Source organism: Actinomadura sp. CNU-125 (assembly GCF_001942465.1).
Lineage (GTDB): Bacteria > Actinomycetota > Actinomycetes > Streptosporangiales > Streptosporangiaceae > Spirillospora.
Genome location: NZ_MKJY01000266.1, coordinates 1 through 57412 on the forward strand (window position 1 = coordinate 1; position 57412 = coordinate 57412).

At 69.9% G+C, this 57412-nt stretch carries 51 protein-coding genes, 3 tRNA genes and 7 pseudogenes; 46 read left to right on the forward strand and 15 right to left on the reverse strand.

What is annotated here, in order from left to right; translation table 11 throughout:
- Positions 1-209: hypothetical protein (locus tag BJF79_RS61895; RefSeq protein ID WP_316043451.1), on the reverse strand; the 209-nt coding region annotated here is incomplete at its 3' end.
- Between the two features lie 401 nt (positions 210-610).
- Between BJF79_RS61895 and BJF79_RS27635 the strand changes: the two genes are divergently transcribed.
- The gene (locus BJF79_RS27635; RefSeq protein WP_143220211.1) at positions 611-835 is read left to right on the forward strand and encodes a hypothetical protein; all 225 of its coding nucleotides are present in this window, start codon (positions 611-613) and stop codon (positions 833-835) included.
- Positions 836-854: 19 nt separating this feature from the next.
- On the opposite strand, the pseudogene BJF79_RS27640 reads toward BJF79_RS27635, so the two are convergent.
- Positions 855-1274, reverse strand: a pseudogene (locus tag BJF79_RS27640) (transposase); the annotation flags it as partial.
- A gap of 193 nt (positions 1275-1467) precedes the next feature.
- Here BJF79_RS27640 and BJF79_RS53850 point away from each other — a divergent pair.
- Positions 1468-1860: a hypothetical protein gene (locus BJF79_RS53850; RefSeq protein WP_143220212.1), complete on the forward strand. Its 393-nt coding sequence runs from the start codon at positions 1468-1470 to the stop codon at positions 1858-1860.
- Positions 1861-2138: 278 nt separating this feature from the next.
- Here BJF79_RS53850 and BJF79_RS67360 read toward each other — a convergent pair.
- Positions 2139-2476 (reverse strand): annotated as a pseudogene (locus BJF79_RS67360) (immunity 51 family protein).
- Between the two features lie 493 nt (positions 2477-2969).
- Between BJF79_RS67360 and BJF79_RS27650 the strand changes: the two are divergent.
- Entirely contained in the window at positions 2970-3470 is a 501-nt protein-coding gene (locus BJF79_RS27650) for a hypothetical protein (RefSeq protein ID WP_075901734.1), read from the forward strand.
- A 597-nt stretch (positions 3471-4067) separates the two neighbouring features.
- Here BJF79_RS27650 and BJF79_RS27655 read toward each other — a convergent pair.
- Genes BJF79_RS27655 through BJF79_RS27665 form a run of 3 tightly spaced genes read right to left on the reverse strand, consistent with a single transcriptional unit; the run spans position 4068 to position 5377 of the window.
- Entirely contained in the window at positions 4068-4538 is a 471-nt protein-coding gene (locus BJF79_RS27655; RefSeq protein ID WP_075901736.1) for an SRPBCC domain-containing protein, read from the reverse strand.
- Complete coding sequence (locus BJF79_RS27660; RefSeq protein ID WP_075901738.1) at positions 4535-4870, reverse strand: ArsR/SmtB family transcription factor; 336 nt, start codon at positions 4868-4870, stop codon at positions 4535-4537. The genes BJF79_RS27655 and BJF79_RS27660 overlap by 4 nt, the downstream gene beginning before the upstream one ends.
- Positions 4871-4909: 39 nt before the next feature.
- A complete protein-coding gene (locus BJF79_RS27665) occupies positions 4910-5377 on the reverse strand; it encodes a nuclear transport factor 2 family protein (protein WP_075901741.1) in 468 nt (155 codons plus the stop codon).
- 85 nt (positions 5378-5462) lie between these two features.
- Between BJF79_RS27665 and BJF79_RS27670 the strand changes: the two genes are divergently transcribed.
- From BJF79_RS27670 to BJF79_RS27695, 6 genes are all read left to right on the forward strand, one after another.
- On the forward strand, positions 5463-6032 hold the full coding sequence (locus tag BJF79_RS27670; RefSeq protein WP_075901805.1) for a TetR/AcrR family transcriptional regulator: 570 nt from the start codon (positions 5463-5465) through the stop codon (positions 6030-6032).
- Positions 6033-6229: 197 nt separating this feature from the next.
- On the forward strand, positions 6230-6616 hold the full coding sequence (locus BJF79_RS61900) for a 2'-5' RNA ligase family protein (RefSeq protein ID WP_410050148.1): 387 nt from the start codon (positions 6230-6232) through the stop codon (positions 6614-6616).
- Between the two features lie 93 nt (positions 6617-6709).
- Positions 6710-7261, forward strand: coding sequence for a hypothetical protein (locus BJF79_RS27680; RefSeq protein ID WP_075901745.1), 552 nt, complete (start codon positions 6710-6712; stop codon positions 7259-7261).
- Positions 7262-7294: 33 nt separating this feature from the next.
- On the forward strand, positions 7295-8011 hold the full coding sequence (locus tag BJF79_RS27685) for a MerR family transcriptional regulator (RefSeq protein ID WP_075901747.1): 717 nt from the start codon (positions 7295-7297) through the stop codon (positions 8009-8011).
- Positions 8005-8826, forward strand: coding sequence for a hypothetical protein (locus tag BJF79_RS27690; RefSeq protein ID WP_083734013.1), 822 nt, complete (start codon positions 8005-8007; stop codon positions 8824-8826). Before BJF79_RS27685 ends, BJF79_RS27690 begins: the two co-directional genes overlap by 7 nt.
- Before the next feature lie 102 nt (positions 8827-8928).
- Positions 8929-9522 carry a TetR/AcrR family transcriptional regulator gene (locus BJF79_RS27695; RefSeq protein ID WP_075901749.1) on the forward strand — a complete coding sequence of 198 codons (594 nt, stop codon included), beginning with the start codon at positions 8929-8931 and terminating at the stop codon, positions 9520-9522.
- Positions 9523-9547: 25 nt separating this feature from the next.
- On the opposite strand, the gene BJF79_RS27700 is transcribed toward BJF79_RS27695, so the two are convergent.
- Complete coding sequence (locus tag BJF79_RS27700) at positions 9548-10582, reverse strand: SMP-30/gluconolactonase/LRE family protein (protein WP_075901751.1); 1035 nt, start codon at positions 10580-10582, stop codon at positions 9548-9550.
- Positions 10583-10760: 178 nt separating this feature from the next.
- On the opposite strand from BJF79_RS27700, the gene BJF79_RS27705 reads away from it, so the two are divergent.
- From BJF79_RS27705 to BJF79_RS27750, 11 genes are all read left to right on the forward strand, one after another.
- Complete coding sequence (locus BJF79_RS27705) at positions 10761-12629, forward strand: NAD(P)/FAD-dependent oxidoreductase (RefSeq protein WP_316043452.1); 1869 nt, start codon at positions 10761-10763, stop codon at positions 12627-12629.
- Positions 12630-12631: 2 nt separating this feature from the next.
- Positions 12632-13186, forward strand: coding sequence for a hypothetical protein (locus BJF79_RS27710; RefSeq protein ID WP_316043453.1), 555 nt, complete (start codon positions 12632-12634; stop codon positions 13184-13186).
- Positions 13180-13377 carry a hypothetical protein gene (locus BJF79_RS65835; RefSeq protein WP_316043454.1) on the forward strand — a complete coding sequence of 66 codons (198 nt, stop codon included), beginning with the start codon at positions 13180-13182 and terminating at the stop codon, positions 13375-13377. Before BJF79_RS27710 ends, BJF79_RS65835 begins: the two co-directional genes overlap by 7 nt.
- 35 nt (positions 13378-13412) lie before the next feature.
- Positions 13413-14540, forward strand: coding sequence for an acyl-CoA dehydrogenase family protein (locus BJF79_RS27715; protein ID WP_075901809.1), 1128 nt, complete (start codon positions 13413-13415; stop codon positions 14538-14540).
- Positions 14541-14644: 104 nt separating this feature from the next.
- A tRNA-Thr gene (locus tag BJF79_RS27720) sits at positions 14645-14717 on the forward strand.
- Between the two features lie 311 nt (positions 14718-15028).
- Positions 15029-15102 (forward strand) — tRNA-Met (locus BJF79_RS27725).
- Between the two features lie 117 nt (positions 15103-15219).
- Positions 15220-15384, forward strand: coding sequence for a 50S ribosomal protein L33 (gene rpmG, locus BJF79_RS27730; RefSeq protein WP_026404241.1), 165 nt, complete (start codon positions 15220-15222; stop codon positions 15382-15384).
- Between the two features lie 341 nt (positions 15385-15725).
- Positions 15726-16163 (forward strand): MaoC family dehydratase N-terminal domain-containing protein, encoded by a 438-nt coding sequence (locus tag BJF79_RS27735; RefSeq protein WP_075901753.1) that lies wholly within the window; start codon positions 15726-15728, stop codon positions 16161-16163.
- A 2-nt stretch (positions 16164-16165) separates the two neighbouring features.
- A complete protein-coding gene (locus tag BJF79_RS27740; RefSeq protein WP_075901755.1) occupies positions 16166-16591 on the forward strand; it encodes a MaoC family dehydratase in 426 nt (141 codons plus the stop codon).
- A 69-nt stretch (positions 16592-16660) separates the two neighbouring features.
- On the forward strand, positions 16661-17737 hold the full coding sequence (locus BJF79_RS27745; protein WP_075901757.1) for a UDP-N-acetylmuramate dehydrogenase: 1077 nt from the start codon (positions 16661-16663) through the stop codon (positions 17735-17737).
- Positions 17738-17859: 122 nt separating this feature from the next.
- Positions 17860-18627, forward strand: coding sequence for a GntR family transcriptional regulator (locus BJF79_RS27750; RefSeq protein ID WP_143220215.1), 768 nt, complete (start codon positions 17860-17862; stop codon positions 18625-18627).
- A gap of 6 nt (positions 18628-18633) precedes the next feature.
- On the opposite strand, the gene BJF79_RS27755 is transcribed toward BJF79_RS27750, so the two are convergent.
- Together BJF79_RS27755 and BJF79_RS27760 are read right to left on the reverse strand one after the other, a co-directional pair.
- Positions 18634-19707: an adenosine deaminase gene (locus BJF79_RS27755; protein WP_083734015.1), complete on the reverse strand. Its 1074-nt coding sequence runs from the start codon at positions 19705-19707 to the stop codon at positions 18634-18636.
- A 159-nt stretch (positions 19708-19866) separates the two neighbouring features.
- The gene (locus BJF79_RS27760) at positions 19867-21078 is read right to left on the reverse strand and encodes a pyridoxal phosphate-dependent aminotransferase (RefSeq protein ID WP_075901759.1); all 1212 of its coding nucleotides are present in this window, start codon (positions 21076-21078) and stop codon (positions 19867-19869) included.
- Positions 21079-21335: 257 nt separating this feature from the next.
- Between BJF79_RS27760 and BJF79_RS27765 the strand changes: the two genes are divergently transcribed.
- From BJF79_RS27765 to BJF79_RS27880, 24 genes and pseudogenes are all read left to right on the forward strand, one after another.
- Positions 21336-21408 (forward strand) — tRNA-Trp (locus BJF79_RS27765).
- A gap of 120 nt (positions 21409-21528) precedes the next feature.
- Entirely contained in the window at positions 21529-21783 is a 255-nt protein-coding gene (secE, locus tag BJF79_RS27770) for a preprotein translocase subunit SecE (RefSeq protein ID WP_075901815.1), read from the forward strand.
- Between the two features lie 126 nt (positions 21784-21909).
- Positions 21910-22857 carry a transcription termination/antitermination protein NusG gene (gene nusG / locus BJF79_RS27775; RefSeq protein ID WP_410050147.1) on the forward strand — a complete coding sequence of 316 codons (948 nt, stop codon included), beginning with the start codon at positions 21910-21912 and terminating at the stop codon, positions 22855-22857.
- Positions 22858-22985: 128 nt separating this feature from the next.
- Positions 22986-23413, forward strand: a pseudogene (rplK, locus tag BJF79_RS27780) (50S ribosomal protein L11).
- Positions 23414-23475: 62 nt separating this feature from the next.
- Positions 23476-24192, forward strand: coding sequence for a 50S ribosomal protein L1 (rplA, locus tag BJF79_RS27785; RefSeq protein WP_075901761.1), 717 nt, complete (start codon positions 23476-23478; stop codon positions 24190-24192).
- A 504-nt stretch (positions 24193-24696) separates the two neighbouring features.
- Complete coding sequence (locus BJF79_RS27795; protein WP_075901765.1) at positions 24697-25290, forward strand: hypothetical protein; 594 nt, start codon at positions 24697-24699, stop codon at positions 25288-25290.
- 151 nt (positions 25291-25441) lie between these two features.
- Positions 25442-26293: an LppX_LprAFG lipoprotein gene (locus BJF79_RS27800; RefSeq protein WP_075901767.1), complete on the forward strand. Its 852-nt coding sequence runs from the start codon at positions 25442-25444 to the stop codon at positions 26291-26293.
- Between the two features lie 125 nt (positions 26294-26418).
- The gene (locus tag BJF79_RS27805; protein WP_075901769.1) at positions 26419-27291 is read left to right on the forward strand and encodes a DUF6612 family protein; all 873 of its coding nucleotides are present in this window, start codon (positions 26419-26421) and stop codon (positions 27289-27291) included.
- Between the two features lie 328 nt (positions 27292-27619).
- The gene (rplJ, locus tag BJF79_RS27810; protein ID WP_075901771.1) at positions 27620-28156 is read left to right on the forward strand and encodes a 50S ribosomal protein L10; all 537 of its coding nucleotides are present in this window, start codon (positions 27620-27622) and stop codon (positions 28154-28156) included.
- A 53-nt stretch (positions 28157-28209) separates the two neighbouring features.
- Positions 28210-28600: pseudogene (gene rplL / locus BJF79_RS27815) on the forward strand (50S ribosomal protein L7/L12).
- Positions 28601-29270: 670 nt separating this feature from the next.
- Positions 29271-30338, forward strand: coding sequence for an ABC transporter ATP-binding protein (locus BJF79_RS27820; RefSeq protein ID WP_075901773.1), 1068 nt, complete (start codon positions 29271-29273; stop codon positions 30336-30338).
- A 149-nt stretch (positions 30339-30487) separates the two neighbouring features.
- Positions 30488-31186: an ABC transporter permease gene (locus BJF79_RS27825; RefSeq protein ID WP_316043455.1), complete on the forward strand. Its 699-nt coding sequence runs from the start codon at positions 30488-30490 to the stop codon at positions 31184-31186.
- Positions 31187-32035 carry an MlaE family ABC transporter permease gene (locus tag BJF79_RS27830; RefSeq protein WP_075901777.1) on the forward strand — a complete coding sequence of 283 codons (849 nt, stop codon included), beginning with the start codon at positions 31187-31189 and terminating at the stop codon, positions 32033-32035.
- Positions 32036-32042: 7 nt separating this feature from the next.
- Positions 32043-33350, forward strand: coding sequence for an MCE family protein (locus BJF79_RS27835; protein WP_262402676.1), 1308 nt, complete (start codon positions 32043-32045; stop codon positions 33348-33350).
- Positions 33347-34378 carry an MCE family protein gene (locus tag BJF79_RS27840; protein ID WP_083734017.1) on the forward strand — a complete coding sequence of 344 codons (1032 nt, stop codon included), beginning with the start codon at positions 33347-33349 and terminating at the stop codon, positions 34376-34378. Before BJF79_RS27835 ends, BJF79_RS27840 begins: the two co-directional genes overlap by 4 nt.
- The gene (locus BJF79_RS61905) at positions 34379-34615 is read left to right on the forward strand and encodes a hypothetical protein (protein WP_262402680.1); all 237 of its coding nucleotides are present in this window, start codon (positions 34379-34381) and stop codon (positions 34613-34615) included.
- A complete protein-coding gene (locus tag BJF79_RS27845) occupies positions 34558-35454 on the forward strand; it encodes an MCE family protein (RefSeq protein ID WP_262402679.1) in 897 nt (298 codons plus the stop codon). The genes BJF79_RS61905 and BJF79_RS27845 overlap by 58 nt, the downstream gene beginning before the upstream one ends.
- Before the next feature lie 19 nt (positions 35455-35473).
- Positions 35474-36784, forward strand: a complete 1311-nt coding sequence (locus BJF79_RS27850; protein WP_262402677.1) for an MCE family protein — start codon at positions 35474-35476, stop codon at positions 36782-36784.
- Positions 36781-38178, forward strand: coding sequence for an MCE family protein (locus BJF79_RS27855; protein ID WP_083734019.1), 1398 nt, complete (start codon positions 36781-36783; stop codon positions 38176-38178). Before BJF79_RS27850 ends, BJF79_RS27855 begins: the two co-directional genes overlap by 4 nt.
- A complete protein-coding gene (locus BJF79_RS27860; protein WP_075901787.1) occupies positions 38175-39674 on the forward strand; it encodes an MCE family protein in 1500 nt (499 codons plus the stop codon). Before BJF79_RS27855 ends, BJF79_RS27860 begins: the two co-directional genes overlap by 4 nt.
- Positions 39675-39726: 52 nt before the next feature.
- A complete protein-coding gene (locus tag BJF79_RS27865; protein WP_143220217.1) occupies positions 39727-40182 on the forward strand; it encodes a hypothetical protein in 456 nt (151 codons plus the stop codon).
- Positions 40179-41261, forward strand: coding sequence for a hypothetical protein (locus BJF79_RS27870; protein WP_143220218.1), 1083 nt, complete (start codon positions 40179-40181; stop codon positions 41259-41261). The genes BJF79_RS27865 and BJF79_RS27870 overlap by 4 nt, the downstream gene beginning before the upstream one ends.
- A gap of 533 nt (positions 41262-41794) precedes the next feature.
- Positions 41795-45260, forward strand: a pseudogene (gene rpoB, locus BJF79_RS27875) (DNA-directed RNA polymerase subunit beta).
- Positions 45261-45281: 21 nt separating this feature from the next.
- Positions 45282-49156: pseudogene (locus BJF79_RS27880) on the forward strand (DNA-directed RNA polymerase subunit beta').
- Between the two features lie 167 nt (positions 49157-49323).
- Here the strand turns inward: BJF79_RS27880 and BJF79_RS27885 are convergent.
- The 6 genes from BJF79_RS27885 to BJF79_RS27910 form a co-directional block, all read right to left on the reverse strand.
- Positions 49324-53061, reverse strand: a complete 3738-nt coding sequence (locus BJF79_RS27885) for an Ig-like domain repeat protein (RefSeq protein WP_143220219.1) — start codon at positions 53059-53061, stop codon at positions 49324-49326.
- Positions 53062-53092: 31 nt separating this feature from the next.
- On the reverse strand, positions 53093-53662 hold the full coding sequence (locus BJF79_RS55940; protein ID WP_075901795.1) for a hypothetical protein: 570 nt from the start codon (positions 53660-53662) through the stop codon (positions 53093-53095).
- A complete protein-coding gene (locus BJF79_RS61910) occupies positions 53653-53856 on the reverse strand; it encodes a hypothetical protein (RefSeq protein WP_075901797.1) in 204 nt (67 codons plus the stop codon). The genes BJF79_RS55940 and BJF79_RS61910 overlap by 10 nt, the downstream gene beginning before the upstream one ends.
- Entirely contained in the window at positions 53853-54194 is a 342-nt protein-coding gene (locus tag BJF79_RS27900; protein ID WP_075901799.1) for a hypothetical protein, read from the reverse strand. The genes BJF79_RS61910 and BJF79_RS27900 overlap by 4 nt, the downstream gene beginning before the upstream one ends.
- A gap of 14 nt (positions 54195-54208) precedes the next feature.
- The gene (locus BJF79_RS27905) at positions 54209-54535 is read right to left on the reverse strand and encodes a hypothetical protein (protein WP_075901801.1); all 327 of its coding nucleotides are present in this window, start codon (positions 54533-54535) and stop codon (positions 54209-54211) included.
- 342 nt (positions 54536-54877) lie between these two features.
- On the reverse strand, positions 54878-55531 hold the full coding sequence (locus BJF79_RS27910; protein ID WP_075901821.1) for an SDR family NAD(P)-dependent oxidoreductase: 654 nt from the start codon (positions 55529-55531) through the stop codon (positions 54878-54880).
- Between the two features lie 86 nt (positions 55532-55617).
- Here BJF79_RS27910 and BJF79_RS27915 point away from each other — a divergent pair.
- A pseudogene (locus BJF79_RS27915) lies at positions 55618-56501 on the forward strand (LysR family transcriptional regulator).
- A 105-nt stretch (positions 56502-56606) separates the two neighbouring features.
- Positions 56607-56852, forward strand: a complete 246-nt coding sequence (locus tag BJF79_RS27920; RefSeq protein WP_075901803.1) for a hypothetical protein — start codon at positions 56607-56609, stop codon at positions 56850-56852.
- Positions 56853-57412 lie beyond the last annotated feature (560 nt).

Consider the following 57412-nt stretch of genomic DNA (forward strand, 5'->3'; position numbering starts at 1 on the left):
CCGAATTCGATGGATGATCTTCCTGCTCGATCATCTACCCCACCAAGATCATTTCCACGCCGGGAGTGATACCCCCCCACGAACAGCCGGCCACCCGCCGGGATGTTGAACTCCTTGAGGCGGTCGCGGAGCAGCGTGACGAACTCCGGATGGATCGGCGCCGGCCGGGGCTCGCCGGGTACCCGATGCTTGAGCGGTTGCCTGTCCACCGAGAGCCGCTCCGAGGCTCAGCGTGCGTCAGCCGCATCTCGCCCCACCCGTCATCCGGCAGGCTCACGAGGTGATCCCGCCGCCGGTCCACCGCTTCCTCAGGACGCAGTCGGCGCACATGGTCGGGGTTCGCGACGACCCGAAGGTCGAGCGTCTGCGCCACACGAGGCCGAGTCCGCTTCACGAGCGTCAGCGGATTCACGGCCAGGAGGCGCCGTTCGCAGGCGTACTCCATGGCGTTGTTGATCGACTGCATAACCATGGCGCCGCTCTGCGACGAGAAGTTGACTCTCACGGGGCCCAGCGAGCCGGATGAGACCTCCGATGTGTTCGCGGAGTCAAGCGAGAGCTGTGACTCGGACGGCTGATCTTTGTTCTCGAGCCGTCGGTGGGCGTTAGCGTGATCAGTGTGGATTGGCATGAGGGGGACCGGCTGTCCGCCGAGGAATTTCAGAGCATGTTGCGCCTGCTGCGACGCTTCGCTGACACCGAGATGGATCAGTTCGCACTCTGGCGGCTCGATAGTGGACGGGCCGAGCCGGTCTATGTCTCGGTCGGTTTGAAACCCGTCGGTGCCGCAGAGTCCTCATTCACCCGGTTCGAGCCCCCTGACGTGGGGCGCTAGTTTCGATGAGCTTGCTGCCTCATGCTGCTGCGGTGAGGAGTGGAGCGAAGGCTTTGAATGGGTCGTAGTGCTGCCTGGTCTGGAGGCAGTGGTAGGGCTGTCCGAGCATTCGGTTCAACAGATTGCGCAGTGCGGCGGCGTGCCGGTCTCCGTGGTCGCGTCGCTGGTGGTAGTGGCTGCGCGGGGGTCCGGCTCTGGCAGATGCGCAGAACGCCTGTCTGAAGCCGGTGGTGGCCAGGCGGTTGTTCTTGATCGAGCGCCCGGTGATGGACACGCTGCGTCCCGAGGCGCGGGTCACCGACGCCGACCCGGCGTAGGCCTTCAGTGCCCGGGCCTCGGAAGACCAGGCCCAGTCGTCGCCGATCTCGGCCAGCAGCCGGGCACCGAGCTCGTCGCCCAGACCGGGAAAGCTGGTGGTGATCCCGTAGTCGGGGTGCTGGGCGGCGGTTGATGGCGTCCTGGTGGGCGCGGGCCAGTTCGGTGTCGTCGGGCAGCGGGCGGTGGGCGTGCGCGTCGGTGCGGTCGGTTCTTCTTGCACCTCCTCTACCCGCCGGGAAACTGGTGTTATGGAGATACTTCGCCGTTTGGCTTGCGACTACGTGGCCGGTGAGTTGGGATATGAAGCACTTCCCATGGTCGCTGCCGAGGCGCTGGCACGAAATGTCGACTCTCCAGCACTCCGAGAGTTGGCTGGATGCAGCGCGTTAGATGACGCCCGAGACATCCGAGCTCTCCATCTTGATGCCATGGCCGAACTGGGTCTATCTATGCCAGAAGCGGACCGAGTCTTGTGGGAGAAGGCCCGGCAGTGGGCTCGGCGCATGGTCGACGAAACAGTCAGGCCACATGAAGGTGCTTTGCGGATCGACCGCTACAGTGTTGTGCTCGAATCACCTAATGGGCTGGCCGAGTTCACCTACCTGCTTGATCTTTGGGGGGAGTACCCTGCTCTTCGGAAAGAGCTAGAGATCAGCATGGTCGAGGAGGCTCGGCGCCTACTGCGCCTGTCAGACAACGCCGCTTGAGCATGCGCTTACCAAGGGGCTTCGCGGCCCCTGGACCCCTGCCGGCCGGGAGGGTACTCCCACGAACGCCCGGCTGTGGCTGATGCCGTTCCCGCGGGAGCACCTTCTGGGCCGGTGCGTCTGCTGACGCGGGTGCTAGCAACTCGTCTGAACGATCTTGGACGAGTGTGGGATCGGTAGCAGCCCGGGGCGGCGTGAGGAACAGGCTGGGGATGAGCCCGCACGAATGTGAATCTTGTTCGGCGGGCTCGTAATTTTGAACCGGCCGAGGTTTTTGATCAGTCGTCGAAGTCGAAGCCAGCGGCTGTAGCGGCCACGATGAGATCGCGCATTCGGCCACCATCGTTAGCTACGGCGCTCATCAGGGCAGCCAACTGTTGGAGCGCGGGCCGGTCATCGCTGTACGCACAGAACATCCCGCCCTCAGGATCATACGAAAGGTGTCCTTCGAGGTTGGCTGCTCCGTGCTTACGAGGTACCGCGCGACACCTTCCCAGAAGTAGCCGTTCGGCTCGTGGTCAAGTTGCTCGACCAGTTCATCTACCGGCGTCGTACCCGCGTCCAGTAGGAGCGAGAACGCTCCGGGCTCGGTTTCGATCAGCCTCAGCGGTGTCATCGGCGGATGATGGCACCCTGAGAGCGAAGCGGCAAACCGTTCCGACTGGTGAGGCCAGGCATGACGAAGAGGCGGCGGCACGAGCCAGAGCCCCACGAGGCGGGCCGGATCAGCTGCCCCAACGCATGACGTGCTGCCCGTCAGCTAGATGTCGGGCGGCGTGGGCGCCGGTCCTCGGACGGCGGACCGCAGAGCTGCGAAAGTCGAGGCGTCGGCCCGATCTACTCGACTCGGCGACTGCAGCGCCGAACCTTCCTCGTCCGGTCGAGGGTCCCGGTGTGCAGGGATCGAGGGTGGGCTTACCAGAGGGTCCTGCGACCTCCATGGACCCCGCGCGCCGAAGTATTCATTCACGCGCCGACGCCCTTGCCTGGTTGGGCCCGTTCGCGCGAATAAGCACTTCGGAACGTGGGTGCATCTATGAAGGTGAGAGAGTGGTTAGGAGCGCCGGAATTTAGGAAGTGTTCTGCAGTGCGGACAAAGAGGAGCGCTTGTGCCGTTCAGTGACTTTGAGGTGTGGCGGCGAGAACTGCTGTCCACGGCCGACCTGGTTCAGGACGGGGACCCCTCGGTTCCTACTGGTGAGGCCGAACGTCGATGGGATCGCTACGTCGCACTTGCCGACATGGTCGATGGAACCGAGGGGCCCGCAGCCGTCCATGCCTTGATCACGTCCTTGCATGCCGAGGAGGGGTACGGCGCTCACCAGGCTGTTTATGGAGCTTTGGAGCGCTTTCCAAGCCAGGACCTTGTGAGCGGTACCGCCATGGCCGCATCCGATCTTCTGAACCTGCCACGCGACCACAGCGGCCAGGTGCTCCAACTGGTGACCTTGATGGCCGACGCCGAGGATCTCCGAAACTTCGGTGCTGCCTTCGACCGACTCGAACCAGAGGTGCGAGCGGCCCTGGCATCGCTCATCTCCCATCATGAGGCGGAAGAGTGGCTGGCAGACGAACGTTCCCTCGGTCTGCTTCGTCCTGCACAGAGTTGAGCGCGGAATATGCGCGGATTCATTCTCCGTAGTACGGCACGCCGCGAACCCATCTATGCAGGTCAGCTACAAGAAGGGCGGTGATCCGTAGCGGGCCGTCAATCCGTCGGCTTGGCCTACCCAGGTTCGAACCCTGGACCCGCCACACCAGCCAAAACGGCCCCTGACCAGCTTCAACGCGGCCAGGGGTCGTCCGGGACGGGTGGGAGTGCTAACAGCAGACTTGGATGATCTGGGATGGGGGTGGACGTGCAGGACGTCGTGATGCCGGTCACGGGGCCTGTGGAGACTGTCCTGGAAGATTTTGGTCTTGCTTGTAATTAGATTTTTAGTTTGTCGCCCGCAGCGTTCCAGGCCCGTGTACGCCGTTCAGAAGTCGACTCTTGGATCATGATTCCATGCCTGTCGGTTCGAAGATCACCGTCAGGGGTTGCTTCTCCCAGGCCGACAGTCTGAGACGGAACGTGCCGCCGAACGATCGACCATGCATCGAGCCTTCCCTTCGCAGCTTGAAGGGAGTCTTTCAGGCTTGCCGAACGCCTCTTGTTCCGAGGTGTTCGCCGGGGGACGAGGGCCGTCGGCGTGGGCGTGCGGACGTCATGCGGTGGCTTCCGCGAGTTCGGCCAACTGGGCGGCGACCGTGCCCCAGCCTTCGGCGAAGCCGAGCTTCTCGTGGCGGGCGCGGGATTCCGGGTCGGCGTGCCGGACGACGATCCGGTAGTCCGTGCCGTCGGGGTGGTCGCCCAGCGTGATCTCGGCGGTCATCGCGACCGGGTCGGGGGTCGCGGGGGCCCACGTGCCGTCGACCGCGTTGGTGAACACGATCCGTTCGAGTTCGTCGACGGCGAGGAAGCACGCGTTCAGGTGCGGGACGAACTCGGCCCCGTCGTTGCTGAACCGTGTGACGAACGCTCCGCCGGGGCGTACGTCCAGGCGGTCCACGCGGCAGTGGGAGGGGGTGGGGATCCACCAGCGTTCGAGCCGGGACGGGTCGGTCCAGGCCTGCCACACGGTCGCGCGGGGCGCGCGGATGACGCGGTCCAGGGCGAGGTCGAGGTCGGGGTTCACGGGTTCTCCTTCGGGTCGGTGACGAACTGTTCGAGGCGGTCGGTGCGCTCCTCCCAGAGGCGGCGCTGCTCGGCGAGCCAGTCGTCCACCAGGGCGAGCCGCTCGTGGTTGAGCACGCACGTGCGCACCCTGCCGGACTTGATCGTGCGGATGAGCCCGTTCGATTCGAGCGTCCGCACGTGCTTCATGAACGAGGGGAGGGTCATGGGGAACTCGCCGGCGAGGTCGCCGACGCTCGTCGGCCCCCGGCCGAGGCGCCGGACGACCGCGCGCCGGGTCGGGTCCGCCAGGGCGGCGAACACCCCGTCGAGCTGTGCCGAATACTGTGCCACGTGGCTAAGTGTTGCATGGGGTGATTGTTAGCGCAAGGGCTAAGTGTTGGTGCGCTTCCAGTGCGTTCGCGCGGTCCTGGCGACGGTCGGGAGCAGGGCGCGGAGGCCCAGGGCCTGCGCCCCCGCCAGCGGGCTCCAGTAGTCGCGCCAGACGAGGATCTCGCCGGCCCTCGCCGTGAGCAGTTGGATGTAGGGCATCGCGTACGGCCTGCCGGTGCTGACGACGCGTCCGCGGCCGACGTACTCGGCGATGAGGGTTTCCGGGTCGTGGGTGTGGTGGACGGTCAGGTCGTCGAAGCCGGTCAGTTCGAGCGGGGTCGTGGTCATCGAGGTCAGGTACTGCCGGATGCGCTCGCGTCCTCGCAGGTGCTTCGGCACGCCGGGGGGTGCGAAGGGCAGTTCGTGGACGCCGTCCTCGGCGAACATGTCCGCGAAGCCGTCCAGGTCCTTGGCGAGGAAGAGCCGCTGGGCGTGTTCGAGCACTGCGTGCGGGTCGGTGTCGTTCATGATTCCCCCGTTCGGTCTACGTGTGTTGACTGAACTACGGTAGCGAGTGGTTCCGTTTTGGGTCAACGCTTGTAGGCTGATGCGCATGGGAGCCGATGAACCGCGGGTGTCCCGCGCCGAGCGGCGGCGGCGCACCGAGGCCCGCATCCTGGACGCCGCGCGCGAGTCGTTCGCGCGATCCGGGTACGACCGGACCACCATCCGCGCCGTCGCCGCGGCGGCGGGCACCGATCCCGGCCTGGTGATGCGCTACTTCGGGTCGAAGGAGCGGCTGTTCGCGCTCGTGGCGGAACTGTCGCCGGACGAGCCGCTGGCCGGGCCCGCGGAGGACGTCGCCGAGCTGCTGCTGCGGTCGCTGGCCGAGAAGCTGCGGGGAGAGCAGACGGGGACGCTGGCGATGCTCCGCTCGATGCTCACCCATCCCGAAGCGGGCCGGGAGGTGCGGGCCGCGATCAGCGAGCAGCAGCGGCAGGTCGCGGCCGCGATCCCCGCGCCGGACGCCGACCTGCGCGCGGCGCTCGTCGGCGCGGTCACCCTCGGCGCCGTCATCGGACGCGACCTGCTGCGACTGGACGGCCTGTCGGACGCGGCCGCCGAGGACGTCGTGGACGTGCTGCGTCCCGCCGTCCACGCCATCGTGGGCGAGATCGATTGAGGTGTTGCTTCCGGCGCGCGATCGCGACGTGATGGGGTGCCAGTGGCGACGTACGCGTTGAATCTGCCGCTGCCGGAGGGGTTGAGCGAACGCATCGAGGCTTTTCGCGAGCGCCATGCGGGTTGGGCGAGACGGCCGATGCGGTCCCGGCCGCACATTTCGATCAAGGGCGATGCGGGATTGTCGGCGGATCGCCGGTGTCTCGGGCCGATCGAGGCGATCGCGGGGGAGACGGCTCCGTTCGTCGTTCGGCTCGGTGGTCCGGCGGTGTTTCCGGGGGAGAGAGCGGTCTGCTGCACCTGCGGGTGGAGTCGCCGGGGTGGGGGCGGTTGCATCGCCGTCTGGTCGATACCGTCGCCGCGCGCACCGGTGCCCGGATGCACCCGCTGGAGCTGGAGGGATGGGTGCCGCACGTGACGCTGCTGCGTCTCACGGACGCGGCGCTAACGCGTAGCGACATTTTCGCGGAGGCCAGGAAAGTGCCGGACGAATCGTTCGTGGTTCGTTCGCTCCACATGGAACGGTTCGACGCCGCTGCCGACCGGTGGAAGTTCTTCCGCGAGTTTCGGCTCACCGGCGAATAGCGCGCTCTGCGCCGGTTCAATCTAGTTCCGGTTGGGCTGCTTTTGGACGCGCGTTGGGGCCCCGTGCGTAAAGTCGGAATGGTGAGACGTGGGGTGATCCTCTGCGGCCCGTCGGCGGTGGGGAAGGCGACCGTCGCCGGGGAGCTGCTCCGGCTGGACGGACGGTACGTGCGGCTGCCGATGACGGCGGCGGACGGGCTCGGGCCGGGGGAGTTCGACGAGCTGCGGGCGGACGGGCGGGTCGCGGTCGAGGTGCGGCGGGGCGGGGTGCTCTTCGTGGTCGACCGGCGGGACATGGACGCGGTGGCCGACGCGGGCCGGATGCCGGTCGCGCGGACGGCGGAGGTGACCGAGCTGCAGCGGTTGAAGTACGCGGTGCCGTTCTTCGGCTGGACGAGCGTCCTGCTGTGGGCGCCGCGGGAGGTGTGCGGGCTGCGGGCCCAGCGGCGGGGCGACGCCGATGCGATGGGCGTCCTGCGGGTGTGGGACGAGACGCGGCGGGGGCTGCTCGCGCTGGAGGAGCCGGTGTTCAACCTCGTGGTCCACACCGATCGGGTGGATCCGGGGGAGGCGGCGCGGCGGGTGGCGGAGGCGGTGGACGCGGGGGCGGCGCAGCCCGTGTCGGTCGTCGGCGACGTGGGTTGACCTTGACGCGACGTCAACGTTTTCAATGACGGTATGCGAATCGGTGAGCTCGCGGAGCTTGTGGGCGTGTCGACCCGGACGGTGCGGCACTACCACCATCAGGGTCTTCTGCCGGAGCCGGAGCGGCTCGCGAACGGCTATCGCGAGTACCGGATGCGGGACGCGGTGCTGCTCGCGCGGGTGCGGCGGCTGGTGGAGCTGGGCATGTCGCTGGACGAGGTCCGGGACGTGCTCGCGGACGATCGGAGCCGGGACCTGCGGGAGGTGCTGCGGGAACTCGACGACGACCTCGCGCGGCAGGAGGACGCGATCCGGGCCCGGCGGGCGCGGCTCGCGCTGCTGCTGGAGGACGGGGAGCTGAACCCCGATTCGGCGGTTTCGCCGGATATGGCGGGCGTGCTGCGGGACATCACGAGCGGGGGTTCCAAGTTCGCGGAGCTCGATCGCGGGATGCTGGCGCTGGTCGACACGGCGGCGGGGCCGGAGGGGCGCGAGTGGATGCTCGGCGTGCTGCGTCCGCTGGCGGAGCCGGCGATGGCCGCGCGGGGGCACGAGCTGTACGCGCGGATGGACGAGCTGGCCGACGCGGACGTGGACGATCCGCGGGTCGCGCGGGTCGCGGCGGAGCTCGCGGCGTATCTGCCGGACGAGCTGCTCGCGATCATGGCCGAGCAGGAGTTCGAGGGCCCGTGGCTCGACGGGATGACGCCCGCGCAGGTCGAGGTGTTCAGGCGGTTGCGGGGATGCTGAGGGTCGCGAGGGGCGTGCTGTACGCGATGGTCCCGTTCGAGGCCGTCCTGCTCGTGCTGCTGGTGTCGGGGGCGTCGCCGCCCCGCCCGGTGCTGGTCGCGGGCGAGGCGCTGGTGCTGGCGGCCCTGGTCCTGGAGGGGACGGTCGCGTTCCGGCTCTACCGGGCGGCGCGCCGCGACGCGGGACGCGCGGAGGCGGCGCGGACCGCCTACCGGACGATCGTGCCCGTGCAGGTCCGCAGGGTGATGGCGTTCGACAAGGACGGCCTCGTCAGCCTGTGCATGCTCGTGGCGCGGCGCCGGCACGGGGTGCCCGCGGGGGCGGTCGGCGTCGGGTACTCCAAGGGGCAGACGGGGATCCAGCTCGCGTTCCTGTCGGCGATGGTGATCGAGCTCGTCGGGGCGGAGCTGCTGCTGCGGGCGCTCGGCGCGCCGGACGCGGTGCGGCTGGCCGTCCTCGTCGTGGACGGCTACTCGGTCCTCATCGTGCTGGCGGTCGTCGCGGCGTGCGTCACGCGCCCGCACGTGGTGTCGGACGAGGAGGTGCGTGTCCGGTACGGGGCGTTCTTCGACCTGCGGATCCCGCGCGACAAGATCGCCGCGGTCCGGACGGTCCGCAACTACGACGAGAGCGGGCTGGTGCGGGTGGACGACGGGCGGCTGGCGGTCGCGGTGGCGTCGCAGACGAACGTGCTGATCGAGTTGACGGAGCCGATCACGGCGGTGCGTCCGCTCGGGAAGCGGGAGGAGGTCCGGAGCGTCCGGTTCTACGCGGACGATCCGGAACTCGTCGGGATGCGCGTGGTCGCGGTGTGAGGGGTCGGCCGGCGACGGCGGCCTTCGGCGCCGGTTCGTCCACTTCTCGGGCGTGGTCGCGGGGGAAACCGGTACGGCGGACCCGCCGGGTACCCTCACGGGGTGTCGCAGCAACCTGCCCCCGGCGGTCGGCGGCCCGCGAACGGCGGGCCGAGGGCCGCCGCCCGCAACCGGGCCGCGCTCGTCGCGGCGGCCCGGGAGATCTACGCCGAGTACGGACTGGACGCCCCGCTGTCGGCGATCGCGCGTCGTGCGGGGGTCGGGCAGGGCGTGCTGTACCGGCATTTCCCCGAGCGCGCGGACGTGGCGACGGCGGTCCTGGAGGAGAACGTCCGGCAGGTCGAGGAGGCGGCGGCCGCCGAGGGCGCGACCCTGGCGGGCGTCCTCGGGGTGCTGACCTGGAGCCTGACGGAGTCGGCCGCCTTCATCAGCCTCCTGCACACCGAAGGGGCGGCCGGTCGCCCCGGCGCCCACGCGTACGCGCGGGCCATGTCCGAACGGGTCGAGCGCGCGCTGCGGGGCCGCCTGCCGGACGACCATCCGCTGGCCGGGGGCGACGACGACCTCATGCTCGCGGTCGCGATGGTGTCGGGGGCCGTCACCGGCCCCGGCCGCGAGCAGCGGGAACGGCGCGCGGTGACGGCCTGGCGGCTGCTCGGCGTCGAGGTGGGCCCGGTGCGGCCCTTCGAGGGATGACGGGGGGCGGGAGGCGGGAGGCGGGTCAGCCGCCGTTGGACTGCCGGATGCCCTTCGCGAGCGCGTCGAACGTGTAGATGTAGCCCCCGGCGGGCCCGCTGACGGTCATGTACGCCTTCGTGCCGCCGGGCGTGATCGCGACGTTCGTCGCCGATTCGAGGCCGTCGGCGCGGGGCGGGACCTCGACGGTGGCGAGCCGGGCGCCGTTCCGGTCGTAGACCGCCATCGCGGGGCGGCCGTGCAGCGCCTGGTAGAGGTTGCCGTCGGCGTCCACGGCGATCGAGTCGGTCTGCGCGATGCCGCCGTCGACGCGGATCGCGGTGTGCCGGGAGGCGACCCCGCCCTCGCCGTCGAGGCGGAGGTAGGAGACGCGGTTCTCGGTCAGCTCGCTGACCCACAGCCCGCCGTATTCGTCGTCGAACGAGATCCCGTTCGGCGCCGACATTCCATCGGCCAGGACGGTCGCGTTCTTTCCCGTACGGTCGATGCGCACCACTCGTCCCACGGGCTTCCCCTCGGACATGCCGCGCGAGTCGCTGATGTAGAGGTCGCCGTCCTCGCCGAAGGCGATGTCGTCGGGATTCATCGGCGCTCCGTCGACCTCGCCGGAGAAGAAGGTCCGCGGATCGCCGCCGTCCTCGGACACGCTGACGATGTCGCCGCTGGCGAAGTCGGTCAGATAGAGCCGTCCGTCGTGCGGGCTGAATTGGGCCGAGGTGTAGGCGCCGCGGTCGTCGGTGTAGACGGCTTGGGACGTTCTCTTCCGTACGTCCACGCGCAGAACCTTCGGGTCTCCGGCGGGTGCGGTGACGTCGACGACGAAAAGGTCGCCGTCCGCGGCGAAGGTCGGGCCTTCCAGCAATGTCATTCCGGTTTGTTCGTGCACGTCCGTCAGTTTCATGACTTCGTGTGCGCGAATGGTCTTACCGGTGCCGTTTCCGGGGTCGGCGGCGGCATTGTCCGCGGCGGGTCCGCTCGTCTCGGTGCCGCACCCGGTGAGGGGCAGCAGGCCGATCGCGGCGAGCCCGGCGATGGACCGGAGCGGGAGTCGTCGTCGCATGGGGATCACTCTTCCTGGCCGAGGCGTGCCGGTGCCGCCGGGCGGACGGTCGATCCGGACAGTGCTGTCCGGTCGTTGCTACGGTAGTGGATCACCGCTCGTGTCCGTGCCCGCCAGAGAAGTCCACGGACGCGGCGGCTTCACGGCAGCGAAACGACCGGATCGAGGCAGCTCCCGAATGACTGATCCACACGCCCCGTCCCCCGAGGCCCTCGACGAGTTGAGGCTGCGCTACCGCCGCGAACGCGAACGTCGTGTGCGGCGCGACGGCGACCGGCAATACCTGCGGGCCGACGCCGAGTTCGGCTATTACGCCGCCGATCCTCACGCGGGAGAAACCGTCGGACGCGAGCCGCTGCGCGACACGGTGGACGTCGCCGTCATCGGCGGCGGATTCGGCGGCATTCTCGCGGGCGCGCGGCTGCGGCAGCAGGGCGTCGACCGCGTCCGGATCGTCGAAAAGGGCGGCGACTTCGGCGGAACCTGGTACTGGAACCGCTACCCGGGCATTCACTGCGACATCGAATCGCACGTGTACCTGCCGATGCTCGACGAGACCGGATACGTCCCGGAGTGGAAGTACGCCCCCGGTGAGGAGATCCGCCTGCACGCGGTACGGGTCGCGAAGAAGTTCGACCTTTACGCCGACGCCCTGTTCTCCACGGCGGTCACTTCGCTGTCGTGGGACGAGGAATCCGGTGCATGGATCGTCGCGACGGACCTGGGCGACGAATTCCGCGCCACGTACGTCATCACGGCCACCGGAACCCTCTCCGAACCAAAGCTTCCCGGCATCCCCGGCATCGAGGACTTCGCGGGACACACCTTCCACACGTCGCGCTGGGACTACGCCTACACCGACGGCGGACCGGACGGCGGCCTGACCGGTCTCGCCGGGAAACGCGTGGGCGTCGTCGGCACCGGCGTTACCGGCGTCCAGGTCGTCCCGAAGCTGGCCGAGGACGCCGGGCACCTCTACGTCTTCCAGCGCACCCCCTCCACCGTGGACGTGCGCGCGAACCGCCGCACCACCGCCCGGGACGTCGGCGCCGACCGCGACGGCTGGGCGCGCGAGCGCCGCGACAACTTCCTGCGGATCGTCTCCGGCGAGCCCGCCGACCGGGACCTGGTCGCCGACGGCTGGACCGCGTCGGCCGCCCTCCTGGAGAAGCTCCTGCCGAGCTTCCGCCGGCCCGCCGACCGGACGGACTTCGAAGCGGACCACGAGCTGGCGGACGCGGCGAAGATGAACGAGATCCGCGACCGCGTCGAGCGGCTCGTCGCCGACCCGGCCACGGCGGAGAAGCTCAAGCCCTGGTACCGGTACGCCTGCAAGCGCCCCACCTTCTCCGACGTGTACTACCAGGCGTTCAACCGCGACAACGTCACTCTGGTCGACACCGCCGACACCCACGGCATCGAGCGGACGACCGAACGCGGCGTCGTCGTGGGCGGCACCGAGTACGAACTCGACTGCCTGATCTTCGCCACCGGTTTCTCCGTCGGGATCTCCGGCGTCCACTCCGGCGACCTCCCCGTCCACGGACGGGACGGCGTCCCGTTGCGGCAGGCGTGGAAGCGGCGGGGACCGCGCACCCTGCACGGCTTCACCTGCAACGGCTTCCCGAACCTGATCCAACTGGGCGGCTCGCAGAACGCGGGCAGCGTCAACTTCACGCACGTCCTGGACGAGCACGCCGTGCACGCCGCGGCGCTCGTCGCGGCCGCCGAGGCGGCGGGGGCCGTCATCGAGCCGTCCCGCGCCGCCGAGACGCGTGGCTCGCCGTCATGGCCGAGGGCGCGCCCGACCACGAGTGGTTCCACGCCGAATGCACCCCCGGCTACTACAACGCCGAAGGGCGCGGCCGTCCGAACGGCCCGGCCGCCTACCCCCACGGGGCGCACGCCTTCCACGGGCTCCTGGAGCGGTGGCGCGCGGAATCCGTGCACGAGGTCCTCCGGCCGAGGACGGTCGCGGAGACGTCCGCCGAGTGACGGTTCGGTGACGGACGCCTCCGGACGGGCCTCGCCGCGGGTAGATCTGTAAGCGTGCAGGTGAGCTATGCGAGCGAGGCGACGCCGGGGCGGGAGAACGAGGACTTCGTGGCGGCCGGGCCCGGATGGGTGGTGCTGCTGGACGGGGCCACGGCGCCGCCGGGCGTGGACAGCGGGTGCCGCCACGACCCGGCGTGGCTGGTGCGGCGGCTCGGCGGACGGCTCGCGGCGGCGCTCGCGGCGGAGGGCGGCGAGCCGCTGCCCGACCTGCTGGCCGAGGCGATCAAGGAGACGGCGGAGGCGCACACCGCGACCTGCGACCTCGGCAACCCCGACAGCCCGTCGGCGACCGTCTCGGTGCTGCGCCCGCGCGGACGCCGTCGACTGGCTCGTCCTCGCCGACTCCCCGATCCTGCTGGAGGCGGACGGCGCGGTCCGCGTCTGCCGGGACGACCGGGTCGATCGGCTCCCGAGTTACACGCGGGAGGCCGTCCGGGCGGCGCGCAACAGTCCCGGCGGGTTCTGGGTGGCGAGCACGGAGCCGGAGGCCGCGTACGAGGCGCGCACCGGACGGGCGCGCTGCGCGGCTGCGCCGGGCCGCGGTGCTGAGCGACGGCGCGTCCCGTCTGGTGGAGCGGTTCGGGCGGCTGACCTGGGCCGGGCTCCTGCGGGCACTGGACGCGGACGGCCCCGCGGCGGTCGTGCGGCGCACCCGCGACGCGGAGGCCGCGCAGCCCCCGGACGCCCCCGGACGGGGCAAGCGGTTCGACGACGCGACGGCGGTGCTCGTCCGGTTCTAGACGCCATCCTGGAATCTGATTCTAAAATGGGCGGCATGGAGCCACAGGATTTCGACGACGTGCTGCAGGCCGTCCGCCGCTTCGTGCGCGACGAGGTGATCCCCCGCGAGGAGGAGATCGAGGAGACCGACGCGATCCCCGAGGCGGTGCGCCGCACGTCCCGCGACATGGGCCTGTTCGGGTACGCGCTGCCGGAGCAGTACGGCGGGCTCGGGCTGTCGGTGAGCGAGGAGGTCCGGCTCGTCTTCGAGATCGGCTACGCCAGCCCCGCGTTCCGGTCGATGTTCGGGACGAGCAACGGCATCGCCGGGCAGGTCCTCGTGCACGCCGGCACGGAGGCGCAGAAGGACCGGTGGCTGCCCCGCCTCGCGTCCGGCGAGACCGTCGGCGCGTTCGCGCTCACCGAGGCCGAAGCCGGATCCGACCCGAGCACCCTGACGACGTCCGCCCGCCGGGACGGCGACGACCACGTCATCGACGGCGCCAAGCGGTTCATCACCAACGCCCCCGAAGCCGACGTCTTCATGGTGTTCGCCCGGACGGGCGGCGAGGGCTCGCGCGGCATCTCCACCTTCCTCGTCGAGAAGGGCGCGGACGGCCTGGAGATCGGCCCGTCCGACGAGAAGATGGGCCAGCGCGGGGCGCACACCGCCGAGGTGTTCCTCAACGGCGTCCGCGTCCCCGCCGACGCGATGGTCGGCCCGGAGGGCACCGGGTTCCGCACCGCCATGGCGTCCCTCGCGCACGGCCGGCTCAGCATCTCCGCCGTCTGCGTGGGCCTCGCCCAGCGGATCCAGGACGAGGCCGTCGCGTACGCGAAGGACCGCGCCCAGGGCGGGCGGCGGATCGGCGACTACCAGCTCGTGCAGGGGCTCCTCGCCGACTCGCAGGCCGAGCTGTACGCCGGACGGTCGATGGTGCTGGAGGCCGCGCGGGCCTACGACGCGGGCGAGGACAGCAAGCTCGGGCCGTCCTGCGCCAAGTACTTCTGCTCGGAGATGGTCGGCCGCGTCGCCGACCGGGCGGTGCAGGTCCACGGCGGGATGGGATACATGCGGGGCGTCGCCGTCGAGCGGTTCTACCGGGACGTCCGGCTGTTCCGCATCTACGAGGGCACGAGCCAGATCCAGCAGCTCGTGATCGGCCGGCATCTACTGCGCTGACCTGCGGATCCGTCGCCGGGAGCGGGCCCGGCGGGCGAGGGGGGTTTTCCGGTTCGCAAGTGGTGCCCGGGCCGTGTATGGTTTTCACTGCGCGAACGACGCAAGCCCCTTTAGCTCAGTCGGCAGAGCGTCTCCATGGTAAGGAGAAGGTCTACGGTTCGATTCCGTAAAGGGGCTCAACGACACCACGGCCGCCGTCCGAACGATCGGAGGGCGGCCTTCGTCGTTTCCGGGGCCTCGCGGCGCCCGGCCGCCCGGTCGCCCGGCCGTCCGGTCGTTCCGTCCGGATTCGCCTCCCGGCAGGTGCTGTGGTAGCGTCCCACCGGTTCCATTGGGGCGATTCGCAGGTCACCGGCACAACGGGTAACCTGGGGGACGCTCCTCGGGGCCACTCGAACATGCTTCCCCGACCACGGTCCGGGAAATGCTGTTCCGAGGGTGCGGTGGGCATCCGGTATCCTTGCAAACCGGTCCACACCGACCATCACGGCGGGGTAGCTCAGTCAGGCAGAGCAAGCGGCTCATAATCGCTGTGTCGCCGGTTCAAGTCCGGCCCTCGCTACTACCCAGGTCTCTCACCTCCTCCGGGAGGTGAGCAGGCCGGGTCCGAACCGCCGGCCGTCCACACGGGCGGTCCCGGTCCGAAGTTCCTGTCCCTAGCTCAGAAAGGCACTCCAACGTGGCTGCCACCGACGTACGGCCGAAGATCACGCTGGCCTGCCAGGAGTGCAAGCACCGCAACTACATCACGCGGAAGAACCGGCGCAACGACCCGGACCGCCTCGAGATCAAGAAGTACTGCCCGAACTGCCGGACGCACCGTCCGCACCGGGAGACTCGCTAATCTCCTTCCGCCCGGAGCGGAACATCGGGGGATTCGACTCAGGCGACGACGGCGGCGATGCGGCGACCGTTTCCGGTACCCGTCACCGCCACGCGACGTCCGGCGCAAGCGGCCGACCGTGAACCTTCCCGGGAGCCGAGCGGAGCGAACTCTTCGCAGCTTGCCCACCTGCACGTACAGCACGATCAGCACGACGTTCAGCCCGTCCCTCTCGGTGAGACCCGTGAGCGGCGGGCTGAACGTCATTCTGTTACCGTCCGTCCAGATACAGAGGTACAGGTGCTCAAAAAGGCGCGGGCACCCGGGCGCGACGCCCTGTTCGACCTGGAAGGACGGACTGCATGGCACTGAACCGTGATTTCATCGGGCGGAGCTTCCCGCCCGGCGAGCCCTATGAAGTCAGCCGGGTCAAGATCCGCGAGTTCGCGGACGCGATCGGTGACCACAACCCCATCTACCGCGACGCGGACGCGGCGAAGGCGGCCGGCCACCCCGACGTCATCGCGCCGCCCACGTTCCCCATCGTGATGTCGCTCGGCAACCCGGGCCTCGCCGACCCCGACCTCGGCCTCAACTACGCGATGGTCGTGCACGGCGAGCAGCGGTTCGAGTACACCCGCCCCGTCCGGGCCGGAGACGTCGTGACCGGCACCGCCACGATCACCGAGATCAAGTCGGTCGGCAAGCACGAGCGGATGATCGTCGAGACCGAGATCAAGTCGGTCGAGGGCGAACTCATCTGCAAGACCTACAACGCGATCGTCGAGCGGGGGGCCTGAGCATGACCGCGAAGGTGAAGTACGACGACGTCGAGGTCGGCACCGAGATCCCGGCGCAGACGTACAAGGTCGACCGCGCGAACCTCGTCATGTACGCGGGCGCGTCCGGCGACTTCAACCCGATCCACTGGCGCGAGTCGTTCGCGAAGTCCGTCGGGCTCCCCGACGTCATCGCCCACGGCATGTTCACGATGGCGCAGGCCGGACGGTTCGTCACCGACTGGGCCGGCGACCCGGGTGCGGTCCTCGACTACGGGGTACGGTTCTCCTCGCCCGTGGTCGTCCCCGACGAGGGCGGCGCGACGCTGGAGATCAGCGGCACGGTGGAGGAGAAGCTCGACGACGGCAAGGTCGTCGTGGCGCTCACCGCCAAGTCGAGCGACCAGACGGTCCTCAGGCGCGCCAAGGCGGTCGTCCGCCTCGCCTGAACCGGTGCGCGCTCCCGCCCGCACCGGCCGGGGACGCCCCGGCCGGTGCGGACGCGAACGTACGGAGGGATGGACGACGTGGCGGTGATCGCCGAAGAGGTCAACCTGGCCGGATACACCACGCTGCGGCTGGGCGGTCCCGCCCGCCGCTTCGTCGAGGCGACCACCGAGGCGGAGGTCGTCGCGGCGGTCCGGGAGGCCGACGACGCGGGCGAGCCGGTGCTGGTGCTCGGCGGCGGCAGCAACGTGGTGGTGTCCGACGACGGGTTCGCCGGGACCGTCGTGCACATCGGGACGCGCGGGACCGAACGCGTCGCCGCCGAAGGCGACCGGGTGCACGTCCGCGTCCAGGCGGGCGAGGACTGGGACCCGTTCGTCGCCCGCTGCGCGTCCGACGGCCTCGCCGGCGTCGAGTGCCTGGCGGGCATCCCCGGACGGGTCGGCGCGACGCCCATCCAGAACGTCGGCGCGTACGGGCAGGACGTCGGCGAGACGATCGCGTGCGTCCGCGCCTACGACCGGCGCGACCGCGCGCGGGTGACGCTCGGCCCCGACGAGTGCCGCTTCACCTACCGCAACAGCGTGTTCAAGGGCGACGACCGGTACGTCGTCCTCGACGTGACGTACGCGCTCCGCGAGTCGGAGGAATCGCGGCCGATCGCGTACGCCGAACTCGCGCGCAAGCTCGGCGTGCGTCCGGGGGAGCGGGTCACGCTCAAGGAGGCGCGCGACGCCGTCCTGGAGCTGCGGCGCGGAAAGGGCATGGTCCTCGACCCCGCCGACCCCGACACCCGCAGCGCCGGATCGTTCTTCACCAACCCGATCCTCGAACCGGCGCAGCTCGCCGAACTGGAACGGCGCGTCGCCGAACGCCTCGGCCCCGACGCGACGTTCCCCCGCTACCCGGAGGCGGACGGGCGCACCAAGACGTCCGCCGCGTGGCTCATCGACCGCGCCGGGTTCGCGAAGGGGCACGGCACCGGCCCGGCCCGCATCTCCGGCAAGCACACCCTCGCGCTCACCAACCCGGGCGGCGCCCGCACCACCGACCTCCTCGCCCTCGCCCGCGAGGTGCGCGGCGGCGTACGCGACGCCTTCGGCGTGGACCTCGTGAACGAACCCGTCCTCGTCGGCGTGGCCCTCTGACGGATCGTCCGGAGGAGGTTGGGGGGCGCGGGCATCAGGGCGGGGCTTCGCGGGCATGAACAAGTCGGGCCCTTTGACGACCGCGGGGCCCGGCCGCGGCGGGGTCCGTTGGGGAGTGCACCGTGGCCGTCCCCCTGCCCCGGCACACGTCCGGCACGCCGCCGGGCCCGCGACCGGTCGAGCCGCGACCGGCCGAGCCGCGACCGCCGAGCCCCCGGGCCGGGGGCACGCGGCTGCAACTCGGTGACGAGGTCGCCGCGCGGATCCGCGAACTGATCGTCGACGGGCTCGTCCGGCCCGGCGAGCACCTGCGCCTCGAACACCTCGCGGCCGAGTTCCAGATCAGCGTCACGCCCGTCCGGGAGGCGCTGAAGTCGCTGCGGGCCGAGGGGTTCGTCGTGCTCGAACCGCGCCGCGGGTTCGTCGTCGCGCCCCTGTCGAAGCAGGACGTCGCCGACCTGTTCTGGGTGCAGGCGGGCATCGCCGCCGAGCTGACCGCCCGCGCCGCCCCCCGCCTGGACGACGCCGCGCTCGGCGACCTCGACGCGTTCCACAGCGGGCTCGAACACGCCCGCACCGTCCGCCGTCCGGACCTCATGGAGCGGCACAACCGGGACTTCCACCGGCGGATCAACCTGGCCGCCGCGTCCCCCAAGCTCGCGTGGGCGATGGGGACGGCGGCGCGGTACGTCCCGCGCGGGCTGTACGGGGGCGTCCCCGACTGGCCGCGCCTCGCCGTCCGCGACCACCGCCGCATCCTGGACGCGCTCGCCGCGGGCGACGGGCCGGGCGCGGGCGCCGAGATGCGCGCGCACGTCCTGCGGGCCGGCGACCTGCTGGTCGCGCACCTGGAGCGCCGGGGCCGCTGGCACCTGGACGAAGCCGGGTGAACGGCGTCAGTTCGCGAGCCAGCCGTCGATGCCCGCGAGGAGGCGCGCCCGGACGTCGTCGGGCGCGGCCGACCCCGCGATCGACTGCCGCGCCAGATCGGCTAGTTCGGCGTCGGTGAACCCGTGCTCGGTCCGGACGAGCTCGTACTGCCGGGCCAGCCGAGACCCGAACAGCAGCGGATCGTCGGCGCCCAGCGCGATCGGCACCCCCGCCTCCCGCAGCGCCCGCACCGGGACGTCCGCCGCGGTCGGCGCGACGCCGAGGCCCACGTTCGACGCGGGGCACACCTCCAGCGTCACGCCGCGGTTCGCGATCGCCTCCAGCAGCCGCGGGTCCTCGACGGCGCGCACCCCGTGCCCGATGCGGTCCGCGCCGAGCGTCTCCAGGCACTCGCGGACGCTCGCGGGCCCGAGCAGCTCGCCGCCGTGCGGGTCCGACAGCAGCCCGCCGCGCCGCGCGATCCGGAACGCGCCCTCGAAGTCGTAGGCGCGGCCCCGCCGCTCGTCGTTGGACAGCCCGAACCCGACGACGCCCCGCCCCGCGTACCGGACGGCGAGCCGCGCGAGCGTCTTCGCGTCCAGCGGATGCCGGGTCCGGTTCGCGGCGATCACCAGCCCGATGCCGACACCGGTCGCCGCCGACGCCTCGCGCGCCGCGTCCAGCACGAGCTCCACGGTCGGGGTGAGGCCGCCGAACCTCGACGCGTAGCCGCTCGGGTCGACCTGGATCTCCAGCCACCCCGACCCCTCGGCGGCCTCGTCCTCGGCCGTCTCCCGCAGGAGCCGCCGCAGGTCGTCCGGGGTCTGCAGGACCGACCGGGCGATGTCGTACAGCCGCTGGAACCGGAACCAGCCGCGCTCGTCGGTGGCGTGCAGCCGCGGCGGCCAGTCGTCCACGAGCGCGTCCGGCAGGTGCACCCCGTGCAGCCGGGCCAGCTCCACCAGCGTCGAATGCCGCATCGAGCCGGTGAAGTGCAGGTGCAGGTGCGCTTTCGGGAGCAGCGCCGTGTCCGGACGCGCGGCGCCGCGCGCGACGTGACCCTCGTGGGCCGGACGGGTGGGAACGGTACGGGCCTCCATGGACCAATGTTGCCGGACGCGGCGCCGTCTTGAATGCCCGCCCCACCAGGATCACCACACCGGACTACCTCCCATGACACGCGGCGGCCATCGCGCCCCATAGGCATCGGGAAAAGGGAAAGGCCCCGGGCGGCGAAGCCCGGGGCCTTCCGCGACGGCTCAGCCCGCCTCGGACAGCAGCTTCGCCACCCGCGACACGCCCTCGACGAGGTCGTCGTCGCCGAGCGCGTACGACAGCCGGAAGTAGCCGGGGGTGCCGAACGCCTCGCCCGGCACCAGCGCCACCTCGGCCTCCTCCAGGATCAGCGAGGCCAGCTCCACGGACGTCTCGGGACGCTTGCCGCGGATCTCCTTGCCCAGCAGCTCCTTGACCGACGGGTACGCGTAGAACGCGCCCTCCGGCTCGGGGCAGAGCACGCCGGGGATCTCGTTCAGCATCTTGACCATCGTCTGCCGGCGCCGGTCGAACGCCTTGCGCATCTCCGCGACGGCGCCGAGGTCGCCGGTGACGGCGGCGAGCGCGGCGGCCTGCGAGACGTTCGCCACATTGGACGTCGCGTGCGACTGCAGGTTCTGCGCGGCCTTCACGACGTCGGCCGGGCCGATCATCCAGCCGACCCGCCAGCCGGTCATCGCGTACGTCTTGGCGACCCCGTTCAGGACGAGCGTGCGGTCGGCCAGTTCGGGCACCACGACGGGCATCGAGGAGAACTCGGCGTCGCCGTACACGAGGTGCTCGTAGATCTCGTCCGTGATGACCCACAGGCCGTGCTCGTCGGCCCAGCGGCCGATCGCCTCGACCTGGTCGCGGGTGTAGACGGCGCCGGTCGGGTTGGACGGGGAGACGAACAGCAGCACCTTCGTCCGGTCGGTGCGGGCCGCTTCGAGCTGCTCGACGCTCACCCGGTAACCGGTCGTCTCGTCGGCGACGACGTCCACCGGCACGCCGCCCGCGAGCTTGATCGACTCGGGGTAGGTCGTCCAGTAGGGGGTCGGGACGATGACCTCGTCGCCCGGGTCGAGCAGCGCCGCGAACGCCTCGTACACCGCCTGCTTCCCGCCGTTGGTCACCAGGACCTGGGACGACTCGACCTTCAGGCCCGAGTCGCGCTCGGTCTTCTCGGCGATCGCCGTGCGCAGCTCCGGCAGGCCCCCCGCCGGGGTGTACTTGTGGAACCGCGGGACGCGGCAGGCGGTCACCGCGGCCTCGACGATGTAGTCGGGCGTGGGGAAGTCGGGCTCGCCCGCGCCGAACCCGATGACCGGTCGTCCGGCCGCCTTCAGCGCCTTGGCCTTGGCGTCGACGGCCAGCGTGGCGGACTCGGAGATCGCGGATATGCGCTTGGAGATGCGAGGACGGTCGATGCTCATACCCCTATCGTTACAGACCCCGGACGGTGACCCGAGCGATATGTTCGGGCCGGTCGGGCGGCGTTCCGCGACCCGGACGCGACGATCTCCGGGGGTTTCGGTTCGACGCGGGGGCCGCGGAGACGTAGACTCCTGCTCTTAGTGACGCGTCACCGGCTATGAGGCTGTCCGCACGAGCGACCCTCGGGAGGCCGTAAGCTGGTAACCGGCACGAGCTCGGCCACCCGGCCGGGCAGTTCTCCGTTTCCGGAGAATGAAGGGCAGTGGCTCAATTGGTAGAGCACCGGTCTCCAAAACCGGCGGTTGGGGGTTCGAGTCCCTCCTGCCCTGCGAGGTGCGGTGCGCGCACCCGTGCCGGCCGCTTCGCGGCGGCCGCCGTGACGCGCGAAGGCGCGAACGGCGCGGCCACCACGAAGTGGTCAGAACACGACCGATGAGGTGAACGGCGGCATGGCGACTGAGACGCGCGGCGAGCCCGAGGCCAAGGACGAAGGCAAGGGCAAGCGGAAGAAGGTCGGAAAGCGGACCTCCCCCGCGCTGTTCGTGCGCCAGATCGTCGCCGAGCTGCGCAAGGTCATCTGGCCCACCCGCCGGGAACTGATCACCTACACGACGGTTTCCCTGGTGTTCGTTCTCTTCATGGTCGCGCTCGTCTCCGGTGTCGACTGGGGTCTGCAGGAAGGCATCTACGCCGTCTTCGGCTGATCCCGCCCCGCCGGGGCCCGTCCGGCGCCCGGGCGTCCGGACGTTCGCGCAGCGCGCGGCCGTCGAACGGCCGCACCGCCGTACCGTCGTACAACCAGTCAGCGCAGACCGAGAGAAAGAGACACCGTGTCCGAGTCCTCACAGCCCTACGACGAGGCCGTGGAAGAGGCCCAGTCCGCTGCGGCTGCTGCGGCCGGCCAGGCGGCCGAGCCCGCCGACGAGGCGGCCGAGGCGGCCGTCACCGCCGGGGAAGGCGTGCCCGCGGACACGAAGCTCGAAGGCGAGGAGCCGCCCGGCCCGGAGGTGGCCGAGGGCGCGGACGACCTCGCCGCCGAGATCCGGTCCGAGGACGAAGCCGTCGAGGACGAGGCCGCGGAGGGCGAGACCGCCGAGGCCGCGGAGACCGCCGAGGGCGAGTCCGAGGGCGACGCGGAGACGGACGAGGACGAGACCGAGGAGGCCCCGGCCGGGCCGCCGGTCGACCCGTTCGCCGACTTCAAGATGCAGCTCCGGCTCCAGCCGGGCGACTGGTACGTCGTGCACACCTACGCGGGCTACGAGAACCGGGTCAAGACCAACATCGAGACCCGGACGCAGACCCTCAACATGGAGGACTACATCTTCCAGATCGAGGTCCCGCAGCACGAGGTCACCGAGATCAAGCAGGGCAAGCGGCAGAAGGTCAACGAGAAGGTCCTGCCGGGGTACATCCTCGTCCGCATGGACCTCACCGACGAGTCCTGGGCCGCCGTCCGCAACACGCCGGGCGTCACCGGGTTCGTGGGCCTGCTGAACAAGCCGTCCCCGCTGAGCCTGGACGAGGTCGCGAAGCTGCTGGCCCCCGAGCCCGAAGAGGGCACCGGAGCCGTCAAGGCCAAGGAGCCCGCGAAGGCGCAGGCGACCGTCGACTACGAGGTCGGCGAGTCCGTCACCGTCATGGACGGCCCGTTCGCGACCCTCCCGGCTACGGTCAACGAGATCAACATCGAGGCGCAGAAGCTCAAGGTGCTGGTGTCGATCTTCGGCCGCGAGACCCCGGTCGAGCTGTCGTTCAACCAGGTCTCCAAGATCTGACCGCGTCCCTGCCTCGTGCAGGGCACGGCAACATATAGCGGCTCCCACACGGCGGAATCGTCCCAGCCACCGTGTTGCCCGGTCTCCGGGAGTCGGAGTCATCGAAAAATGGGACACAAGGGGTAACCATGCCTCCGAAGAAAAAAGTAGCGGCCATCGTCAAGGTGCAGTTGCAGGCCGGCGCGGCGACCCCGGCGCCGCCGGTCGGTACCGCTCTCGGTCCGCACGGCGTCAACATCATGGACTTCTGCAAGCAGTACAACGCTGCCACGGAAGCCCAGCGCGGGAACGTCATCCCCGTAGAGATCACCATCTACGAGGACCGCTCGTTCACCTTCGTCACCAAGACCCCGCCGGCCGCGCAGCTCATCCTGAGGCCGCGGGCGTCGAGAAGGGCAGCGGCGAGCCGCACAAGACGAAGGTCGGCTCGGTCACCGCGGACCAGGTCCGCGAGATCGCCACCACCAAGATGCCCGACCTGAACGCCAAGGACATCGAGGCCGCCGCGAAGATCGTCGCGGGGACCGCCCGGTCCATGGGCATCGAGGTCAAGTAAGTCCGTCATGTGGGAGGGCCGGGCGCGGCCCGTGACCACGCGTTCCACTGGAGGAACAGAGAATGAAGCGCAGCAAGGGTTACCGCTCGGCGGCGGAGAGGATCGACCGCGACCGGCTGTACAGCCCGGCCGAGGCCGTGAAGCTCGCCAAGGAGACCGCGGTCACCAAGTTCGACGCGACCGTCGAGGTCGCCCTGCGGCTGGGCGTCGACCCGCGCAAGGCCGACCAGATGGTGCGCGGCACCGTCAACCTGCCGCACGGCACCGGTAAGACCGCCCGCGTGCTGGTCTTCGCCGGTGGCGCCAAGGCCGACGAGGCCCGTGAGGCCGGTGCCGACTTCGTCGGCTCCGACGACATGATCGAGCGGATCCAGGGCGGCTTCCTGGACTTCGACGCGGTCGTGGCGACGCCGGACCAGATGGGCAAGGTCGGCCGGCTGGGCCGGGTGCTCGGTCCGCGCGGCCTGATGCCGAACCCGAAGACGGGCACGGTCACCATGGACGTGGCCAAGGCCGTCTCCGACATCAAGGGCGGCAAGATCGAGTTCCGGGTCGACCGGCACGCGAACCTGCACTTCATCATCGGCAAGGCGTCCTTCGACGAGCGCCTGCTGGTGGAGAACTACGCGGCCGCGATCGAGGAGATCCAGCGGCTCAAGCCGTCGGCCGCCAAGGGCCGGTACGTCAAGAAGGCGGTGCTGACCACCTCGATGGGGCCGAGCATCCCGGTGGACCCGAACGCGGTCCGCAACCTGACCGCGGAGTTCGAGACCGCCTGAGCGGTTCGAGCGTCCGTTCGACCTGATCACAGGGCGTCCCCATGCGGGGGCGCCCTGTGGCGTTTTCGCAGGACATACGGGGGATTACCGGAAATCCGGTCCGGAAATGGCCAAACCGATATGCGAAGACCTTTGTTACCGCCGGGGAACTTGGTGTTGAATCGGGTCCGTGAAGCGTAGAACGGACCGCATCATCGCGATTTCCGCGCTCGGTGCCGTGGCAGTGGTGCCCACGGTCGTCCTGGCGGTGGTGAAGACCGGCGGCGGCTCCGGGCCGGACGCCGGCACGATGCCGCCGGCCGCCGCGATGGCGGACCGGCAGGCCGCCGGGGAGGGCCCCGGCACCGGCACCGTGTCCCCGTCGGGCGGCGCCGTACCCGGCTCCGGGACGGGCTCCGGTGCGGGCGCGCGCCCGGTTCGGGCGGCGGGGCGGGCACGTCCGGCGGCTCGGGAACGGGCGGGACGAACGGGACGGCCGGCGGCGGGAGCGAGGCCGCGAAGGCCGTGCTGCCCGACGAGAAGCCGAAGCCGAGCCCCGATCTGCGCTCGTTCGTCCGCAAGACCGAAGTGAAGCTGACCTTCGGGACGGGCGGCGACTACACGCACGCCGCGGAGACCGCGGAGTTCACGCTGTATCCGAAGTTCGCGCTGAACGCGACCGGGGTCACCACCACGGTGAAGGACGGCGTGGAGTCGAAGGTGACCGAGAAGGTCGTCGTGAAGGACGGTGTCCTGAAGGGGTACGACGGGCAGGAGTGGACGCAGTCCAAGCTGACCCAGCAGCAGTTGACGACGCTGCAGACGGGGTCGGATCCGCGGCAGTTCACGTACCTGATGGCGAGCCTGCCCGACCTGTTCGCGGAGGGACCGGACGCGAACGGCCGCACGCATTTCCTGGCCGACAGCGCGATGGGCGACCTCTACGGGCTGCTGCCGCAGAACGTGGCGGAGCAGATCGGCAAGGTCGTCCCCGCGGCCGCCGGATGCGCGCTGGACCTGTGGGCGAACGGGAAGGGCCGCCCCACGTGGATCGGGCTGAAGGCGCAGGCCCCGGCCGGTGTGCTGGACGGTTCGATGACGTTCGGCTCGTACCGCTGACGACCGTTCGCGGGGCGTTTCGTCCGACCGTCCGGTACGCCGTTGGTCGTACCGGGTCGCCGCGCATTCGTACCACCGGGGGATGCCGCTTTCGCGCCGCGCCTACAGACTGGTGGCAACGAGCAGGGCGATCAAGGAGGCTCGAATACCCATGAACCGACGACTCACGGTCGCCGCCGGTGGAACCGCCATGGGGGCGGTGCTCCTGCTGTCCGGCTGCGGCGGGGACGGGTCGGGCGGCACGGCGGCGAACGTGAACCTCAGCGCGAACGAGGTGCTGCTGGCCTCGGCCGAGCAGACGAGCAAGGCCGACACGTTCCAGGCCGATCTGACCGTCACGACCGAGGGCAGCGACAACGGGAAGATCCGCGCCAACGGGCAGTTCCAGCTGCGGCCGACGCTGAAGTTCTCCGCGCAGCTGGACGAGGCGTCGCTGGGCGGCGCGGCGATCCCGGGGGTGAAGGGGCGCGCGATCTACACCGGTGACGTCCTGTACGCGAAGGTTCCGCAGCTCGCCCGGTTCGTGGCCGACGGCAAGCCGTGGGTGAAGATCGACGTGAACCAGGTGGCGCAGGCCAGCGGGTTCGACGTCCGGCAGCTGATCGACCAGGTCCGGAAGGTGAACCCGGCCGAGCAGACGAAGATGCTCACCGGCTCCGAGGACGCCCGCCGCGTCGGCACCGAGGAGATCAACGGCGTCGAGACGACGCACTACGCGGGCACCGTGACCGTCCAGGACGCGCTGCAGCAGCTCGACGCGCAGACGCGCGAGGAGGTGAGCCGCCACATGCCGAAGGACACCGACGCGACGATGAAGTTCGACCTGTGGACCGACGGTGAGAACCTGCCGCGCAAGCTGGAGACGAACGTGCAGGGCGACCAGGGCCACGAGGGCAAGGTGACCGTCCTCTACAGCGAGTACGGGGAGCCGGTCTCGGTGAACCCGCCGCCGGCCGACCAGGTCGGGACGTTGTCGCTGGAGTCCTTCCTCGGCGGCAACTGACCGTTCCCTGAAGAAAGTCGCGAGACGGGGCGAACTGGACACCCGTTCCGAGCGTCGTAAGGAATGAGTAAAGAACGGCCCGGCCATCGGCCGGGCGTTCTTCGACGACGCAAGGAGACCTACAGATGATCCGTCGGTTCGCCGCGGGGGCCGCCCTGGTCACCGGCCTGACCCTCTCGCTCACCGGCTGTCTCGGCGACGCCGGCGACAAGGTGGGCCAGGCGGGCGAGAACCTGAAGCTGACCGCCGCGCAGGTGCTCGGCAAGAGTGCGGAGAAGACCGGCCAGATCGACAGCTTCCAGGCCGACTTCGACATGACCATGACGGCCCCCGACGGGAACGTCAAGGCGGCGGGCGCGATGCAGTACCAGCTGAAGCCCGAGCTGGCGTACAGCATCAGCTACAGCGAGATGAGCGTCGCCGGTCAGTCCGTGGGCGAGATGCAGCAGATCCTCGTCGACCGGACCATGTACATGAAGATGCCGATGCTCTCGCAGATGGCCGGGGGCTCGGCCAAGCCGTGGTTCAAGATCTCGCTGGACGAGGTCGGCCAGGCGTCCGGGATGAACATCGACCAGCTGCTCGAACAGTCGCAGCAGATGGACCCGGTGCAGAACATGGAGAAGCTGACGGCGTCCAAGGACGTCCGCGAGGTCGGCAAGGAGAACGTGAACGGCGTCGAGACGACGCACTACGCGGGCTCCTACCGGATGGAGGACGCGATCGCGGAGCTCCCCGCCGAGCAGCAGGAGGCCGCGCGCAAGGCCATCGCCCAGAGCGGCATGGAGTCGATGAAGTTCGACGTGTGGGTCGACGGGCAGCAGCTGCCCCAGAAGATGACGATGTCGACGCCGTCGTCCGCCGCGGGCGCGATGACGATGACGATGACCTACCGCGACTACGGCGCGCCGGTGCAGGTCGCGGCGCCGCCCGCGAACCAGGTCACCGACATGGCGCAGATGCTGAAGAGCATGGGCGGCGGCCTCGGCGGAAGCTGACGCCGGGGGACACCGACCCGCGACGAGGGGACCGCGCACGGGGGGCGCGGTCCCTTCGCCGTTCCCGGGCAGGACGTTGCGGGGCGCGCCGATTTGGTTCGAGGGCGTTTCCCCGCGTACCCTGTTCTGTGCCGAAGACCGCCGGTCGTCGCCCGTACGGGCGACCGAAGGACCCGAAGAGATTCGGGCGGCCCGCGCAGGTGAGACGAGAGCTTCCGCATGACCTTCGCGTCATGTCCACGCCCCGTGCGCCTGCGCCGGGGCGTTCCTGTGTTTCCGAGACCTTTTTCGCCCCGGCGGCTTCCCCAAGGTAATCGGAAGGAGGGCCATGGCCAAGGACCACAAGGATGAGGCCATCGCCGAGCTCAAGAACGAGTTCGAGAGCTCGAACGGCGCCGTGCTGACCGAGTACCGCGGGCTGTCGGTCGCGCAGGTCACCGAGCTGCGCGGCAACCTCGGCGAGGTCGCACGTTTTCGCGTTGTGAAGAACACGCTGACCAAGCGCGCCGCGAACGAGGCCGGTGTCGACGAGCAGTTCCGTGAGCTGCTCGAAGGCCCCTCGGCCATCGCGTTCGTCCGGGGCGACGTGGTCGAGGCCGCCAAGGGCCTGCGCGACTTCGCCAAGGCGAACCCGGCGCTGGTGATCAAGGGCGGGTACATCGACGGTCAGTCGATGGACGCCAAGCAGGTCACCAAGCTGGCCGACCTGGAGTCTCGCGAGGTGCTCCTCGCGAAGCTGGCCGGCGCGATGAAGGGCTCCATGGCGAACGCCGCCGCGCTCTTCAACGCCCTGCCGACGCAGACGGCGCAGCTCGCCGAGGCGCTGCGCGCCAAGCGCGAGAGCGAAGGCGCGTCCGCCGAATAAGGCACCCGCGGTCCCGTACACCCCAGTTTTGAAGCCATAGCGGAGGAAACATCATGGCGAAGCTCAGCACCGACGAGCTGCTCGACGCGTTCAAGGAAATGACGCTGCTCGAGCTCTCCGACTTCGTGAAGCAGTTCGAGGACGTCTTCGACGTCAAGGCCGCCGCCCCGGTCGCCGCCGTCGCGGCCGCGCCCGGGCGCCCCCGGCGCCCCGGCCGAGGAAGAGGCCGCGCAGGACGAGTTCGACGTCATCCTCGAGGGCGCCGGCGACAAGAAGATCCAGGTCATCAAGGAGGTGCGCGCGCTCACCAGCCTCGGCCTGAAGGAGGCCAAGGACCTGGTCGACGGCGCGCCGAAGCCGCTGCTGGAGAAGGTCAACAAGGAGACCGCCGACAAGGCCAAGGAGGCCCTGGAGAAGGCGGGCGCCTCGGTCACCGTCAAGTAGTCGACGGCGTAACCTTCACACTTCGCGCACCGGAGCCGTGCGGCTCGGCTCCACCGCGCAGCGAAGGCGGTCGTTCCACCCGCGGGTGGGGCGGCCGCCTTTTCGCGTGTCCGGCTCCGGACGCTGCGGGACGCTGGGTGCGGGACGCCCGGTGCGGGACGCCCGGTGCGGGACGTCCGATGGCGGACCGGCCGCGATTGTCGGAGGCTGCGCAAGCCGCCTGGTCAGGGGGTGCGGTTTTCTGTGCCGTCGTGATAAACGTGCGGTTCAAACCGTGTGCCGGGGCGGGTTGTGCGGGTTACCTACCGGCGCGTAGCGTCCCGTTCTGTGGCTGCGGCCCCACCGGGCCGCTCCCGTAACGGCCGTCCGTCGGTCAACAGCGGACGGCAGGGTCGTGCCCCCGGGCTTGAGGCGTCGGTTCTTGGACCACTAGTCTCATAGGCGCCGTAAGTAACGATTGTCTTACGACGTCGCATTTCGCCGCTGATCTGGTCCGGTACCTCTTCCATTTGGCCGGGAGGTCGCTACGGTAGTGGCACCCGTCACGGCTACCGGACGGTAGCAAGCGGACGGGCACACGGTGTGACGACAGAGCCTCCGGTAAGACAGAGCCTGAGTACTACTCGCTCATTGGTTCGGGAATCCCCCCGGCCTGGACGAAAGGTGACGAGTGGGCGTCGAGATCAGAGTCGAGGGCCTGACCAAGTCCTTCGGCCGCCAGGTGATCTGGCAGGACGTGTCGCTGACCATCCCCGCAGGAGAGATCTCCGTTCTCCTGGGCCCTTCCGGCACCGGTAAGTCGGTCTTCCTCAAGTCGCTCGTCGGGCTGCTCAAGCCGGACCGCGGGCACATCTGGATCGGCGACCGGGACCTCCCCAATCTGCCCGAGTCCAAGCTCTACGAGACGCGGAAGCTGTTCGGCGTCCTGTTCCAGGACGGCGCCCTCTTCGGCTCGATGAACCTGTTCGACAACATCGCCTTCCCGCTGCGCGAGCACACCAAGAAGTCCGAGTCCGAGATCAAGCGGATCGTCTTCGAGAAGATGGAACTCGTGGGTCTGCTCGGCGCCGAGAACAAGCTGCCGGGCGAGATCTCCGGCGGTATGAAGAAGCGCGCCGGCCTGGCCCGCGCGCTGGTGCTGGACCCCGAGATCCTGCTGGTGGACGAGCCGGACTCGGGCCTCGACCCGGTGCGGACCGCGTTCCTGAACCAGGTGTTCATCGACCTCAGCGCGCAGATCAACGCGACGTTCCTGATCGTCACCCACGACATCAACACCGCCCGGACCGTCCCGGACAACATCGGCCTGCTGTACCAGCGGAACCTGGCGATGTTCGGGCCGCGGGAAATGCTGCTGTCGAGCGAGGAGCCGGTCGTCCGGCAGTTCCTCAACGCCAGCAAGATCGGCCCGATCGGCATGTCGGAGGAGAAGGACGCCTCCGAACTCGAAGCCGAGGCGAAGATGGGCCACGACCCGGGCAAGCTGCCGCCGATCCCGCCGCAGCAGATGCCGACGAACGGCCTGCTGCGCGCGGGCCAGCACGCGCCCGGCGCGTGGTGCGCGGCGCACGGGGTCGTCCCGCCGCCCGGTTCGTTCATCGACGACCTGGGCCGCAACTGGGTCGAGGAATGGCCGCGCTACGTGGCGTCGCTGGCCCCGGCCGGCGCGGCCACGGCGCCCGGGCAGTTCCCCGGCGGTCCGCCGCCCGGACAGTACGGGGCGGGTGCGAAGTACTGATGTCCACTCCTGGTATCGGCGCGAACCAGGGCGGTGAAGACGGCAGGTCGTCCCGTGTGTCGCTCCGAAAGATCGGCGACGGGGCGGCCAACGTCGCGGTCCGGGAACCGGGGCGGTTCTTCGCCCTGTGCCTGGACGTCGGCCGCGCGATGTTCAAGCTGCCGTTCCAGTGGCGCGAGTTCATCCAGCAGGCGTGGTTCATCGTCAGCGTGACGGTGGTCCCGACGATGCTGGTCGCGATCCCGTTCGGCGGCGTGCTTTCGCTGCAGGTCGGGGGCCTGATCCGGCAGCTGGGCGCGCAGTCGTACACGGGCGCGACGGCGGTCGTGGCGATCGTCCGCGAGGCGAGCCCGCTGGTCACCTCGCTGCTGATCGCGGGCGCCGCCGGGTCGGCGATGTGCGCCGACATCGGCTCCCGGAAGATCCGCGAGGAGATCGACGCCATGGAGGTGCTGGGGATCAACCCCCTGCACCGCCTGGTGGTCCCGCGGATGCTGGCGTGCGCGTTCGTGGCGCTGTTCCTGAACGGGCTGGTGTCGGTGGTCGGCCTGATGGGCGGCTACGTCTTCAACGTCATGCTGCAGGACGGGACGCCGGGCGCGTACCTCGCGTCGTTCAACGCGATCGCGCAGCTCCCGGACCTGCTGCAGGCGGAGTTCAAGGCGTTCGTGTTCGGCATCACCGCCGGGCTGGTCGCGGCGTACAAGGGGTTGAACGCAAAGGGAGGCCCGAAGGGCGTGGGGGACGCGGTCAACCAGACCGTGGTCATCACCTTCATGCTCCTGTTCGTGGAGAACTTCCTGATCTCCACGCTGTACTTCCAGTTCGTTCCGTCGAAGGGCATGTAGATGGCGGCCCCAGGCAAGGCGGGCAAGGCCGTCTCCCGGACGGTGAACGCGCCGCTGCAGCGACTGGACGACTTCGGCCACCAGCTGTCGTTCTACCTGCGGGCGTTCGCGTGGACGTTCCGGGTGCTGCGCCGGTACCGGACCGAGGTGATGCGGCTGCTGGCCGAGGTGAGCCTCGGTACGGGCGGGCTCGCGGTGATCGGCGGCTCGGTGGTGATCGTCGGGTTCATGACGTTCTTCACCGGCAGCCAGGTCGGGTTGCAGGGCTTCGAGTCGCTGGACCAGATCGGGACGGCCGCGTTCACCGGGTTCGTCGCGTCGTACTTCAACACGCGCGAGATCGCGCCGCTGGTGTCGGCGCTGGCGCTGTCGGCGACGGTCGGGTGCGGGTTCACCGCGCAGCTCGGCGCGATGCGGATCTCCGACGAGATCGACGCGCTGGAGGTCATGGCCGTCCCGTCGATGCCGTTCCTGGTGACGACGCGGATGATCGCCGGGATGATCGCGGTGATCCCGCTGTACATCGTGGGCCTGCTGGCGTCGTACGGCGCGACGCGGATCGTCGTGACGACGTTCTACGGGCAGTCGACCGGCACCTACGACCACTACTTCGACCTGTTCCTGCCACCGAACGACATCTTGTGGTCGTTCGGCAAGGTGATCGTCTTCTCGGTGCTGGTGATGCTGATCCACTGCTACTACGGCTACCACGCGAGCGGCGGCCCGGCGGGCGTCGGCATCGCGGTGGGCCGGGCGGTGCGCACGAGCCTGGTCGTGATCAACGTGGCGGACCTGATGCTCGGCATGGCGATCTGGGGCACCGACACGTCGGTGCGGATCGCGGGGTGAGGGCGCGATGAGCGAACGGATGCGACTGCGCCTGCTGGGCACGACGATGGTGCTGGTCATCGTCCTGCTGCTGGCGTTGACGGTGGCCTTCTACAACAAGGCGTTCCGGCCGACGGTGCACGTGAAGGTGGCCGCCGAGCGGGTGGGGCTGCAGCTGCTGCCGCATTCGGACGTCAAGGTGCGCGGGCTGATCGTCGGCGAGGTGCGCGACACCGAGGTGAGCGGCGACGGCGCGATCCTGCACCTGGCGATCGACCCGGGGAAGGCGGAGCTGATCCCGCGCAACGTCCAGGCGCGGATGCTGCCGAAGACGCTGTTCGGCGAGAAGTACGTGTCGCTGGAGATCCCCGGGCAGGGCGGGACGCTCGGGCTGACCGAGGGCATGACGATCCAGCAGGACCGGTCGCGCGCGGCCGTCGAGATCAACAAGGTGCTGGACGACCTGCTGCCGCTGCTGCAGGCGGTCAAGCCGGCGGAGCTGAACGCGACGCTGAACGCGCTGGCCACGGCGCTGCAGGGGCGCGGCGACCAGCTCGGCGAGAACCTGGAGCAGGCCGACGCGCTGCTCAAGAAGATCAACCCCGAGCTGGGGACGCTGGTCAAGGACCTGCACGGCCTGGCCGACGTCGCGGACATCTACGACGCGGCGGCGCCCGACCTGCTGCAGACGCTGCGGAACCTGAACGTGACGAGCAAGACGATCACCGACAAGGAAGAGACGATCGAGCAGCTGATCCCCGCGGTGACGGCGCTGTCGGAGGACGGGAACACGTTCATGCGGCAGAACGGCCCGAAGATCATCGGGGTGAACATCGCGAACCGGGACGTGCTGCAGCTCGTCGCGAAGTACTCGCCGACGCTGCCGTGCGTGCTCGAAGGCATGGTGAAGGCCAAGCCGGAGCTGGAGCGGGTCGGCGGCGGCGACGGGTCGAAGACCTACAACCTGACGATCGAGATCGTGAAGCCGCGTCCGGCCTACAAGTACCCGCTGGACAAGCCGGAGGCGCGCGACCACCGCAACCCGCGCTGCTACGGGATCCCGAACTCGAAGGTGCCGTTCCCGGACTACCTGGCGCTGGACGGCACGCAGGACGACCTGTGGTGGAAGGACCCGGACCCGGCGAACGCCGGGGCCGGCAACCGGGGCCGCGCGCTGTCGAACGTGTTCGTCGAGCCCGGTAGCGGGTCGGACCAGAACCAGACGATCAAGAACATCGTCGCGCCGCTGACCCGGACCCCGGCCGACGAGCTGTCGGACATGTCGGCGCTGATGTTCGGGCCGCTGCTGCAGGGATCGGTGGTGACGGTCGAGTGAAGACGACGGGCGCGGCGATCAAGCTGGGGATCTTCGTGGTCCTCACCTCCCTCGTCACGGGCGTGCTGGCGATGACGATCTCGAACATGCGGTTCGTCCCGTCCAGGACCTACAAGGCGGTGTTCTCCGACGTCACCGGGCTGCTGGAGAACGACGACGTGCGGGTCGCGGGCGTGCGGGTCGGGCAGATCGAGGGCATCGAGCTGCACAAGGGCACGCAGGCGCTGGTGACGTTCAGCCTGGACACCGACGGGGTGTTCCGGGCCGGGCTGCCGAAGTCGACGCAGGCGCACATCCGGTACCGGAACCTGATGGGGCAGCGGTACCTGGCGCTGACCGACGGGGCCGGGGCGCCGAACCAGTACCTGGACGAGAACGGCACGATCCCGCTCGCGCAGACGAAGCCCGCGCTGGACCTGACGACCCTGTTCAACGGGTTCCGGCCGCTGTTCCAGGCGCTGGAGCCGAAGGACGTCAACACCCTCGCGATGCAGATCATCAAGGTGCTGCAGGGCGAGGGCGGGACGATCAACAGCCTGCTGCGGCACACGGCGTCGCTGACGAACACGCTCGCCGACCGCGACCAGGTGATCGGCCGGGTCATCGAGAACCTCAACGAGGTGCTCGGCACGATCGACTCGCGGCACGAGCAGGTCAGCAAGATGGTCGTGGACCTGCGCGGGTTCGTCAGCGGGCTCTCCCACGACCGTGAGGCGATCTTCGAGTCGGTCGAGGCGATCGACGGGCTGGAGTCGGCGACGGCGGGCCTGCTGCGCGACACGCGGCCCGACCTCAAGGACGACATCGCGGGGCTCCGCAAGCTCACCGGGACGCTGGACGACCACAGCGCGACCCTCGACAAGGGCCTGCAGCGGACGCCGCGGCGGCTGGAGGAGCTGCTGAACATCTCCTCCTACGGGTCCTGGTTCAACATGTACGTCTGCGGTCTCGACGCGCGGGTGCGGCTGCCGGGCGGACCGGTCTACCAGACACCGGCGATCGTGAACGAGAACGCGAGGTGCAAGTAGATGAGGATCTCGTTCCGGGAGCGAAACCCGGTCCCCATCGCCTTCTCCGCGTTCGCGGTGATCATCCTCGCGCTGGCGCTGGCGCTGAACCTGGAGAGGATCCCGTTCGTCGTCGGCGGGACGACCTACACGGCGGCGTCAAGGAGGCCGCCGGCCTGGAGCCGGACGAGGAGGTCCGCATCGCGGGCGTCAAGGTCGGCGAGGTCAAGGCGGTCGAGCTGGACGGCGACCACGTGAAGGTCACGTTCCGGGTGGACGACGGCGTGAAGCTCGGCGAGCGCACCGAGGCCAGCATCAAGATCAAGACGGTGCTGGGCGCGCACTATCTGGGGCTGTCGCCGAACGGGACGAAGCCGATGAAGTCCCACATCCCGGTGGAGCGGACGCACACGCCGTTCGAGGTCGTCCCGGCGATCAGCGAACTGGGCGAGCGCGTCGGGCAGATCGACACCCGGCAGGTCGCGCAGTCGTTCGACGTGCTGTCGACGACGTTCGCGAACTCGCCGGACGAGGTGAAGGCGTCGCTGCAGGGTCTGCGGCGGCTGTCGGAGACGATCTCCTCGCGCGACGACGAACTGCACGAGCTCGCCGACCGGGCCGAGAGCGTGTCGGGGCTGCTCGCCGAGCGCAACGAGGACTTCGAGGCGCTCGTCAAGGACGGCGACCGGCTGCTGGCGGCCGTCCAGGCGCGCCGCGAGGTCATCCACCGGCTGCTGGTGAACACCGTGCAGTTCTCGCAGCAGGTCAACGCGCTGATCAACGAGAACGAGGCGCAGCTCAAGCCGATGCTCGACAACCTGGAGAAGGTCAACCGGGTGCTCCTGAAGAACCAGGACAACCTGGACCGGATCCTCCAGATGTTCGGGCCGTTCGCGCGCCAGTTCGCGGACGTCACCGGCACCGGCCGCTGGTTCGACGCCTACCTGCAGAACCTCGTCCCGATTCCGGCGTCCATCGACGACTCCAACGCCGGGACGAAGAGCCAGGGCGGCACCGGCGGCACGCAGAACGGTCAGAACGGCCAGAACCAGAACGGCCAGAACCAGGGCGACAGCCCGCTTCCCTTCCTCCCGTGACAGCAGGCAGGTACCGGTAGTGCGAAACTCGGCAACGATTCTCCGCCTCGGCGGCGTGATACTCGCCGTCGCGGTGCTGGCCGCCGTGCTCGTCCTGCTGCTGCAGGAGCCGAAGCAGCGGCACATGACCGCCTACTTCACCAAGACGGTCGGCCTCTATGCGGGCGCGGACGTGCGCATCCTCGGCATCAAGGTCGGGGAGGTGACCGCTGTCGACCCGGCGGGCGACTCGGTCGAGGTGAAGCTGAAGTACGACGCCAAGTACAAGGTGCCCGCGAACGCGCAGGCCGTGATCGTGAACCAGACGCTGGTCGCCGACCGGTACGTCCAGCTCACCCCGGTCTACAAGAGCGGGCCGGTGATGAAGGACGGCGCGACGCTGACCGTCAGCCGCACGGCCGTCCCGGTGGAGATCGACTCGATCAGCGGCAGCCTGAACGAGCTGAGCGAGGCGCTCGGCCCGCGGGGCGCCAACGCGCCCGGCGCGAACGGCGAGGGCTCGCTGTCGCGGCTGCTGCGGGTCGGCGCCGCGAACCTGCAAGGCCAGGGCGACGACATCAACGAGACGATCAAGAACACCTCGGAGATGCTCAGCACGCTGAGCACCGACCGCGAGGACGTCGCGCAGACGATCGAGAACCTGCGGGTCATCACCGACGCGATGAAGGAGAACGACCAGCAGATCAAGTCGTTCACCACGCGGCTCAACTCCGTCTCCGGGCAGCTGTCCGCGGAGAAGGAAGAACTGAGTGCTGCGCTGAACACGCTGGGCCCGACGCTGCGGAACGTGGAGAAGTTCGTCAAGGACAACCGCGGGCAGCTCTCCGACAACGTCGAGCAGCTCGCGCAGCTCACCGGCGTGCTGGTGAAGGAGAAGGACGCGCTCGCCGAGATCCTCACGGCCGGCCCGCTGGCCATCAACAACCTCGCCCGCGCCTACGACCCGATCAGCGGCACGATTCACAACCGGGCCGACCTGCGCCAGTTCAACAACCTGGCCGACTGGGTGTGCTCCCTGGCGTACTCGGTCGGGACGCCCGCCGACCAGTGCCTCGACTTCGTCGAGCCCTACAACGGCATCGGCCAGGCCCTGGGCGGGCTGCACCTGGACCTGTCGTGGATCACGGCGCTGACCACGCACTACGACCCGGTGCCGATCCCGCCGGACGCCTACGGGCCCAACGACCCGGAGAACCCGAACAAGAAGGGCTCCGGCGGCACGGGCACGCAGCAGAAGAACTCGCGGACGAACGCGCAGAGCGGCGCCCAGGGCGACGCGGCCCACCGGCCGCAGGGACTCAACGCACTGCTGCCTGGAGGTGGCCGATGAGCAGGACACGGCCCGTGCGGGGCGCGCGGCGCCGGGCGCGGCTGCTCGGCGCGGCGGCGCTGGCCGGCGTGACGGCGCTGTCGGGCTGCTCGTTCGACGGCGTGGCGTCGCTGCCGCTGCCCGGCGGCCCCGACCTCGGCGACGACCCGAAGACGTTCAAGATCGAGTTCTCGAACGTGCTGGACCTCGTCCCGCAGTCGGTCGTCAAGGTCAACGACGTGTCGGTCGGCCAGGTCGAGGAGATCGAGCTGGCCGGCGGCGAGGGCGGCTGGCGCGCGGTCGTCACGGTCGCCGTCCGCGATGACGTCGACCTGCCCGACAACGCGTCCGCGCGGATCTCGCAGACGAGCCTGCTCGGCGAGAAGTTCGTCGACCTGTCGGCCCCGGCGAACGAGCAGCCGCGCGGGAAGCTCGGCGAGGGCGACGTGATCCCGCTCGCCCGCACCACGCACGGCACCGAGATCGAGCAGGTGCTGTCGGCGATGTCGCTGCTGCTGAACGGCGGCGGCCTGGAGCAGGTCTCGACGATCAGCCACGAGCTGCAGGCCGCGATGGGCGGCCGCGAGGCGACGATCAAGTCGGTGCTGGACCGGGTGGACGTGTTCGTCGGCACCCTCGACACGAACCGGGACGCCATCACCCGGGCGCTCGACAGCCTCGACCGGCTGATGGTGAAGCTGGCGGACGAGCGCGAGACGATCCGGAACACGATCGACGAGACCGGGCCCGCGATCGCGGTGCTGGAGCAGAACCGCGAGGACCTCACCGAGATGCTCGTCGCGCTGGACAAGCTCAGCCGGACCACCACAAACGTGATCAACCAGTCGCACGACGACATGGTGGTCAACCTGAAGAACCTCGACACGGTCCTGCGGAATCTCAACAAGGCGGGCTCGGACCTCCCGAACGCGCTGGAGACGATGATCACCTACCCGTTCCCGGCGACGTTCGCGAACGTCATCGAGGGCGACTACGGCAACGTCCACCTGACCGTCGACCTCGACTTCGAGAACCTCGCGCAGAACCTCCTCGGCGGCACCGACCTGGAGGGCCAGCTCGGCGGCGGGCAGGAGATGCGCAAGATGCTCCAGGTGCCGAACCTGACGCTGCCGGACGCGCCGCTGGGCGTCCTCACGAAGGACGGCGGCGCCGGGGCGCAACCGAAGTCCGGTGCCGGAGGCGGCGGCGGGGGCGGCCAGAACGCCCCCGGCGGGACGCCCGCCCCGACCCCGTCCACGACGCCCACCGGGAAGAAGACGCCCGGCACCGGCGACGAGAAGAAGGACGGCGGCGACTTCTGGGACCTCTTCGGAGGCGGCGACCAGAACCGGCCCGGCGCGTTCGGGCAGCGGCAGAGCGGTCTGACGACCCTGATGACGGGGGGCCTCTCGTGATCCTCAAGCGCGGCGTCAAGATCCAGCTGATCGCCTTCCTGCTGATCACGATCGTCGGCGTGTCGGTCGTGTCGGTGAAGTACATCGGCTTCGGCCGCGAACTGCTCGGGCGGCAGTACACCGCGTACGTCGACCTCACCGACTCCGGCGGCATCTTCACCAACGCCGAGGTCACCTACCGCGGCGTCCCCGTCGGACGGGTCGGCCCCATCGAGCTGACCGACAGCGGCATCAAGGTCGAACTGGAGCTGGAGCGCGGCGAGAACATCCCGCGCGAGGGCCTCACGGCCATCGTGGCGAACCGGTCCGCGGTCGGCGAGCAGTACATCGACCTGGTGCCGTCCGGGAAGAACGGCCCGTACCTGCACGAGGGCGACCCCTACACGGTCCCCAAGGAACGGACGAAGCTCCCCGTTTCGACCGCCGAACTCCTGCGGAACGTGGACGAGCTCGTCACGTCCGTGAACACCGAGCACCTCGGCATCGTCATCGACGAGCTGAACACGGCGTTCTCCGGCACCGGCGAGGACCTCCAGCAGATCCTCGACGACACCGACCGGATCCTGGACACCGCCGACGAGGCGTACCCCGACACCAAGAAGCTCCTGGACAACAGCCTGACGGTCCTGGACACCCAGCGGAGCCAGGGCGCGAACATCCGGGGCTTCGCCCGGAACCTGAACGAACTGAGCACGTCCATCCGCGAGGACGACAAGGCGCTGCGGCAGACGATCGACGCCGCGCCGGGCGCGGTGAACCAGACCCACCAGGCCATCAACCAGCTGTCGCCGACCCTGCCGGTGCTCCTGGCGAACCTGGCCACCACAGGGCAGATCATCACGACCCGCCAAGCGGGCCTGCGGTCGCTGTTCATCCTTTACCCGGTGACCGTCGCCGGTCTGCCCACGGTCATGCCCGGGGACGGCACCCAGCACATGGGCCTCGTGCTGAACATCAACTCGCCGCCGAACTGCACCAAGGGCTACGAGAAGGTCGAGCAGCGCTGGCCGCAGGACACCTCGCACAAGAAGCCCAGGCTCGACGCGGGCTGCACGGAACCGCAGAACTCCGAGAAGGCCGTCCGCGGCGCCCGCAACTTCCCGACCGAGGCCCTGGTGCCCGCGCCGAAGCTGCCCGACGGCGCCACCGAGGGCGCCGGGTTCCCGGCGGGCGGCGCGTCCGGCGGCTCGGACGACGGGTCCGGCGAGGGCTCGGACGGCGGCTCGAACGCGGCGGCCGCGGCGGGCTCGGGCGGAGGCTCGGGCGAAGCGAAGACGAAGGCGGCCGAATCGTCCGGCGGAGCGGCCTTGGCGAACGGCAAGCTCTACATGTCGTATCCGGCGAATTCAGTGAAATTCGCTGGATACGATCCATCGACCGGCGCGGTCTACGGCGCCGACGGCAAGCGATACGTCATGCCCCGCACCGCCGGTTCGCGGGAGTTGGGAGAGGAAGCATCGTGGAAGTGGCTCCTACTCGGACCCCTGAGCCAGTGAGGCCGGGCCGATGAGCCGCGTCGGGGGAAAAGGGTCTCGGGCGGCGGTCGTCGTGCTGAGCGTTCTCGTCGCCGGCCTCCTCGCCGGCACCGGCTGGCTCGGCTTCCAGGCCTGGCAGAACGACGGCGACGCCGACGACTGGGCGCAGGCCCGGCAGTCCGCGCGGCAGATGGGCGTCAACCTGCTGACCCTGGACAGCAAGACCGGCCAGCAGGATCTCGACCGGATCGTGACCGGATCGACCGGAGACCTGAAGGACGAGCTCGGCTCCCAGTCCAAGGTCTTCCTGGACCAGCTGAACAAGACCAAGGCCAAGTCGACGGTCACCGACGTGGAGGCCGCCGTCGTCTCCATCGACGGCGACTCGGCCGAGGTGATGGTCTCCCTCAACGGCACCGTCACCAACGAGAAGGTCAAGAACGGCGTCACGCGCGCCTACCGGTACCTGATGCAGATGACCAAGGTCGATGACCGCTGGCTCGTGTCCCAACTGGAGATGGTCCCGTGACAATGCTCGGCCGGGGCAAGCGCTCCTCGCCAGACAAGTCCGGAAAGGGTCGTAAGGGCGGCAAGGGCGTCCTGGAGAAGGACCCGGAGAAGGGTCTGACCAAGGAAGAGGCCGCCGAGAAGGCCGCGCAGGCCGAGGAGAAGGCGCGCACGGCCGCGGACCGCGCGGCCAAGGCCGATGAGGCCGCCGAGGCCGCCCGGCTCGCCGAGGAGGCGGCCGCCCGCGCGAAGGAGGCCGCCCGGCTCGCGCAGATCGCCGCCGACGCCGCGTCCGCCGACGCCGACACGGACGACGACGCGGACGACGCCGACGAGGCCGTCACATCGCTTGAGAAGAAGCGGGACGGCCGAAGCGACTCCGAAGTCGAGTCCGCGGGCGGCGAGGGCGCAGCGGACGACTCAGCGGCCGCTGAAGGCGTTTCCGTCGACGACGAGACCGACGACGAGGACGACGAAGACGACGAGGAAGACGCCGACGACGACTCCGCGGACGACGACTCCGCCTCGCTCGACGAGGACGCGGACGAGGACGACTCCGAGGACGACTCCGAGGAGGGCGAGCCCGCCGACGAGCCCGCCCGTTCGTCCCGGCGGCGGGGCTCGCCCGTCGTGCTGATCGGCGTCCTGGCCACGGTGGCGGTGGTGCTGGCCGCCGGTGCCGCGTTCCTGACGATGAAGGACCGCGAGCACGGGCAGATCCTGGACGCCCGCCGCGACGCCGTCTCCGCCGCGGAGAACGCCGCCAAGGCGCTGTCGTCCTACGACTACCGGACGCTCGACACCGACCTGAAGTCGGCGTCCGCGACCACCACCGGCGACCTGCGCGGCGAGTTCGACAAGCTCGCGGCCCAGTTGCGGACGCAGGCCGCGCAGCAGCAGGCCGTGTCCACGACCACGATCCTGAAGGCCGGCGCGGTGAGCGCGAAGCCGGACGAGGTGGTCGTGCTGGTCTACGCGAACCGTGCGTCCGCGACGAACAAGGACACCGAGGCGCGGCTCCCCGAGTCGCTGCGGATCCGCATGACGATGGTCAAGAAGGACGACAAGTGGCTCGCGCAGGAGCTGCAGGTCATCTCCTGACCCGAGGACGCCTCCGCGGCACCTCCGCGGAGCCTTCGCGGAGATCGAGCGATCACCCGGCGGGTGGTCGCTCGATCCGCGTACGGGCCGCCGTCGAGCACCCTCCGGGAGCCGTCCGGGAAGCCGTCCGGAACCCGCCCAGAACCCGTCCGGGAGCCGTCCCGGAAGCCGTTCAGAACCCGTCCGAGAAGCCCGGAAACGCCCGTCCCCAGGGGCCTACCGCCGGGTAGCGGGGTGGATCCTAAACTATGGCCTTCCTCACTGCAGGTCAGAGCCTGAAAAGTCCGAGCCCGCTCTTGACTGCACGGGCTGGAGAAGCGATGCTCCAAGGCAACGTGATGCATACTGCGGCGCTAGAGTTGCGAGCGGTGTGGCGGGTCGGCTACACTGCCCCTTTGCGCTGCCCTCTGACTATCCGCGTGTGAGTGCACCCCTACGAGAGTCCGGTTTGGACCCTGTTGCGTAGGTCTTAGACGTGGATCGTCTGGCGTGCGTGTCGTCAGTTACGCCGCGAGCCCTCGGAAGGACCACTCTTGGCAGCCTCGCGCAACGCCTCGAATACCGCAACCGGTCCGTACCGCGTCTCCTTCGCGCGCATCAAGGAGCCGCTCGAAGTCCCGGACCTCCTTGCTCTGCAGACCAACTCCGTTGACTGGCTGCTGGGCAACGAGAAGTGGAAGGCCCGGGTCGAGGCGGCCCAGAAGGCCGGAAGTAAGAGCGTCCCGACCCAGTCGGGCCTCGAGGAGATCTTCGAGGAGATCAGTCCCATCGAGGACTTCTCCGGAACCATGTCCCTCTCGTTCCGCGACCACCGGTTCGAGCCGCCCAAGTACTCCGTCGAGGAGTGCAAGGACAAGGACATGACGTTCTCCGCTCCGCTGTTCGTCACGGCGGAGTTCATCAACAACACCACCGGTGAGATCAAGAGCCAGACGGTGTTCATGGGCGACTTCCCGCTCATGACCCCGAAGGGCACTTTCATCATCAACGGCACCGAGCGCGTCGTCGTCTCCCAGCTGACCCGCTCGCCCGGCGTGTACTTCGACCGCGCCCTCGACAAGGCGTCCGACAAGGACATCTACAGCTGCCGGGTCATCCCGAGCCGCGGCGCCTGGCTCGAGTTCGAGATCGACAAGCGCGACAACGTCGGCGTGCGCATCGACCGCAAGCGCAAGCAGCCGGTCACCGTGCTGCTCAAGGCGCTCGGCTGGGACGAGGCCCGCATCCGCGAGCACTTCGGTGCCTACGAGTCGATCAACGTCACGCTGGAGAAGGACCACACCTCCGGCCAGGACGACGCGCTGCTGGACATCTACCGCAAGCTGCGTCCGGGCGAGCCGCCGACCCGCGAGTCGGCGCAGACCCTGCTGGAGAACCTGTACTTCAACCCGAAGCGGTACGACGTCGCCAAGGTCGGCCGCTACAAGATCAACAAGAAGCTCGGCCTCGACCTGGACATGCGCCAGGGCACCCTGACCGAGGACGACATCGTCGCCACGATCGAGTACCTCGTCCGGCTGCACGCCGGTGAGGACGAGGCGACCCTCGGGGCCGTCGCCGTACCGATCGAGGTCGACGACATCGACCACTTCGGCAACCGGCGCCTGCGCACGGTCGGCGAGCTCATCCAGAACCAGGTCCGGCTCGGCCTCGCCCGCATGGAGCGCGTCGTCCGCGAGCGGATGACCACCCAGGACGTCGAGGCCATCACGCCGCAGACCCTGATCAACATCCGGCCGGTCGTCGCCTCCATCAAGGAGTTCTTCGGCACCAGCCAGCTGTCGCAGTTCATGGACCAGACCAACCCGCTGGCCGGGCTGACGCACAAGCGCCGCCTGAACGCGCTCGGCCCCGGTGGTCTGTCGCGTGAGCGCGCGGGCATGGAGGTCCGCGACGTCCACCCGTCGCACTACGGCCGCATGTGCCCGATCGAGACGCCGGAAGGCCCGAACATCGGCCTGATCGGCTCGCTCGCCGCGTTCGGCCGGGTCAACCCGTTCGGGTTCGTCGAGACGCCGTACCGCAAGGTCACCGAGGCGTGGTCACCGAGCAGATCGACTACCTGACCGCCGACGAGGAAGACCGCTACGTCATCGCGCAGGCCAACTCCCTGCTCAACGAGGACGGCACCTTCGTCGACGACCGGATCCTCGTCCGCCGCAAGGGCGGGGAGATCGAGCTCGTCCCCGCCCGCGAGGTCCACTACATGGACGTCTCGGCGCGGCAGATGACCTCGGTCGCCACCGCGATGATCCCGTTCCTGGAGCACGACGACGCCAACCGCGCGCTGATGGGCTCCAACATGCAGCGCCAGTCGGTGCCGCTGCTGCGCAGCGAGGCGCCGCTGGTCGGCACCGGCATGGAGTACCGTGCCGCGACCGACGCCGGCGACGTCATCACGGCCGAGAAGGCCGGCGTCGTCGAGGAGGTCTCCGCCGACTACGTCACCGTGATGAACGACGACGGCACGCGCACCACCTACCGTGTCGCCAAGTTCAAGCGGTCCAACCAGGGCACCTGCTTCAACCAGAAGCCGATCGTCGACGAGGGTCAGCGCGTCGAGGAGGGCCAGGTCGTCGCCGACGGTCCCTGCACCGACAACGGCGAGATGGCGCTCGGCAAGAACCTCCTCGTGGCGTTCATGCCGTGGGAGGGCCACAACTACGAGGACGCGATCATCCTGTCGCAGCGCCTCGTGCAGGACGACGTCCTGTCCTCGATCCACATCGAGGAGCACGAGGTCGACGCCCGCGACACCAAGCTGGGCCCCGAGGAGATCACCCGGGACATCCCGAACGTCTCCGAGGAGGTCCTGGCCGACCTCGACGAGCGCGGCATCATCCGCATCGGCGCGGACGTCGTGCCCGGCGACATCCTGGTCGGCAAGGTCACCCCGAAGGGCGAGACCGAGCTGACCCCGGAGGAGCGGCTGCTGCGCGCGATCTTCGGTGAGAAGGCCCGCGAAGTCCGCGACACCTCGCTGAAGGTGCCGCACGGCGAGCAGGGCAAGGTCATCGGCGTCCGGGTGTTCTCCCGCGACGAGGGCGACGAGCTCCCGCCCGGCGTGAACGAGCTGGTCCGGGTGTACGTCGCGCAGAAGCGCAAGATCACCGACGGCGACAAGCTGGCCGGCCGGCACGGCAACAAGGGCGTCATCTCCAAGGTGCTCCCGGTCGAGGACATGCCGTTCCTGGAGGACGGCACCCCGGTCGACATCGTCCTGAACCCGCTGGGCGTGCCCGGCCGAATGAACGTCGGCCAGGTCCTGGAGACCCACCTCGGGTGGGTCGCCAGCCGCGGCTGGAAGGTCGAGGGCGAGACGAGGACTGGAAGCGCGCGCTGAAGGAGATCGGCGCCGACGAGGCCGAGCCGTGGACCAACACGGCGACCCCGGTGTTCGACGGCGCCCGCGAGGACGACGTCACCGGCCTCATCGAGTCCACCCTGCCGAACCGCGACGGCGACCGGCTGGTCGGCCCGGGCGGCAAGGCGCGGCTGTTCGACGGCCGGACCGGCGAGCCCTACCGGGACCCGATCTCGGTCGGCTACATCTACATCCTCAAGCTGCTGCACCTGGTCGACGACAAGATCCACGCCAGGTCGACCGGCCCGTACTCCATGATCACCCAGCAGCCGCTCGGCGGTAAGGCCCAGTTCGGTGGCCAGCGCTTCGGTGAGATGGAGGTCTGGGCTCTGGAAGCGTACGGCGCCGCCTACGCCCTGCAGGAGCTCCTGACCATCAAGTCCGACGACGTGCTCGGCCGCGTGAAGGTCTACGAGGCCATCGTCAAGGGCGAGAACATCCCCGAGCCCGGCATTCCCGAGTCCTTCAAGGTGCTCATCAAGGAAATGCAGTCGCTGTGCCTCAACGTCGAGGTGCTCTCCAGCGACGGCATGTCCATCGAGATGCGCGACACCGACGAGGACGTCTTCCGCGCCGCGGAGGAGCTCGGCATCGACCTGTCCCGGCGCGAGCCGAGCAGTGTCGAAGAGGTCTGATCAACTCAAGGGGTATACACGTTGCTTGACGTCAACTTCTTCGACGAGCTTCGCATCGGCCTGGCGACCGCCGACGACATCCGCCAGTGGTCCCACGGCGAGGTGAAGAAGCCGGAGACGATCAACTACCGGACCCTCAAGCCGGAGAAGGACGGGCTCTTCTGCGAGAAGATCTTCGGTCCTACCCGCGACTGGGAGTGCTACTGCGGTAAGTACAAGCGCGTCCGGTTCAAGGGCATCATCTGCGAGCGCTGCGGCGTCGAGGTCACTCGCGCCGCCAAGGTGCGGCGCGAGCGGATGGGCCACATCGAGCTGGCCGCGCCGGTCACCCACATCTGGTACTTCAAGGGCGTCCCGTCGCGCCTCGGCTACCTGCTGGACCTGGCCCCGAAGGATCTCGAGAAGATCATCTACTTCGCGGCCTACATGATCACCAGCGTGGACGCCGAGCGCCGCGACCGTGACCTGCCGACGCTGGAAGCCCACATCTCCGTGGAGCGCCAGCAGATCGAGCAGGCCCGCGACGCGCAGGTCGAGGCCCGCCAGCAGAAGCTGGAGGCCGACCTGGCGGAGCTGGAGGAGGCCGGTGCCAAGGCCGACCAGAAGCGCAAGATCCGCGACGGCGCCGAGCGGGAGATGAAGCAGCTGCGGGACCGCTCGCAGCGCGAGATCGACCGTCTCGACGAGGTGTGGAACCGGTTCAAGAACCTCAAGGTCCAGGACCTGGAGGGCGACGAGCTGCTCTACCGCGAGATGCGCGACCGGTTCGGCCGGTACTTCGAGGGCGGCATGGGCGCCGCGGCCATCCAGGCCCGGCTGCAGAACTTCGACCTCGACGCCGAGGCCGAGAAGCTGCGCGACATCATCCGCACGGGCAAGGGCCAGAAGAAGGCCCGCGCGCTCAAGCGGCTGAAGGTCGTGTCCGCGTTCCTCAACACCCGCAACAGCCCGCTCGGCATGGTCCTGGACTGCATCCCGGTCATCCCGCCGGACCTGCGCCCGATGGTGCAGCTCGACGGCGGCCGGTTCGCCACGTCCGACCTGAACGACCTGTACCGCCGGGTCATCAACCGGAACAACCGCCTCAAGCGGCTGCTCGACCTCGGCGCGCCCGAGATCATCGTCAACAACGAGAAGCGGATGCTGCAGGAGGCCGTCGACGCGCTGTTCGACAACGGCCGCCGCGGCCGCCCGGTCACCGGGCCGGGCAACCGTCCGCTGAAGTCGCTGTCCGACATGCTCAAGGGCAAGCAGGGCCGGTTCCGCCAGAACCTGCTGGGCAAGCGCGTCGACTACTCGGGCCGTTCGGTCATCGTCGTCGGCCCGCAGCTGAAGCTGCACCAGTGCGGCCTGCCCAAGCAGATGGCGCTGGAGCTGTTCAAGCCGTTCGTCATGAAGCGGCTCGTCGACCTGAACCACGCGCAGAACATCAAGTCCGCGAAGCGGATGGTCGAGCGCGCGCGCCCGGTCGTGTGGGACGTCCTGGAAGAGGTCATCACCGAGCACCCGGTGCTGCTGAACCGGGCGCCGACCCTGCACCGTCTCGGCATCCAGGCGTTCGAGCCGCAGCTGGTCGAGGGCAAGGCCATCCAGATCCACCCGCTCGTCTGCACCGCGTTCAACGCGGACTTCGACGCGACCAGATGGCGGTGCACCTGCCGCTGTCCGCCGAGGCGCAGGCCGAGGCGCGGATCCTGATGCTGTCCACGAACAACATCCTCAAGCCGTCCGACGGCAAGCCCGTCACCATGCCCACCCAGGACATGGTCATCGGCCTGTACTGGCTGACGACGCAGAAGGACGGCGCCGAGGGCGAGGGCCGCGCGTTCGGCTCGGTGTCCGAGGCGATCATGGCCTACGACCGGTCCGAGCTGGACCTGCAGGCCACGATCGGGATCCGGCTCAAGGACGTCCCGCCGCCGCGCGGCTGGACGGCGCCCGAGGGCTACGACCCGTCGCAGCCCTACCGGCTGGAGACGACGCTCGGCCGCGCCCTGTTCAACGAGGCGCTGCCGGCCGACTTCCCGTTCGTGAACGCCGAGATCGGCAAGAAGCAGCTCTCGGCGATCGTCAACGAGCTGGCGGAGACGTACCCGAAGGTCGCCGTCGCCAACTCGCTCGACGCGCTGAAGAGCACCGGGTTCCACTGGGCGACCCGGTCGGGCGTCACCATCGCGATCGCCGACGTGGTGACCCCGCCCGGCAAGCAGGACATCCTGACCGGCTACGAGGCGCAGGCCGAGAAGGTGCAGCGGGAGTTCAACCGCGGTCTGATCACCGATGACGAGCGCAAGCAGGAGCTCATCGAGATCTGGAACAAGGCCACGGCCGACGTCGCCGCGAACATGGAGCAGTCGTTCCCGAAGGACAACCCGATCTGGATGATGATCCAGTCGGGCGCCCGCGGCAACCCGCTCCAGCTGCGGCAGATCGCCGGTATGCGCGGCCTGGTGTCCAACCCGAAGGGCGAGACGATCCCGCGGCCGATCAAGTCGTCGTTCCGCGAGGGCCTGTCGGTCGTCGAGTACTTCATCTCGACGCACGGCGCCCGTAAGGGTCTGGCCGACACCGCGCTGCGGACCGCCGACTCGGGTTACCTGACCCGTCGTCTGGTGGACGTCGCGCAGGACGTCATCGTCCGCGAGATCGACTGCGGCACCGACCGCACGATCCCGTTCGAGGTCGCCGAGAAGCTGCCGGACGGCACGCTGGTCAAGCTCGCCACGACCGAGACCGCGCTGGTCGGCCGCACGATCGCCGAGGACGTCGAGGTGGACGGCACGGTGATCTTCCCGGCCGACACCGACCTGTCGGACGCGGTCGTGACGCGCCTGGTCGAGGCGGGAGTGGAGAGCGTCCGCACCCGCAGCGCCCTGGTCTGCGAGGCCAAGATCGGTGTCTGCGCCGCCTGCTACGGCCGCTCGCTGGCCACCGGCAAGCGGGTGGACGTCGGCGAGGCCGTCGGCATCATCGCCGCGCAGTCCATCGGTGAGCCCGGCACCCAGCTGACCATGCGGACGTTCCACACCGGCGGTGTCGCCGGTGGCGACATCACGCACGGTCTGCCGCGTGTCACCGAGCTGTTCGAGGCCCGCATCCCCAAGGGCGTCGCCCCGATCAGCGAGGTCGCCGGCCGCGTCAAGATCGACGAGACGGAGAAGGCCCGCAAGGTCGTCGTCGTCCCCGACGACGGCTCCGACGAGATCGCCTACCCGGTGCCGATGCGTTCGCGCCTGCTGGTCAAGGAGGGCGAGCACGTCGACGTCGGCCAGAAGCTCATCGCCGGTGCGATCAACCCGCACGAGGTGCTGCGCATCCTCGGCCCGCGCGCGGTGCAGCTCCACCTGGTCCAGGAGGTCCAGGAGGTCTACCGGTCGCAGGGCGTGTCGATCCACGACAAGCACATCGAGATCATCGTCCGCCAGATGCTCAAGCGGGTGAACATCCTCGAGTCGGGCGACACCGACCTGCTGCCGGGCGACCTGGTCGAGCGTCCGATCTTCGAGGAGACGAACCGGAACGTCGTGGCCGAGGGCGGTTCGCCCGCCGCCGGCCGTCCCGTCCTGATGGGCATCACCAAGGCCTCGCTCGCGACCGAGTCGTGGCTGTCGGCGGCGTCCTTCCAGGAGACGACCCGGGTGCTCACCGAGGCCGCGATGCACGCCAAGAGCGACCCGCTGCTGGGCCTCAAGGAGAACGTCATCATCGGTAAGCTCATCCCGGCCGGTACCGGCATGCCGCAGTACCGCAACGTCCGGGTCGAGCCGACCGAGGAGGCGAAGGCCGCGGTGTACTCCGTCGGCTCCTACGACGACGGCGCCGAGTACGCCTTCGGGCAGGGCTCCGGCGAGGCCGTCCCGCTGGAGGAGTACGACTTCGGGCAGTACAACCGGTAACCCCGGTCGCCGCCGGGCGGCTCCGGCACCGCGCACTGACGACGCGCAAAGCGAGGCCCCTTCCGACCACGGTCGGAAGGGGCCTCGCCCTTTCCCGGGACCGGCACCGGTCCACTCGGGTGCGGCGCGCCGGGCCTCATGAGCGCGGGTCCGGCGCGCCGCGCGATCTACCTGCGGAGGGTGAAGGTGTCGGTGGTGTCGGTGAAGTTCGCGTCACCGGCGTACCGGACGGTGATCTTCACGTCTCCCGAACCGGGCACCGCGGCCGGGGCGCACGAGGCCGCGCCCTTGTCGATCGTCCCGGTGCACAGCTCCGTCCCGTCGGCCGACCGGAAGACGACCGTGCCGGTGGCGCGTTCGTCCAGTTCGGCCTGGAGCACGGCCTTCGCGCCGTCGGCTTCGCCGTCGCCGCGCAGGTCCGGGTCGGCCTTGGCGACGGTCAGCGTGAGGTTCGCCGAGGACGCGCCGTACCGCTCGTCGCCCGAGTACCGCGCGGTCACCGCGTGCGCGCCCGTCCCCAGGTCGGCGGGCGTCCGGCATTCGGCGCGTCCGCCGTCGACGTCGGCCTCGCACAGCACCGTGCCGTCCGCGGCGGCGAACGCGACCGTGCCGGTCGCGTCGTCCGGCAGGTCCCGGGCGCGGAGCCGCGCGTCCCGGCCGAACTCGGTGCTCTCGTCCCGGACGGACATGGCCGTGGCCTCGCGGTTCTGCCCGGTCGTGAACGACCAGACGGGCGACGTCGTCCGGTAGCCGTCCGCGTCGGTCGCCTCGACGTACCAGCCGTAGCGCGTGTCGGGCTTCAGTTCGCCCGCCGGTACCGCGACCTGCGACCCCGACTCGGCGTCCTGCACGGTGCCGACGGTCGTGGACGTCATCGCGGTGACGCCCACGTAGTCGGTGCTCACCTTGCGGGTGGGCGCCTGCAGGTCGAGCGGGACGGTGAAGTTCTCGATCTCCGGGTCCCAGTAGTGGTTCCCGTCGCTGAGCACCGAGAACGTCTCGTTGCTGACCGTCTGGTTCGCGGTGTCGAACCCGACGGTCCGCATCCAGCCGCCGCCCGCGGTCGGCACCTCCTGGTAGTCGGCGAGCACCTCGACGATCACGCGCTCGCCCTCGCGCTTGACGTTCAGCGCGACGCCGTGGACGTGGCCGGAAAGGATCATGTCGACGTTCTCGTTCGGCAGCACGATCTCGTCGAAGATCTTCTGCCCCGGGCCGTAGTAGGCGCCGCCGACGGTGATGTACTGGTGCGTCGCGATGATCACGTTGTGCTCGGGGTGCGCCTTGATCACCTTGTTGGCCCAGGCGATCTCCTCGGCGTCCAGGCTCCAGTCCAGGTACATGACCAGGTAGTCGGCGCCCGGCGTGGACACGATGTCGTAGTGCTGGACGTTGTCGTCCACCGTGCCGCCGAACCACGGCTTGCCCGCGTACCGGGACTCGCCGAAGTGCGTGCGGTACACCTCGTAGTGGCCGTTGCCGATGTCGTGGTTGCCCGGGACGATCCCGTACGGGAAGCCCGCGTCGTCCCACGACTTCATGATCCGGGACGCGTTGGCCCACTCCTGGCTGTTACCGACGTTCTGCACGATGTCGCCCGTGTGGACGCCGTACCCGATGTCCTTCTGGTAGCGGTTGTTCAGCGCCCAGTCCACCATCTTCTGGTACGTCTCGGGCTCCCGCTCGGAGTAGTGCTGCGTGTCGGTCATCCACGCGAACGTCGCGTCCTTCTCGGAGATCACCGACGCGGCGACGTCCTGCACCATCACGCGGGCCTTGCCGTCCCGGACCGTCTCGGTGACGCTCGCCCGGCCGCTCAGCGCGAGGTCCTCGCCGCCCTCGCCGTCGTCGAGCAGCTGCCACTTCTGGTCGGCGTAGTTCCATACCGACAGCGCCGCGCGCTGCCCCGCGGGGACCGTACCGTTCCAGTTGACGGTGTACTGCTGCGCCGCGAGGTTCGCCGGCACCTGCATCTCGAACTGCTGGAACGGGTACGAGTCGTCGCCCTCGGCCGTCGCGACCTTGCCGTCCTTGGCCTTGAGCGCCGCGTACGCCGCCTCGTCGACGGTCTCGCCCGCCGCCCGTCCGGGCGCCGCCGTCTTCGACGAGCCCTGCGTCGCCGTGTTGCCCTCGGCGCCGTAGTCGCCCGTGTAGGCCCACTTCACGGCGACGTCGACCGCGTCGCCCGCCGGGTCCTGGACGGTCACGCCGAGCGTCGTCCCGGACGGGGAGACGTCCGCCGCGCCGTTCTCCGGCGTGGGCTCGGACGGTGCGAGCGGGTAGTTCCCGACCGTCGAGAACGCGATCTTCTTCTCGCCCTCGTTGCCGAGCTTGTCGACGGCCTTCGCGACGAGCGTGTGCTCGCCGTCCTTCAGGTCGTCGGCGGTGAACCGGTCGCCGTTGGCCACCTTCGCGCCGTCCAGCGTCAGCTCCAGCGACGCGACGCCGTGCGGGTCCTCCGCCGAAACGTCGACGACGAACGGCTTCTCCTTGTACCGCTCGCCCGCCGCCGGGCTGTTGAACTTCACCGCGGGAACGGTGTTGTCCACGACGATGCTCGCCGACGCCTCGCGGACGCTGCCCTCCTTGGACGCGACGACCTCGTGCGTCCCGTCGTTCACCTGCGAGCTGTCCCACAGCGCCGCGTACTCGGTGCGGTAGGAGTCGGGGACGTTGAGGACGAACTCCTTGTAGTACGCCTTCGGGTTGATGTTGTCGCCGATCGACAGGACCTCGGTCGGGGGCACCGACGGGTCGGCGACCGTCCGTCCGCCGCTGAACTCCAGCCGCGCGTCGCGGATCGTGAAGTCGTCGTTGTTGTTCTCGCCCGCCTCGTCGACCGGGTCGACGCCGCTGCCGGTGCGGACCCGGACGCGGTTCTCGCCCGCCCGCAGGTCGGCCAGCGGGATCGTGACCGCGACGTCGGCGTAGTTGTTGATCGTTCCGACTTCGGGCTCGGCGATGATCTCGCCGTTCAGCCAGACGGTGTTGCGGAAACTCGACGTCTGGAAGCCGTTCGCCTCGAACACGAACGCCGGGTCCGGGGAGTCCCGTACCTCGGTCGGCAGCTCCTCGCCGTCGACGCCGATCTTCACCGGACCGTCCGACGCCGCGACGATCTCGCGGGCGCCGCTCACCACGTCGCCGTCCGCGAGGTCCATGCTGACCGGGGCGCCGTGGTCGACGTGGACCTCGGCCTCCGCCTTCCGGTCGCCGTCCTTCGACGCGGCCGTCACCGTGTACGTCCCGGCCTTCAGCGCGGTCGTGTTCCACGCGAACGTCGTCTGCGCCAGCAGTTGCTCCGCCGGCATCGCGATCGCCCAGTCGTGGTACCGGGACATGTTCGTGCTGTCGCCGATGGTGAACAGCGTCGTCGGGCTCGCGGACGGGTCGGCCGCGGTCGTCCCGTCGGCGAACGCGAGCCGCAGGTTCCGGACCTTGAAGTCGTCGTTGTTGTTGTCGGGGTCGTCGTTCATCGACGTGCTGCCCGTCAGGACGCGCACGGTGTTCGGCCCCGCCTTGAACGTCGACGCGGGCACCGACACCCGGACGGGGGAGTAGCCGGACGCGCTGACGCCCGGCTCCGCCACCTTCGTCCCGTTCACCCAGACGCTGTTCTTGAAGCCCTTGCCCGCCTCGAAGCCGTCGGCGTCGAAGACGATGTCGACCTTCGGCTCCGCCTGCGCGGTCTCCTTCTCCTCGCCCGCGATCGCGATCGAGACCGGCTCGCCGCCCTCCCGGTCGGTCGCCGCCAGCGCGACCTGCCCGGTCAGGACGTCCCCGTCCTTCACCGACAGCCAGATGCCGTCCTCGACGCGCCCGTCGCCGCCACGGCGGCCCCGGCCCCGGCGAACGCCAGGGTCAGCCCCGCGAGCGCCGCCACCGGCGCCCGGAGACTTCGCCACGTTCTGTGACGTGATCTCATTCCTTGCCTTCCTAGAGTGCCACCAGATTGCTCACCGCGACCGCGGTGATCGCGCAGCCGGCGATGGTGATGCCGGATGCGGCGAACAGGGGGGCCAGCCGGGACGCGAGTCGCACGGCGGCACGGGACCGGCCGACCCGCAGCACCAGGGCGCGGCCGTAGAGCGCGGTCAGGCCGACGGCGCACAGCACCGCCGCCATCCCGGCGCCGAAGATCATCACGAGCGTCAGCGCGAAGCCGGAGCGTCCGCTGAACAGGCCGGTGATGAGGACCAGGAACGCGGACGGGGACGGGGTGAGGCCCCCGGCCGCGCCCAGCATCAGGAGGCCGGGACGGCTCGGGCCGTGCCCGTGGCCGTGCCCGTGGCCGTGCCCGTGGCCGTGGCCGTGGCCGTGGCCGTGGTGGTGGCCTTGCCGGGCGAAGTGGCGCCACAGAAGCCAACCGCCCAGCGCCACCACGGAGACGCCCACGGCCACCTGGAGGCCGCCGGTCAGTTGCTCCGTCCGGACCAGGTCCGACAGGGAGAAGAACGTCCACGCGACCGCGATGACCAGCACCGACAGCGTGTGCATCACCGCCACGCTCGCCCCGAGAGGTACGCGGCGTCCCGCACCCGCCCGTCCGTCCCGATCAGGTACGCGGCCGCGAGGCTCTTGCCGTGCCCGGGACCGACCGCGTGCAGGGCCCCGGCCACGAACGCGACGACGATCGCCGCCGGGGCGAACCCGGGCGACTCAACGAACGAGACGAGCCGGTCGTCCAACCCGCCGATCACGCCGCGCTCCGGCGGCGCCGGAACCAGAACGTCGCCGCGCCCGCCGCGGCGACGGCACCGATCGGGACGCCGAGCCGCAGCACCGTCCCGTCCGCCCGTGCCGCCGAACCGTCCAGCGACCACGTGTGGGTCGGCGACGCCTCGCCGTAGGTGTGCCGCTCGCCGCCGGCGCCGCTCGCGAGCGTCCGGTACGCGGGATGCAGGTCCGTGAGCGTCCGCACCGTGATCTCCGCCGACGCGACCGCCCCCGCGCACGCGAACTCCAGCCGCGCGCCGTCCGCCGCGAGGTTCGCGGCCGACACGAGCGTCCCCGGACACTCCGTCCCGCCCGACTTCACCCGGATGTTCCGCGTCAGGTACGCGCCGAACTCCGCCGACTTCGCGAGCGTGACGCGTCCGACTCGTCCGACTCCTCCGGGACGAGGGCGCCGTCCCGGTAGACGTACGTCCGCTTCGCCCGCAGCACCCGAAGCGACAGTGCCAGCGCCGTCAGGTCGTCGTCCGCCGCCCGCCACCGGACGTGCACGGTGGACCCCTCGGCGCTCACCTCCAGCGTCTGCGGATCGCCGAACGGGTGCGCCCGCGCCGGGCTCGCCAACCAGGCGGACATCGCGCACGCCAGTGCGAGGCATACCGGCAGCGCCAGCGCTCGGCGGAACCGGAATCGAAGATCGCGCATGGGCGCAGACGCTAAGAACGGTAGAGGTGCGTCACCCGATGGCCACGAAGATCCCTCGCGTCCGTTTCATGAACATTCAACGATCCGGGAACTCACCCGAATCCGCACCGTAACGACCACCCCGCCCGACCCGCCCGCCCACCGAACGTCCTCGCCCCCGCCGCCGGGCTTCGGCGTACGTGGCCGCGCATTCCGTCCGCCCTACTGGGCGTTCGTCCCCCGTCCGATCCGTCCGTGCTGCTGCACGTTCCGCCCGTCCTACCGCGCTCCGGCGCGTGCTGCCGGGGTTCCGGACGCGCCGCGCCGCGCTCGTGGGCGGTGCGGGCGGCTTGGCGGGGGTGCTCACCAGGGGAGGGGGCGGGCGTCGCGGAAGAAGCCGCCGGTGGGGCCGTCGTCGGGGAGGGTGGCGGCCCAGACCACGCCCGCGGCGCCGTCGCCGACGGGGCGGCCGCCGGGGCCGCCCATGTCGGTGGCGACCCACCCGGGGCAGACGGCGTTGACGAGGATGCGGTCGTGCCGCAGTTCGGCGGCCAGCATCCGGGTGAGGGCGTTGAGCGCGACCTTGGTGGCGGTGTAGGCGGGGGTGCCGCCGCCCATGTTCGTCAGGGAGGCGACCTCGCTGGAGACGTTGACGATCCGGCCGTGCCCGCTCTCGCGCAGCAGCGGCAGCATCGCCTGGACCAGCCGCCACGGCCCGTACAGGTTCGTCTCCGCCGCCTCCCGGACGACGTCCAGGTCTGCGTCCGCGGCGCGCTGCCACGTGTCGTAGGTGATCGCGGCGTTGTTCACCAGGACGTCGAGCCGGCCGAACCGTCCGGCGATCTCCGCCGCGGCCCGCGCGGCGTCGCCGTCCGAGGTGACGTCCAGCTTGAGCCGGACGACGCCCGGGCCGGTCCCCGAGCGGGTGGCCGCGACGACGGTGTGCCCGCGGTCGGCGAGCTGCCGGCAGACCTCCCGGCCGATGCCGCGGCTCGCCCCGGTGACCAACGCGATCATGCTCCGTCCCCTTTCCGTGGTGGACGGGACGATCATGTGTCGGCGCGCGCTTCCACGTCCAATACCGACCGTGATAACCGTGTGCCATGGACAGCCATTTGCGCGATCTGCGGTATTTCGTCGCGGTCGCGGAGGAGTTGAACTTCACCCGTGCCGCCGAGCGGCTGTTCGTCTCCCAGCCCGCGCTCAGCAAGCAGATCCGCCGCCTGGAGGACGACCTGCGGGTGCGGCTGTTCGACCGCGACAAGCGCACGGTGACGCTCACCGCCCCCGGCACGGCGCTGCTGCCCGCCGCCCGCGAGCTGCTCGGCCGCTGGGACCAGGCGCAGCGCGAGGTCGCCGACGCGGCCGCGGCCGAGGCGTCCGTCCTCACCGTCGGGCTGTCCACGAGCGTCGGCCGCGGGCTGCTCGGCGCCGTCCGCGACCGCTTCGCCGAGCGCCGTCCCGGGTGGCGCCTGCGGATGCGGCAGATCGACTGGGAGGACGCCAGCGCGGGACTCGCCTCCGGAGACGTGGACATCGCGTTCGTCTGGCTCCCAGTCCCCGCCCAGGACGCCTTCCACCTGCGCGTGGTCGCCAGGGAGGAGCGCTGGGTCGCCTTCCGGGAGGCCACCGCCTCGCCGGACGGGCCGAGGTCGGCTTCGCCGAACTCCTGGACGAACCGTTCCTCGCCCTCCCCGAGAGTGCGGGCCCGCTGCGCGACCACTGGCTCGGCACGTCGCACCGCGCGGGCCGTCCGGCGCGGATCGGCGCGACGGTCGCCAACGCCGACGAGACCTTCACCGCGATCGAGGAGGGCAGCGGGATCGTCCTGCTGGCCGCCGGGAACGCGGCGATCTACCGTCGTCCGGGCGTCCGCGCCGTCCCGGTCACCGGGCTGCCGCCGTCCGAACTGGCCGCCGCCTGGCGCCGCGGCGACGACCGGACGGTCGTCCGCGACTTCGTCGACGCACTGCCGACCGTCGCTTGACCTGCAAGATCCTTCGTTTTCTTGACGTTTGACCGTGTTTTGTGCCACAGCGACCCGGGGACTTACGTCATTGCTAACGAACATGCATTTCGGGGGAGGAAACGCATGAAGAGGGTCATGACCGGAGCCCTGGTCGCCGCCATGGTCGCCGCGGGGGGCATCAGCGGCACCGCGGCCGCCGCCGAACCGCGGACCGCGCCGCAGCAGGCCAAGGACTGCCGCACCTACTCCAGCACCACCGAGTGCGGCGATCTCCGGCTCACCGAGAAGCAGCGCACGTGCGTGTCCTCCAGCGTCCGGCTCGGCATGACCGAGCGCCGGGCCGAGGTGGAATGCCGGGCCTTCGGCTGACCGGCGATCGTCCGGCCCGCTCCTCCGCGCGAGGGGCGGGCCTTTCGTCTCCGGCACGGTCGCGGTCGTGATCCTCGCCATGGACGGACGCGCGGTGCGCGGCGCGCGTGAGGAAGTCGACGTCCGGGAGGCCGGAGGGGTGGTGATCGTCGCCGCGGGGATGCATTGTGGACTGGGCCGCATCCGTTTCCCGGGGGTGATTCCTAGCGCAGGGTGGTGATTTGCGATCGCACCGGCGAACGGGGCAGTCTGGGGACCGAAAAACGTCCACGCGTGGCGACTCCGCTACGAGGGGAAACCGAGATCAGGTCCGGAGAGCGCGTTATGCGCCGCGCGTCTCCGGGCGCACCGGGAGCCGAGGAGCCCCGGGACGACGGCGCTGAAGGAGCCCGACGATGACCGAGAATGACGGCGCGCAGGGACCGCAGCGGCCGTTGCCGGAAGACGAGGGCCATGTCACGCCCCCGGAGGGACAGGGAGAACAGCCTCCCGCCCGTCCGCTGGGCGAGCGCACGGTGGTGTTCGGCGCACCGCAGCTGGGCGGCCAGGGCCGCCCGCGG

Excerpts from the sequence above, each read along its gene's own strand:
- BJF79_RS53850 (WP_143220212.1), top strand. The coding sequence starts at position 1,468 with ATGGTCGCTGCCGAGGCGCTGGCACGAAATGTCGACTCTCCAGCACTC.
- BJF79_RS27665 (WP_075901741.1), bottom strand. The coding sequence starts at position 5,377 with ATGAACGACACCGACCCGCACGCAGTGCTCGAACACGCCCAGCGGCTC.
- BJF79_RS27670 (WP_075901805.1), top strand. The coding sequence starts at position 5,463 with ATGGGAGCCGATGAACCGCGGGTGTCCCGCGCCGAGCGGCGGCGGCGC.
- BJF79_RS27685 (WP_075901747.1), top strand. The coding sequence starts at position 7,295 with ATGCGAATCGGTGAGCTCGCGGAGCTTGTGGGCGTGTCGACCCGGACG.
- BJF79_RS27690 (WP_083734013.1), top strand. The coding sequence starts at position 8,005 with ATGCTGAGGGTCGCGAGGGGCGTGCTGTACGCGATGGTCCCGTTCGAG.
- BJF79_RS27700 (WP_075901751.1), bottom strand. The coding sequence starts at position 10,582 with ATGCGACGACGACTCCCGCTCCGGTCCATCGCCGGGCTCGCCGCGATC.
- BJF79_RS27705 (WP_316043452.1), top strand. The coding sequence starts at position 10,761 with ATGACTGATCCACACGCCCCGTCCCCCGAGGCCCTCGACGAGTTGAGG.
- BJF79_RS27715 (WP_075901809.1), top strand. The coding sequence starts at position 13,413 with ATGGAGCCACAGGATTTCGACGACGTGCTGCAGGCCGTCCGCCGCTTC.
- BJF79_RS27735 (WP_075901753.1), top strand. The coding sequence starts at position 15,726 with ATGGCACTGAACCGTGATTTCATCGGGCGGAGCTTCCCGCCCGGCGAG.
- BJF79_RS27740 (WP_075901755.1), top strand. The coding sequence starts at position 16,166 with ATGACCGCGAAGGTGAAGTACGACGACGTCGAGGTCGGCACCGAGATC.
- BJF79_RS27745 (WP_075901757.1), top strand. The coding sequence starts at position 16,661 with ATGGACGACGTGGCGGTGATCGCCGAAGAGGTCAACCTGGCCGGATAC.
- BJF79_RS27755 (WP_083734015.1), bottom strand. The coding sequence starts at position 19,707 with ATGGAGGCCCGTACCGTTCCCACCCGTCCGGCCCACGAGGGTCACGTC.
- BJF79_RS27760 (WP_075901759.1), bottom strand. The coding sequence starts at position 21,078 with ATGAGCATCGACCGTCCTCGCATCTCCAAGCGCATATCCGCGATCTCC.
- secE (WP_075901815.1), top strand. The coding sequence starts at position 21,529 with ATGGCGACTGAGACGCGCGGCGAGCCCGAGGCCAAGGACGAAGGCAAG.
- rplA (WP_075901761.1), top strand. The coding sequence starts at position 23,476 with ATGAAGCGCAGCAAGGGTTACCGCTCGGCGGCGGAGAGGATCGACCGC.
- BJF79_RS27800 (WP_075901767.1), top strand. The coding sequence starts at position 25,442 with ATGAACCGACGACTCACGGTCGCCGCCGGTGGAACCGCCATGGGGGCG.
- BJF79_RS27805 (WP_075901769.1), top strand. The coding sequence starts at position 26,419 with ATGATCCGTCGGTTCGCCGCGGGGGCCGCCCTGGTCACCGGCCTGACC.
- rplJ (WP_075901771.1), top strand. The coding sequence starts at position 27,620 with ATGGCCAAGGACCACAAGGATGAGGCCATCGCCGAGCTCAAGAACGAG.
- BJF79_RS27825 (WP_316043455.1), top strand. The coding sequence starts at position 30,488 with ATGTTCAAGCTGCCGTTCCAGTGGCGCGAGTTCATCCAGCAGGCGTGG.
- BJF79_RS27830 (WP_075901777.1), top strand. The coding sequence starts at position 31,187 with ATGGCGGCCCCAGGCAAGGCGGGCAAGGCCGTCTCCCGGACGGTGAAC.
- BJF79_RS27835 (WP_262402676.1), top strand. The coding sequence starts at position 32,043 with ATGAGCGAACGGATGCGACTGCGCCTGCTGGGCACGACGATGGTGCTG.
- BJF79_RS61905 (WP_262402680.1), top strand. The coding sequence starts at position 34,379 with ATGAGGATCTCGTTCCGGGAGCGAAACCCGGTCCCCATCGCCTTCTCC.
- BJF79_RS27855 (WP_083734019.1), top strand. The coding sequence starts at position 36,781 with ATGAGCAGGACACGGCCCGTGCGGGGCGCGCGGCGCCGGGCGCGGCTG.
- BJF79_RS27905 (WP_075901801.1), bottom strand. The coding sequence starts at position 54,535 with ATGCGCGATCTTCGATTCCGGTTCCGCCGAGCGCTGGCGCTGCCGGTA.
- BJF79_RS27910 (WP_075901821.1), bottom strand. The coding sequence starts at position 55,531 with ATGATCGCGTTGGTCACCGGGGCGAGCCGCGGCATCGGCCGGGAGGTC.
- BJF79_RS27920 (WP_075901803.1), top strand. The coding sequence starts at position 56,607 with ATGAAGAGGGTCATGACCGGAGCCCTGGTCGCCGCCATGGTCGCCGCG.